Genomic DNA, 57,671 nt, shown 5'->3' on the forward strand with positions numbered 1-57,671 from the left:
AGGCCTATAATAATATATTAAAGCCATTGAATGCTGCAGAGTACACGGAACTTTTTCTTGAAGGCTATGTGAATTTAGGTGACACACCTGAAGAAGCGCAAGCAAGATTTGATGCTACTTTTCAACAATTAATAGATCCTTCAACCGGTGAGCCTACAGATACCAATTGGTTAGATGCTATAACTAGAACAGGAATTACCCAAAGTTATGATCTTAGTGCTAGCGGGGGAACAGAAAATTTAAAATACTTTTTCTCTGGAGCCTACTATGATCAAGAAAATTATATTATTGGATCTGGCTTTAATAGATTAAGTGCCCGTAGTAATATAGAATTTAAGGCAACCGATTACTTAACGGTTTCAAATAATATTTCTGTATCTAACAGTACTACGAATACTTTTTTTGATGGTGGTTCTTTTAATAACCCTTTTAAAAACTCGTTAGAGTTATCACCATTAATTCCAATCTATGATGAGGAAGGTAGATTTAATGGAGAGCATGCGGATTATTTTCCTTTAGGAGGCGCCAACCCGGTTGGTGCTCTAAGTGGAGATGATTTATGGGAAAATAAGCAATTTAGGGTGATAGATAATTTTGCGGTTTCTATTAAACCGGTTAAGAATTTGACCTTGCGTTCGCAGTTAAATTTCGATTTACTGACATTGACGGAATCTCAATATCAAAACCCTAGATATGGCGGCGGTAGAAACTCCGGTGGTATTGGTTATGAAGCAAATACTTCTCTTAGAACCTTTGTGGGTACACAAACTGCAGATTATAATTTTAGCTTAGGCAATAACCATAACTTCAATGTTTTAGGTGGTTTTGAAGCGCAGGAAACTGTTAGTGAATCTTCTAGTGCATCTGGAACTCAATTTCCTAACCAAAGTTTAAGAACTTTAAATAGTGCATCGGCAGAATTTGCTATTAGTGGTTCAAAATCTGAATACACTTTTGTTTCTGCTTTTTCTAGAGCAAACTATAACTACGATGGTAAATATTTTCTTTCTGCGAGTTTAAGACGAGATGGTTCTTCTAGATTTGGTGCAGATAATAGATGGGGTACTTTTTATTCTTTTGGTGGTAGCTGGGTTGCTAGTAACGAAGCTTTTTTAGAAGATGTTTCTTTTCTTAATTTATTAAAAGTAAGAAGTTCTTGGGGTGTTACGGGTAATGCTGCTATTGGAGATTTTCCATCACAAGGTCTTTATGTTTATGGCCAAGATTATGATGGTAATCCTGGTGGTAGTCCAAGTCAAATTGCAAACCCTGATCTTACTTGGGAAAGTCAACAGAATTTTAATGTTGGTGTAGATTTCGGGCTATTTTCTAAAATTAGTGGTACGGTTGAGTATTTTGAGCGTACTTCTTCAGACCTTATTCTAAATGTACCGATTACTTTAACCTCTGGTTTTTCTTCATTGACCCAAAACTTTGGTGAAATGAAAAACACAGGTTTTGAAATTTCAATGAATGCAGATATCATTAGTAATGATGATTTTAATTGGAATGTTGGTTTTAATACCACCTTTTTAAAGAATGAAATTACCGAACTAACAGATGATTTTACAGATGGTGCTTATAGAAGACAAGAAGGTGAGGATTTTCAATCTTTCTATTTGTATAGTTGGGCAGGTGTAAACCAAGAAAATGGTGATCCACAATGGTATACAGATGCATCAAAAACTACGATAACCAATGACATTAGTGAGGCAGAGCGTTTTTTGGATGACAAATCCGCTACACCTGAGTTTTTCGGTGGATTTAATTCCATGCTTTCCTATAAAGACTTTAGCCTTAGTGCCAACTTTATCTATTCTTATGGGAACTATATTTTTGATTCCAGGGCAAGAGGTACATTAGGTGACGGTAGGCTTACACCAAGAAGTACGGCAGATTTTATTTATGATAATAGATGGCAGCCTGGTTCAACAGATGCTTTAGTACCTCAGTTTGTTTGGGGTGGTCGTAACGGTAGTAATGAAGCTAACCAAACTAGATGGTTGTATGACGGTAGTTATATTCGTTTAAGGGATTTAACGGTTGCCTATAATTTTAACAAAGATATTACTTCGCTATTAGGCTTGAATTCAATGAGATTGTATGCTAGGGGAACAAATATCCTAACTTTTGTAAAAGAGGATATCCTATACATTGATCCAGAACAAGGTATTGATGGTAGTTACACAGGTCAAACACCTGCAGTAAAGACTATTTCCATTGGTTTAGATATTCAACTTTAAATGATGACACACATGAAAACATATAAAATATTCATATTAACAATAATGACTGGACTAGTATTCTCATGTTCAGACTCATTTTTAGAATTGACTCCGCAACAATCTGTTTCGGATACGGATGCTCTTTTGGACCTTGATGGTTACGAATCGTCAATTACAGGTATATATAATAAACTTTCCGGAGCAGAATACTACGGGCGCTACATGATTATGATACCAGATGTTTTGGCAGATGACGTTAAGCAAAATAGTCAGGCCAATAGAATTGTAGATTATGCTGAGCATATTCAAAGAGTATCAGATGGTCAGGCATTGGCTTTATGGGGTAGTGCCTATGAAGGTATTAATGCAGCAAATGCCATCATAAATTCTGAAACAATTTTAGCTGATGCCGTTTTAGATGAGCAAAATCACATTGTTGGTGAGGCTTATGCATTAAGAGGTTTAATATATTTTGATTTGGTACGCATGTTTGCCCAACAATACAATTATACGGCAGATGCCAGCCATTTAGGTGTACCCATCGTATTAAATTTTGATTTGGACAATGAACCAGCTAGAAGTACCGTAGCAGAAGTGTACGAACAAATTATTTCTGATATGACCACAGGAATCTCTTTAATGAGCGATAGTTCCAGAAGTGGTAATTCAAATACGTTATCCCCAAATGCAACAAGGGCTTTATTGGCAAAGGTTTATCTATTTAAAGAAGATTGGAACAATGCAGAAGCTATGGCTAGTAGTGTTATAGAATCTGGAGATTACAATTTAATTTCTAACGATAACTATTATGATTTATGGACTACGGATAATAGTGCCGAATCAATCTTTGAAATATCAATGACCGAAACGGATAATGTTGGTGGCAACGGTATTGCAGGTCTTTATCTACAAGCGGGTTTTGGAGATTATCTACCTTCTAATGATGTCGTTGATCTTTATCCGGAGAATGATGCACGTTTGAGCACATTTGAGGTTGACCCTTTATTGACCGGGGAATTTGGCCCATATAGAATGATAAAGTATGCGGATATCAATGGGTTTGACAATGTGAAAGTTGTAAGACTTGCTGAAATGTATTTAATACGTGCCGAGGCTAGAGCTGAAATTGGTGCGGATATAGCGGGAGCACAAGATGATTTAGATATGGTACGCCAACGTGCAATAGCGGATGAGCCAGATAATGCAGATACTGGTGATGCCCTTAAGGATGCAATATTTTTAGAAAGAAGATTGGAATTAGCCTTTGAAGGACAACGTTTGTGGGATCTAATGCGTAATCAAATGGATATTGTTAGAACCAACTGTACTGCTCAGACTTGTACTATTCCTTATGGTGCTGATACGGTTATTATGCCTATACCACAGGATGAAACAGATGTTAACCCAAATATAGAACAGAATCCTGGGTATTAATATTTAGGACTGATTTATTGGTTATTAAACACATTGAGAGGCTGCATTGGTTCTCTCAATGTGTACTCTATTATCTTAAAAATATAGGATTTTTTTTCTTTAAAACTCGAAAAACATATGAATACACAACGTAGAAATCTATCGAAATTACTTTCGTTAGGAGCATTATTTCCTGGTCAAGCTGCTTATTCGTTAAATACTATTTTAGAATCTATAGATACTGATCCAAATTCAGAATTTAATAAGCAGTTATTATACAACATAGGGGAAAAGGGAGTTGAAAAATTATATAAAAAGGCTATTGTAAATGACGGATTGGTCATTGTCAGAAATTGGAATGAAGAATCGTTTAAGGCTCTTGCCAAAACTGGTTATACGGGTTTTAATGCTTCTGTAGTATCCGGTGATTTTAACCGGGGAATGGAAAACCTGACCAAATGGCAAAATATTATAAAAAATAATTCTGATAAACTTATTTTGGCTACCAGTGTAGATGATTATTATAAAGCTAAAAAGGAAGATAAGGTTGCCGTTATGTTAGGTTTTCAGAATGCAACAATGCTTGGCAGATCCATTAAAAATTTAGATACGTTGTATGATGCTGGTATGCGTTGGATGCAATTAACCTATAATCAGCGAAATTATTTAGGTGATGGTAGTACTGAACGTACCAATTGTGGCCTATCGGATTTTGGGGTAGAGGTCGTAGACCGCATGAACGAGTTGGGTATTATTGTAGATTTATCCCATTGTGGAGAACAGACTACCAATGAAGGTATAGCCCATAGTAAAGCACCGGTATCCATAAACCATTCCATGTGCGAGGCTTTGCACAAAAACCATCCAAGAGCCAAGAGAGATGAACAGATTAAGGCCATGGCAGACAAGGGAGGTGTAATGGGTATTATTTGTTTGGGGTACATGATTGGTCCAAACCTTGGTACGGATACTACCTTAGAAACATATGTTGACCATATTGACCACGCAGTTAAAATTGGTGGTATTGACCATGTTGGTTTGGCAATTGATTACCCTATAGAAGGTCTAGAAGCCAATGGCGCAACAAGAGAAAATTGGTATGTACCAAGATTAACCCGTTTTAAACCATCTTACAAAGTTCAATGGCCACCATGGATACCTGAACTTGACAAAACAAGTAGGTATTTGGAAGTAGCCAAAGTTTTAGATAAAAGAGGGTATAGCACAGGAGATATCGAAAAAATACTAGGGCTAAACTGGTTAAGACTCTACAAAGAGACCTTAAAACCATAATCAATAATTGTCCATAAAATTAGAGATAATAAATTCTAACCAAGAGTATGAAAAACCAATTATATTTTGCGCTATTATGTTTAGGTTTTGTGAGTTGTTCAGACGCTCCAAAATTAGAAAATGAAAGTGGTGAAAAAACGAATTACGATGTTGTGTTTCGTGAAAAACTTGCCGGTAAATATAAGAAATGGGAAACGGCAGATAATAGCTTTAAATATTTTTATACCTATACGGATAGAGGACGTGGACCAGAGGTTACTGAGGAGATAAAACTGAATAGCGACAACTACATCATTTCGGAATCTATTACCGGTGTTAACTATTTAAAAGATTCCATTTCTGAAAATTTTAGTGGTGTTGACGGTTCTGCTTCTTGGAAAAATCCTATGAGTGAAGATAAAGCCGATTTTAATGGTAAGGCACTTTACTTTAGACATGATGGGTCACCTGCGGTGTATGAAATTATTGCCCAGCTTTTAACTACATCTGAGAATAGTAAAGTTGCCCTTTATCCAGAAGGGGAAGTAGAGTTGGTAGATCAGTATTCAATAACGCTTTCAGATAGTACTTCATTAAATCTATTAATGATCAAAGGGCTAGAAATGATTCCTAGATATCTCTGGATGAAGGATAATGAAATGATCGCTAGTATTTCTGGTAATCTGCATATCGTTAGGGAAGATTTTAAAGCGTTTAGAAAAGAATTACAAAGCTTGCAGAGTACATATGAAGATGAATATCTTTTCAAAATTGCAAAAGAGCTTTCCAATAATATAGATAAGGTAATTATCAAAAATGTAAATGTCTTTACACCTGAAGGTACCATTGTAAACAATCAAGATGTATTTATTGAAGGCAAAAAAATTAAATCCATAAAGCCATCCAAAGGAAAAGTTTTGAATGGAACTGCGCAGGTAATAGATGGTACGGGTAAAACACTTTTACCTGGTATGTTTGATATGCATACCCATAATACCAAATTTAGGGGACTGCTACACTTGGCAGGTGGTATAACCTCTGTTAGGGATATGGCTAATAATAAGCAATTAAAGCAGTTAAGTGCCCAGTTTGATAACAATGAAATTATAGGTCCCAATATTGTCATCTTTTGTGGAATTATAGACGGTTCCGGACCCTTTGCAAATCAAAGAAACGTAGTTGATAACTTGGAGGAAGGTTTGGCAGAAATTCAATCGTATAAAGATTTAGATTATGATCAAATTAAGTTATATAGTTCTATTAGACCAGAATGGGTTAAACCTTTGGCAGCCAAAGCACATGAACTAAATATGCGTGTAAGTGGACATATACCGGCGTATATGACGGCAACTCAAGCAATAGAGCAAGGGTATAATGAAATTCAGCATATGAATATGTTGTTCTTAAATTTCATGTCAGATACTATTGATACTCGTACTCCTTTAAGGTTTACTATGGTAGCTAACCATGGGGCGGATGTGGATTTAAAATCTAAGGAGTATCTGGATTTTGTGTCCTTATTAAAATCCAAGGATATTGTTATTGATCCTACGATATCTCTTTTTGAAAATATGTTTATTTCCAAAAAGGGAGTGCCTAGCCCAACGTATAGTAAAATCATGAAGAGATTACCACTGATTGAGCAACGGGCTTTTTATAGTGGCGGACTTCCAAAAGAAGGTGATAAAGCAGCTTTGTTTAAGGATAGTTACATGAATATGCTAAATGCATTAAATGATATGTACCAGAAAGGTATTTCAATAGTACCGGGTACGGATGGTTTACCGGGCTTCTTATATCATAGAGAATTAGAATTGTATGAGTCAGCGGGTATACCTGCAGCAGAAGTATTAAAAATGGCGACCATTAATTCGGCAAAAATTTCGGGTACGTCAGACTATTTGGGTTCCATAGAGGTTGGTAAAAATGCAGACCTAATTCTTATAGATGGTAATCCAATAGAAAATATTAGTGATGTTAGAAGGGTAGAGTGGACCATAAAAGGAGGTACTATTTTTTATGCGGATGAGCTTTACAACAAAATGGGTATTAAACACTTTAAATAGATAACAATGAAAATTAAACTTATAATAATCTTTTCTTTTTTAATAACCACGGTTAATGCCCAATCAATTGAGTTTTTTACCAGTGGTAGATTAATATTGGGTACACATAAAGAAAGAACGGCCTCCGTAGGTGTCGGTGATATAGATAATGATGGTGATGCCGATATTTTGGTGGCTAACGGGCGTCACTGGCCAGGACAGAACAGGGTATTTGTAAATAACGGAAGAGGTGTTTTTACAGTTTCAAAAGAACTTGGCTTTGAAAGTGAAACTACCTATTCTACTGAACTTGCCGATTTTGATGGCGATGGTGATTTAGATATTGCCGTTGGTAATGATATGGCACCTAACTATATCTTCATTAATGATGGAAAGGGAAACTTTGAAAGAGCATCTAGTTTTGGTGTAGCATATGCACCAACTAGAAATATTGTGGTAGCCGATATTGATCAAGACGGAGATAATGACATTTTAATTACCAATAGGGGAAAAGAAAATGAAATTTGCCTTAATAACGGTGATGGAACTTTTTCTAAATCCATCGGTTTTGGAAATAAGGAAGATTCTACCATAGATGTGGAAGTTGCTGATATGAACGGTGATGGTAACCTTGATTTGATTTTGGCGAATAGAGATGACCAACCAAATATGGTGTATTTAAATGAAGGTAATCTAAAGTTCACCAAGAAAATTCCCTACGGAACAGGTAAGGATATTACACGTTCTGTAGCAATTTCAGATATTGATAAAGATGGGTTTTTAGATATTGTTACGGCAAATATTGGTGAGCCAAATGTTATTTATTTCGGGGATAAAAAACAAAGCTATCAGCGTAAAATGGAATTTGATTCCAGTCTTGATAAGTCGTACGCTATTTCTTTGGGTGATTTGGATAATGATGGCGATATGGATATTATCATAGCTAATGTTCAAAAGCCTAATGCTGTATTTATAAACTCTGGTGACGGTAACAATTGGGAGCGTGTACAATTGGCAAAAGAGAATTTTAATACCTATGATATTACGGTTTTTGACCTCAATGGAGATGGTAAACTGGACATCATTGAAAGTAACTCAGACGAAATAAACCGATATTACTTCAATAGGTTTACTCCAAAATTTCCTTAAATAACAATCTTGAACAGACATTAAATATAGTAACCAGCATAATGATATGAATTTGAAAAATCTTTTAAAGTGTACTTTTCTAGTACTCTTGTCCGCATGCTCTTCAGAAACTTCAGAATGGCAAAATTTTAATGATGAAGGTGTGTTTTTGGTATATCGAAGACAATCACAAATAGGGAAAGAGTCTTACTCCATAACATCTACTAAAGACACCATTACGGTTACCTCTATACAAGGGGAGAATGAAAGGGGGAGAATTAGTGGAGTAGAGTCTAAACTATTTTTGACTACAGATTTAGAGCCTATATCGTATTTCAGTCGTCGTATTTCTAATAATGATACCACCAATATTATTAAAATGGAGATACAGGGTGACAAAGTATCGGTTTGGGAAAAACATTTTGATGTTGTTGTTAGCGATAAAAAAGATGCATTCTTTTTAGTGAATAGTAACATACCTGCAGGAATTGAAATGATGCTATATCATTATTATTTCAAACAGCATAATGCTTCCTCTATACCAACCTTGCCTAGAGGAGAAGTATCTCTTACCCATAAAGGAGAGGATATCGTGAAAATTAAGGGTGAAGATGTAGCCTTGGATCGGTACGTTGTGGAAGGTATCAACTGGGGCGGCAGAACTATTTGGTTAGATAAGTCAAAGAACTTGGTAGCGGTAGTAAAGGCTAATACCCAGATTAGAGAGTTGATTAAAGAAGGCTACGAAGAAGCCAAATCACTTTTTATTAAAGGCAATGTTGAAGAGCAAATGGCTCAACTTACAGATTACACAACTGCACTAAAAGGAGAGCACTCGGAAATTACGGCTTTAGTTGGGGGTAATGTAGTTGATGGTGTGCAAGATGATGTACAGAAAAACATGACCATAATCATTGAAAATGGAAAAATAAAGCAAATAGGTAGTTCCCCCGAAATTACTATTCCTGAAAAAGCTAAAGTAATAGATGTATCTGGTAAAACTTTAATACCTGGTATGTGGGATATGCATGCACATTCTAATCAAGTGCAATGGGCACCGGCATATTTAGCTGGTGGGGTTACTACCATACGCGACAATGGTAATGAGTTGGAGTTTGCCACTGCTTTTAGGGATGCTATTGCAAAAGATGGGGCTACAGGTCCAGATATACTCTTAGCCGGAATGACAGATGGACCCGGTATTAAAGGTAACGGAATAATTAGGGCACGCTCAGCTGAAGAGGCAAAAGAGGTGGTTAAGTTATACCATGATAATGGATATGAGCAAATTAAAATTTACACATCCATAGAGCCGGAAATATTAAAAGTATTGGCAGAAGAGGCACATAAATTTGGGATGACAGTAACGGGGCATGTACCTGCCTTGGTTGATGATGCTCGTGTAGCTGTTGAAAGTGGTATGGATATGCTTAGTCACTACAATAGAATTTTAGCAGCTTTATTCACAGATAAAAAAGTATCTGATTTAGGTCCATTTTTTATGGTGGATAATGAGGTGACAGATGAAATGGTTAATGATGCTATTGCATTTTACTTAAAGCACGGGACCGTTCTAGATGTTACTCTTGGGCTAGGTGTGGTACGTACCTTACCAAAAGGACAGGTAATGGAAACTATAGAACCGGATGCGGGTAGAATGGCTTACGAACTTTTCGAAAGTAAAAGATTTAGAGCTGGGACAGGTGAAGCGCGTGCTAAAAAACTAAAGCAGAATATCATTAAATCCGCAGAGGTGATTGGTAAATTCTACAAAGCCGGTATTCCTGTGGTTGCGGGAACGGACAATTTTGCCCCAGGATTCGGATTATTTCTTGAAATGGAATCTTATGTTAAGTATGGAAATCTTACTCCTTTAGATGCAATAAAGATGGCAACGATTATTCCAGCAAGAGCAATGGGCTATGATGATGTTACCGGAAGCATAGAAGTGGGTAAACAAGCAGATATAGCTATTCTTGATGAAAATCCTTTAGAGAATATAGATAATATAAGAACCGTTTCGTCTGTACTTACCAATGGTAATTACTATGAAAGTGAACCGTTATGGATTGCGGCAGATTTTAAACCTACCAGAGATTAATAACAAGAACTTATAGAACCATATGAAGAATACTTCTAATTCGCGAAAAGTAATAGTTTTATTGTTTTTTTGCTTGTGTTCAAGTGTACATTTTGTTTGTGGGCAAGAACTTAATTTAAAATATCTTGGCGTAGCAGGGTGGGAAATTTCAAATGATAGTCTCACTATTTTAGTAGACCCTTATATATCTAGGCTTAAACTAAAAGGTAATCCTCGTTTTTATGCAGAAGGTGATGATCGTAAAATTTATAGTGGTGATGACGTTTATGAATCTGATACTGTTGCCATAAATAAAATTATTACCAAGGCAGATTATATTTTAGTGCATCATTCACATACGGATCACTTAGCAGATGTGCCTTATATCGCTAAAAAGACCGGTGCAGTGGTTGTTGGTACCGAAACTACGGCTACTATTTTAAAAGCATATGGAATCCCAGAAAAACAATTGATTACGGTTAAAGGTGGTGAAGACTATCAATTCGATAATTTTTCAGTTAGGGTAATACCTTCTATTCATTCGGCATTAGGAGATAAGCGTTATTTTGATTCAAAAGTATATTCGGACCCAGAGGAACTAAAAATACCTTTAACGGTTGAGGAATTTATAGAAGGTGGTTCTCTTATGTTTTTGTTACGAATAGATGCTCACAAAATACTTACCTCGGGTTCAATGAATTTTATAGAGAGAGAAGTAGCTGGATTAAAGCCTGATGTATTGATACCTGGTATTAATCTGTCTCGATTGGAAATATATAAATATACAGAAAGGCTGTTAGAGCTAACCGGATATCCAAAAACCATAATTCCTGCACATTGGGATAATTTTAGGGTACCATACGGTTCTTCGCAAGAAGACCCAATTCAGAAAAAGGTAATGCCATTTATTGATGAAGTAAGAGCAGTTTCGCCAGCAACTAAAGTTATAGTGCCGGTTCATTTAGAGACCATTACTATTCAATAGAAATATATTTTAAAAATTAATAATCGATAAGCATTAATAAAACTATATAATGGCAGCAGCACAAACCAATCCGTTATGGAAAGAGGCTAAGATTAAAAATTACTTACCACATATGACGGTGCCAGAGGTAGAAAGCTTTTTGGAGCGATCAGATATGGTTATTATACCTATTGGTGCTTTAGAGCAACATTCTAGCCATTTGCCTATTGGTACAGATTTTATAAACGGTGTTGAACTTTGTAAGCTTATTGCCCAAGAGCGAGAGGTATTGGTTGCGCCTGTATTAATGGCTGGTCAGTCTCCATACCACATGGCTTTTCCGGGTACAATTTCTTTAAGTGCAGAGACCATTGTCAAAGTACATATGGAAACGGTTGAAAGTTTGGTGCAAAACGGCTTTAAAAGATTTATATTTATGAACTCACATGGTGGTAATAGAGCCATCACCACTTTTCTCGTAGATCAAATTAATCAAAAAACGGCAGCTGTTGCGGTAGATTTTAGTGTAGCCGTATCTCCTATTCTTAAACCAGAAAATACTAAAAATACCACTTCTTTAGATAGGCATGCGGGTGTTAGTGAAACATGTGATAGTTTGTATTTAATGCCCAGTTTGGTAGAAATTGAAAGAGCTACCGATCCAGGAATGAAACTACCAAAACACCTGGAGAAAATGCTTCCAGAAGTTATTAAAGGGGAACCTACTGCTAAGTTGTTATTTCTATCCGAAGCATTGAAAGCAGAAGAAACGGGTAAAAAAACATCTACCATAGAAATGACAAAAACCGGAGTTTGGGGAGAATTAAACCCTAATCAAGCTACAGTAGAAAGAGGGGAAGAGCGTGTTTCGAAAATGGTGGCTGCATGTACAGGTTTTATTGATAAATGGAATGAGTTAACACAACAGACTATATAAAAGCATACAATTATGATAAAGATTAAAATCTTATTTCCCGTTTTAACGCTATTATGTTTTGTGTATGCTAAGGCTCAAGACAGTATTCTTTTTCCAAAGCCGCAAGTGGTTTTGAAAATTGAACCATCTGAAACTGACAATAGAATAACAAAAGCCGATACCCCTCATTTAATAGCTTATAATCCTTCTAATGAACAGGGTAAATTGTTACTATTTATTCCGGGTACCAATGGTATTGCGTTAAAAGGACCTAAGAATTTATTCGCTACAGCTATAGAACAAGGGTATGCTGTAATTAATATGTCATATATAAATACCCCTGCCATTGCAAGGATTTGTAAAGGTGAAAATCTAGAAGCAAATGCAAACTGTGCTGCAGATTTTAGAAATTGGAGAGTGTACGGTAATACGGAATTTCCCCTCATTGAAGATGCATCTTACGATGCCATTGTCAATAGGCTGACCAAGCTTTTAATGTATTTATCGGAAAATGATAAGCAAGGTAATTGGAGCCGTTTTTTAGAAAATGGTTCGCCTAAATGGAGCGAAATAGCTTTGGCAGGTCAATCTCAAGGTGGTGGTATGTCTGCCTTTATCGCAAAAACAAATTTGGTAGCTAGAGTAATCGATTTTTCAGGTGGGTGGGATTATTCCGCTAAAAATGAAATTGCAAATTGGTATTCTTCTGCCAGTGTTACTCCTGTAGACCGCTATTATGGAACGTTTCATAAAAAAGAACCTATGGCGGAGACTATTGAAAAAACCTATAAAGCCATGAATATACCAGAAGATCATATTTATGGTTTTGATCTGGAAGTACCTAAGGGTAAGCGGGCGCACTCTAACGGAGTACGAAATTTGGGTTATAAAGACCAGTGGATAGCATTACTTGGAAAAGGTAATTAATTATAAAAGCATCAATTGGAGATAAAATTAAAAAACATGAATAAAAGAATATATCACTGTTGCTGCTTACTGCTATTACTATTTACGTCGTGTAAAGAGGCAAACAAAGAAGTTGTAAATAAAACGGATATGAAAGAAAAGGTAGCTACTAAGATGAATACATTAGGATTAATTGGTGGTACTTCTTGGCATTCTACAATAGAGTATTATAGCATGATCAATCAGTCGGTGAATGATCATTATGGCAATAATACCAATCCACCATTGTTGGTTTACACACTTAATCAGGCTGAGGTTCATCGTTTTCAAATAGAAAACAAATGGGACTCCATTGCTCATATGCTCGTAAATGCTGCTAATAGTTTACGTAGAGGAGGAGCAAAATCGGTACTTTTTTGCGCCAATACACCGCATAAGGTATATGATTTGGTTCAGCAGGAACTTGATTTCCCAATTATTCATATCGCAGATGCTACCGCTAAAGAGATTCATAAAAGAAAGGTGAAAAAAGTACTGTTCTTAGGTACAAAATATAGTATGGAAGAAACCTTTATCACTAAAAGAATTGAAGATAATGGTATAGAAGTATTGGTGCCTAAAGATCAAAAGGTGATAGACGAGTTACATAGAATAATAATTGAGGAACTTACGTATGGCAACATTGTGCCATCTTCAAAAGATTACGTTATGGAAGTCATTAAAAATGCCAAAGAGCAAGGTGCCGATGGAGTGGTTTTAGGGTGTACCGAATTTCCATTAATGATTTTTCCGGAAGATGTGGATATCGCTGTATTTAATACAACAAAGATTCATTCAGATGCAGGTGTGAACTATATTTTAAAAAAATAATATGCAATTTTCTAAGCAGAATATCGGTCGTGTTTTAGGACCATTAGTTTTCTTTTTAATTTTATTTTTCTTTTATCCAGATGATTTGTCTGATGAAGCAAATGCTGTTTTAGCTTCTGTGGCTTGGGTAGCTATATGGTGGGTAACCGAAGCTATTCCTATTTATGTAACTGCATTATTACCCTTAATACTTTTCCCGTTAACAGGAGGTTTAAGTCTTACCGAGACGGCAACTTCTTATGGTCATAAATATATCTTCTTGTATATGGGCGGATTTATTTTAGCCATAGCCATTGAAAAATGGAACCTTCATAGGAGAATTGCACTGACCATTATCAACCTTATTGGTACCAACGTTATCAATATCATACTTGGTTTTATGCTCGCGACGGCATTTCTGTCCATGTGGATTTCTAACACCGCTGCAGCGGTAATCATTTTACCAATTGCCATGGCAATTGTGTATCAGTTAAATGATAACCCAGATACTGAAAAAGATGAGAATAAAATTTTTGGTAAAGCACTGATGCTAGCAATTGCCTATAGTGCATCTATTGGTGGTATTGCTACATTGATCGGTACACCTACAAATTTAGTTTTAGCGGGAGTTGTGCAAACTACCTTTGGTAAGGAAATTACATTTTCAGAATGGTTTGTTTTAGGTTTTCCTATCGCAATGATTCTACTTTTCTTATGCTGGTATTACTTAACCAGATTTGCTTTTACCTTTAAACAAAAAGATTTTCCTGGGGGGCGTTCTGAAATTTCAGCGCGATTAAAAGCTTTAGGGAAAATGGGTTATGAAGAGAAATCTGTATTAGTGGTATTTGCCGTGACCGCTTTTGCGTGGATTGCTCGTTCATTTTTGTTGCAACGCTTTATACCCAAGATGGATGATACGATAATAGCAATGATGACAGTGGTAATTCTATTTCTTTTACCCACTCGTGAGAAAGGTAGACTAATGGATTGGCAAGATGCCGTTAAACTACCTTGGGGAATATTATTACTATTTGGTGGGGGATTAACATTGGCTTTGGGCTTTGATACGAGCGGATTGGCACTTTGGATTGGGAGTAAGTTATCTGCCTTGCAAGTTTTACCATTTTTTCTATTGTTAATGATCTTGATTTCAATAGTAAACTTCATGACAGAGATAACTTCTAATATTGCGACCACCGCAATTCTTTTGCCCGTTCTGGTATCTTTAGCGCCGGTTTTAGGGGTGCATCCTTATTACTTAATGATAGCAGCAACCTTGGCAGCATCATGTGCATTTATGTTACCTGTGGCTACACCGCCCAACGCTGTAGTTTTTGGTTCTGGTTATCTTGAAATGCAGGATATGGTTAAAAAAGGCTTTTGGTTAAATATTATATCTATACTTATACTAACTGTAGTGGTCTATATTGTTTTACCAATGGTTTGGGATTTATCACTATAGTAGTTAAATAAAGACGTTTAAAAGGTTTTTGGAAACAGAAAAATACATTTTACAATTAAATCAAGCATATGAAAATAGCCCTAATAGGTTTTGGAAACATAGGTAAATATCTGGCAGATTGGATCTGTGCAAATTCTAGTTTCGAATTAAAATATATAGTTGCACGTAAAGAGATTGCAAAAGAAACATGTGGTTTTAAAGATCATCCTGTTCAATTTAAAAAGGAAGTTTCAGCAGATTTAATTAACGATGTTGATATTATAATTGAATGCGCTACAAAAGATGTGGTTACTCAGGTATTAAAATTTCCAGAAATAGATCAGTCGGGCAAGAAGCTAATTGTCATTAGTACAGGTGGACTTTATGAAAATAAAATGGCTTTGTCACAATTGAAAAAATGCGAGGTTATTTTACCCGTTGGTGCCATAGCAGGTCTTGATGCCATCAAAGCTGTAAATGATGAAATTACTTCGATAGCCTTAAAGACAACAAAACATCCTAAAAGTTTAGAAGGGGCTCCATTTTTTGAACATTCAAATATTGATTTAGCTACAATAGAAACTAGCCAAACTATTTGGAAGGGTAAGGTAAGTGAGGCAGTAAATGAATTTCCTAAAAATATTAATGTCGCGGCTAGTTTATATTTTGCATCTAAATACGAAAACTTAACGATTGAGATTGTTGCCGATCCCAATGCTAGTAGTAATATGCATGAGATTACTTGTGAAGGTGGTTTTGGTAAAATTTATACGCGTACAGAGAATAAACCAAGCCCAAATAACCCAAAAACAAGTTTTTTAGCAATTAAAAGTGTGGTGAGTGTACTAAGCAATTTGAACGCTACAGTTAAAATCAATTAATTCTTAAGTTGATATTTTATCGTTTCCGAATGTTGTTTTTAAAACTATGTTTGGTCCAGTATGGTCATTGATAATGTATTTCTCTATTACAAATACATCGAATTTTTTATTATTGGTATATTGAAATATTTTCTTGAGATAACCTTTACGGCTAAATATGCCAAGAAAAAGGGGTTCACCATGGGAATTAAATTACATCAGAATTTAAAATTAGTTTAACCCCAACAATTAACAATAAAACGGCGAATGCTTTTTTCAGCGTAGCCCCAGGTAATTTGTGCGCAAGTTTTGCGCCTATTCGTGCGGTGAAAAAGCTAGCAAAACTCACACATATAAACGCATACATGTGTACAAACCCTAATACGCCATTTGGTAAATCTTGTTTTACATTGGGGTCAATAAATTGACCGAAAACTAGAAATCCTATTGCTCCAGCACAAGCAATAGGTAAGCCACATGCGGCAGATGTACCAACCGCATGCTGAATTTTTAAACCATAATAGCTTAATATGGGAACGGTCAATGATCCACCGCCAATACCAAAAATAGCAGAAATAGCACCTATGAAACCACCTAAGCTGGTTTGACCAATAGGTGAGGGTAGTTTGCTAAAGTCATTTTCTTGTAATGATTTATTTTTCATGAACAACATTTTTAACCCTACTAAAAAAGCACCTACACCGATAATTACCTGAAGGGAGTCGCCATGAATAACGGAGGCAACTGCAGCGCCGGTCAAGGAGCCAATTACCAATCCTGGCGCCATGCGTTTCCATACGTTCCAATTTACGGCACCTTTACTATTGTGTGCGCGGAGTGAACTAATTGATGTGACAATTATAGTGGCAAGAGATGTACCTATACCCACATGCGTAAGTGCAGCACTAGGAACGCCTTGTGCTTTAAAAATGTATATTAAAGCGGGTACAATTATCATACCTCCGCCAATACCAAACAAGCCTGCTAAAAGACCGGCAAAAGCACCAGCAGCTAAATAATAAAAAATGAATATGTCCATAAGTAATTTGTAATGAGTCAATTAGGTTTTAGGTATCTATTTTGACTTTCATAAGGTAAAATTAAGCGATAAATGAATACTATTTTCCAATTAAAAGCCAACTTCTTTGCGTATAATTTCAGCTCCCGCACTTAAAGCACTTAACTTACCTAGTGCTACGTTTCTAGAAAGCGGTGCCATACCACAGTTTGTGCTAGGATATAGGTTTTCTATAGCCACAAATTCAAGAGCTTTACGCAGTGTATCAGCTACTTCCTCTGGTGTTTCAATGGTATTGGTTGCCACATCAATGGCACCTACCATTATTTTTTTACCGTGAATTAGTTCCATTAGATGAAAAGGTACGTGTGAGTTATGGCATTCCAAGGAAACCATATCAATATTGGACTTTTGAATTTTAGGGAAAATTTCTTCGTATTGTCGCCACTCTGAACCCAATGTCTTTTTCCAATCATTGTTCGCTTTTATTCCGTAACCGTAGCAAATATGTATTGCGGTTTCGCAATTTAAACCTTCAATAGCCCTTTCTAATGTTGCCATTCCCCAATCATTTACATCATCAAAGAAAACATTGAATGCTGGTTCATCAAACTGTATAATATCTACCCCTGCATCTTGAAGCTCTCTTGCTTCTTGGTTGAGTGCTTTCGCAAATTCCCAAGCCAATTTTTCTCGACTTTGGTAATGGTCGTCGTACAATGTGTCTACCATTGTCATTGGTCCTGGTAAAGCCCATTTTATACGTTTATCGGTCTGTTTACGCAGAAATTTGACATCATCAACAAAAACTGCTTTTTGACGTGTAACTTCATCTACAACAACAGGAACACTTGCATCATAACGGTTACGAATTTTTACCGTTTTACGATTTTTAAAATCTACACCACTTAAATGCTCAATAAAAGTAGTTACAAAATGTTGACGAGTTTGCTCACCATCACTGATAATGTCAATTCCTGCCAGTTGTTGTTCATGTAGAGAGACGCGTAAAGCATCTTGTTTCCCTTCAATGAGTTCATCACCCTCTAGTTTCCATGGTGACCAAAGTTTTTCGGGTGGCGCAAGCCAAGCAGGTTTGGGTAAACTTCCAACAGTGGATGTCGGTAATACATTTTTCATAATAAAATAATTAAATAGTGAAATTAGCAGACCATTGTTCTAGGATGTTTTTATAAGGCTTTATAAAATGCTCTTCGGCAAATTTACCTTGCTCTATTCCTAACCTAGTTCGCTCTTCTCTGTCGTATGCAATATTTGTTAAAGAATGGTCTTGATTATGTAAACTTGGATTATAATAAAGTCCTGCAACAGCATTAGCGTTATAAATTTCAGGCCTATAGATCTTTTGAAAGGTTTCCATTGTACTTATAGTACTAATTAATTCAAGGTTCGTGTAATCTGATAATAGGTCACCAAAGAAGTAAAAAGCCAATGGAGCAACGCTGTTAGGTGGCATAAAATAACGAACCTTTAATCCCATTTTGTCAAAATATTCTTCTGTTAATGAAGACTTATTGCCTTCGTATTCAAAACCTAATATGGGGTGGTGATTTCCAGTACGATGATATGTTTTGTTGCTTGATACACTTAAGCATATTACAGGAGGTTTTGAAAAGTGTTCTCTATAGGTTTCAGAGTTTATAAAGCACTTAAATATATTGCCGTGTAATTCACCAAAATTATCTGGAATGCTATTGTTGTTTTTGACCTTATTATGTTCAGAGAGTAAAATGCTAAAATCATAATCTCGCACATAAGAAGAAAAATTATTCCCAACAATACCTTCAATGCGCTTACCTGTTTTGTGGTCGTTGATATATGTTCTCAATACTTCTATTGATGGAAATGTTTTTCCACTGGCATCAATATCTATATCTACCGAGATAATTTCTAAATCAAGGGAATATCTATTATAATTGGGGTTATCCCATTTTGCTAAGCTATTGAAACGATTGTTGATCATTTGAATAGTGCTACGTAAGTTCTTTTGACGATTTTCTCCTCTTGCCAAGTTGGCAAAGTTGGTTGTTGTACGAGTGCTATTGGACGGGATGTAATTTTCGTTGAAATAAGTACGCTTTATTTTGAATACAACATCATTATTAATGGTTTTATGTGAGTGTTCAATTGCTTTCTTTTTGTTGACCTCTGAATTTTTTAATACGACCGATTTCATCTAAAGATAATTTGTAGTTTTTATGTCTTACAAAATTGAAATTAAAAGATGAATTAAATTAGTAATAGCTAAAAGTTAGATGATTTATCTTTTTATTGTATTATTGTAGCAATTTTATCTTTTGATGATTGTGAAAATGAAAAAAACAGATAATTATTCTTTAGAAAATCTGGATATCATTGATTTGAAGTTGCTCAGAATACTTCAGAACAATGCTAAATTGACAACTAAAGAAATTGCAGCACGAGTAAATTTATCTCCTACACCTGTTTATGAAAGGATTAGAAGGTTTGAAAAGGAAGGTCTAATTGAAAAGTATACAGCTATTGTTAATGCAGATAAAGTTGGTAAGCAATTAACTGTATTCTGTAACATCACCTTAAAAGAGCACACTAAAGAAATAGGAAATAAGTTTGTGAAAGATATTGTTTCCCTTAAAGAAGTGGTAGAGTGTTACAATATCTCGGGCGATTATGATTTTTTATTAAAAATTATGGTAGAGGATATGAAACACTATCAATCTTTTGTGATTAACGAGTTAGGGTCGGTAAAGAATATTGGGAGTGCGCATAGTACTTTTGTTATTGGAGTTATAAAACACAGTTATGCGGTACCTATATAATTAGTAGTGCTTTGTAGTGTAAGTATTCTATTTTCTAAGTTTAGAGTTTGGTTTTTATGCCTTGCTTTGCTACTATTATTTTCTTTATCAATACAATTTGTCCAAGATGATAGTAACTATGTTCAATTAATCCATCAATATTTCTTTTATAGGTTCCGTATTTGACATCCACAAATTCTTGATTTAATTTTTCTTCAGGTAATTGCGTTATTAATTTTGCTAGATGTTCTGAATCTTCCCAGAATTTGCTTAAGAAGTACTTCCATTCACTTTTTGATCTTATTTCTGGAAAATCAAAACTATGTTTGTCTCTTATTTCAAGATTTCCACCGTTAAATACATTTTTGATTCCGTTAACGAAGTAATGTACGTGTTGAGCTAATAGTGCAATAGTATTGAGAGAATCAATTTTCGATACAGCAATTTTCCAATCCAAATTTTCTAATTGGTCTTTATAATTAGTATTTGCTACCCAAGTTCCATGGAGGATTATTTCTCTAAATCTATTAGCTAATGCTATTGTTGATTTCATTTATAAAGTATTATGATGTTTTAAAAATTAATCTGATTGTATCAATATCACGTGGTTAATTGGCGTAACTTATCCATAAATAGCCAAAAACCAACAATATTGATTACCAACTAAAGATGTCAAAATTTAAACTATTTCTTCGAGCTTTCGGACTTCTTGCCATCGTCCTAACCATTTTTCCTTATATTCCTCTAAACAGTTGGGTAATTAGAATATTCGATTTTCCACACCTACAACTAACAGTGCTTACTGTTTTAGCTTTTTTGACTTACTTTTTTAGGTTTGAATTAAAAAGTAGAGTTGATCAAATTTTTGTTCTAATTCTTTTGATCTGTATTGGGGTTCAACTTAGAAAGATTTACATATATACACCATTGGCTAAATATGAAATTGAAGAGGCAAGTGAAAATGCCAAGGTATTCCTCTCTATCTATGCTGCTAATGTATTGCAAGAGAACGAGAAGAAAAATTTACTTGTTGAAGATGCCAAAAGTAAAAAAGCGGATATTTTATTATTCACTGAAATAGATCATAAATGGTTAAAGAAAATTCAAGAGAGTTTTCAAAACCAATATGAATACCAGGTAGAAGTGCCTTTAGACAATACGTATGGCATGGTATTGTTTTCTAAATATGAACTTTTTGAACCTAGTGTAAAATATATGGTTGAAGATACCATACCTTCCATTCATACAAAATTGGTATTACCATCAAAGGATACCATACAAATTTTTGCTATTCACCCGGCACCGCCAACTCCACAGCATAACCCATCATCTGTAGATCGAGATGCAGAAATGATGAAAATTGCCCTACATAGTAAAAAATCCAAGTATCCTGTAATTGTAATGGGTGATTTTAATGATGTGGCATGGTCCGAGACCACGGAATTATTCCAGAAAGTAAGTGGTTTGCTTGATTCTAGAAAGGGTAGGGGGTTGTTCAATACCTTTAATGCCAAGAGTTATATTATGCGCTGGCCTTTAGATCATATATTTTCATCGGCAGATTTTAGAGTGAAAGACATTAGTTTAGGTACGGATATTGGCTCTGATCATTTTCCTTTTTACACCAAATTTAGTTTTGAGCCACAATTATCAGCTGAGCAAAAACTTCCTGAACCATCTGAAGAAGAAATTAACACAGCTAAAAGTCAGATTACCACTGAAAACAAGACTTCATAAAATATCTATAAATAAAAAAGGGCAATAGTACCGGATGATACCATTGCCCTTTTAGACATAAAGAAAAACCTAACTAATTAAATCTTCCATTGATTTTACTTTGTTTAAATCGGTTCTAATTTTTACCAATTGTTCTCTAATTACCAATGCAACGTTAGAAGGCAATTGGCTTTCATTCAATACTTCTTCATATTCCTCTACAGCAGCTTTGTCTCCTCTGATTGCCTCTTCTAGCATAGATTCGTCATTATCCCCAGAAAAGAATGCTTTTACATCCATCCAAGCTCTATGCAAGGTACCGGTAAAGCTACCATCGTTGTCGATTTCATCATAACTAGCCACTAGCTCTTTATGTAAAATTTGATTAAATGTGCCTCGTTCTCCAGATTTGTTCTGAAAGTATGCCTTTAAATTATGATCTTTTGCATTCTCAGCTGCTTTAGCGTATCCCTTTTGGGCATCACGGTTTTTTTCTAAAATTTCTTCTAATCTATTTACTAAGGTTCTATTTTTCGTTTCCATATTTTTAAGTTTTAATTATACTTAAAATTATAGGCTTAGAACTATTTAGTTTGCTGTATTCGCTTATGATTTTGATGCAAAAAGTACTACCATCAACTTTAACATATTATATGTTAATATGTTTAACTATTTATTCATGAACTGTGAACAAAGGCTTAATTTTCCATGGATTACGTTGCCTATAGCTAGAGATAATTTTGGCAGTATGGTAAGAATGCTTTTTAGAATCAAGCATATCTTTAAAATCCTCTATGCTAGAAAATGATTGTGAATTATCAATAAATCCGTAACCTTGGTAAACACCATGTAGAATTAAGATAAAACTACGCTCTGCTTTGGTGCGTCCTTTTTCAAAAATTATATAATTATCATTTTCATTATTTAGATAGTCCAGGGCATTTTCCACTTTATGATTGTAGCTGCCAATTTCTTCTTCACCGGTACAGACACCATCACATTCATTATATTCACCGTGTGTACATCTACCTAATTTTGTTTTTAACCCGGTTTGTAGTGGGCATAATTTAAATTTTTCTGTCAGTTCGATCAAGCGTTTAATGGCATCTCCTCTTTTTAAAAATATTTCGGTGGGCAAGTGCGCAAAAGGTCTTCGTTCAATCTTAAGTTGTACTATGCCTTTTCTATTTTTTTGAGGTATGATGTGATAAGTGATATAATTTTTCTTTTGTATGTAATTATATGGTGGGTCTATTTTATCAATTAAATCTGCTTCTCGTAATAAGGCAATGAGCTCACTTCCGGTTGTTTCAAAATCTATATGAAAAGTAGCATCGCATAATGCAATTTCTTTCTCGCTTGAATTATAGAAATGACTCAAGACTCTTTTCTTTATATCTTTTGCTTTACCAACATATAGGGTTTCTCCACTTTGATCTTGAAATCTATAAACGCCCGGTACATTTGGCAGCGTGTTCAATTTTTGATATTGAATATTCTTTGGAACAAAATGCTCTTTTTCTACTTTAGGTGCTAAAAACTTGGAAATTACGTCTTCATCATCAAGTTGTATCAATCTTTGCAATAAGATATCTACCGCATTGCTATATTCTTCCAAATCATTGGAAGGTGTAAATGGAATATTTAATACACTACTTAAATAAGGCAATTCATAATTGGTCATATTCGGCATTAATTTCTTAGCCAACCGAATGGTACATAGTTGCGGAATTTTAAAGGAGTACCCTAAATATTTGAATTCAGATTGTAACGCATAATGAAGAAATGATGCATTATGACCAACCAAAATGTGATTTTCAAGTTCTTGTAAGATCGTATTGGCAACATCTGAAAAAGTAGGTGCCTTTAAAAGAATACTATCGGTCAACCCAGTTCTTTCTTGAATGTAATTAGGTATTCGCTCTTCGGGGTTAATGTTAGTGGTGAAAATTGTCTGGTAAAATTCACCTTTAAGTTTGCTTATAGATAGTTGAACTATTCTTAACGGGTTAGGCTTATAACCAAAAGTGGTCATGGTTACAATAGCAAATTTTCTGTCCTGCATTCTGATCACTAGCTAAAATCCATTCCTGAAGAAAGGTCAATATTATTAGGTTCCGCGGCATCTTTAACGGGTGTAAAATCATGACCAATAGTTTCTTGCTTTACCAAGGTATCTGGTACGGCCGTTAAGAAATAAGTTTCGGCAGCATTGGCCTGTTGCCCCATGTTAGCGGCAATGGCTTTACCATGAATTGCTGAAATTGAGGCGGTATTTCTGGTGATAATCAACCTGTTTTTAGCTCTTGTCAAAGCAACATACAATACTCTACGGTCTTCTTCAATGGCATCGACATCATCTAACGACCATGAGGAAGGAAATGCCTTGGGCGATACGTTCAACACTATACACACATCTGCCTCTAACCCTTTGGCAGAATGAATTGTAGAGATGATTACATGGTCTTTTTCCTCTGCGGTGTCCAATTGAGATTCACTTAGCACCGGTGAGCCGTTCATTTTTTCTGCATTATCCAACAGGCCTTCACCGATAAATTCACCTAAGCTGGCATAGCTATCTGCCAAAAGTTTAAGCACAGGGAAATCACCTTTGCGCTTTTCTATCCAATCTTTACGATATCTAAATGCCAAGCCCAACGACATAGCTTCATAAGCGATATCTACCATCTTGCCAACCTTGCCTTTCTCTTTTTGTACTGCATTATAGAGGTCGGCAATTTTGATTCCGTCTTTACCGGGAATAGCACCTTGTAATAGGGTAGGGATATCAGTTTTACCTTCATCAGCCAATATGACCGCCATTATTCTTGAAGCCCTTACTTCTCCAATTCCTTCCCAGAAAGTCAGGAACCTTACCCATGCAATTTCATCGTAGGGGTTATTGACTATTCTTAATAGTGAAACCAGATCTTTAATGTGTGCAGCTTGTAAAAATTTACGCCCTCCGTACGTTACATAAGGAATTTTTCTTCTTATAAAAACCGCTTGTAAAGTTTTGGTATAATACTGGGAACGTGATAAAATAAGATGATCGGAAAAACGACGGTCTTCATCGGTATAATTTTTTAATATTTCATCGGCCACCCAATTAGCCTCTTGCCACTCATCATTCACATTAAGCAGTATGGGTATTTCGCCGTTTCCTCTAACCGATTGTAACTTTTTTTTATAGTCAATGGGCGATTTTTCTAACAGCCAATTTGAGATATCAAGTATCTCTTGCGTGGAGCGGTAATTTTTTTCAAGCTTATATACTTCAGAATCTTTTACCCGTTCTTTAAATTGATGCACATTTCTGAAATCTGCACCTCTAAATGAATAGATAGATTGTGCATCATCACCTACACAAAATAAACTGCAGATATCGATAAAGGGAGAAAGTAGCTCCCATTGCAATGGGTTGGTATCTTGCATTTCATCAACAAGTAGATAGTCAAGGTCTTGGGATAAAAACTTCCTAGCTTCGGGATTGGATTTTAGCTGTGTGGAGACAACGAGCAACAGATCATCATAATCTAAATAACGTTGATCCATTTTTTTCTTTTGATAAGCCCTGAGTAAAATTTCTACATTAGGTTTCATGGCCGTTATCTCGTAATCTGTATCCTTATCTTCTTTGCCTTTATATATTAATGTTCGTATAGATTCTGTTAGATTCTTTTTTGTGTTTCTAGCATAAGAATAGACATCCAGTAATTGCTGGGGTTTAATTCGCAGCTTGCTATAAACATCACTGTGGCTGCCAGAGACCATTTTCATTAACCCTAACTGGTCGTCTGGGTCTATGACCGTAAAATTGGCGGCACCAAATAAATTAGGGTATTTTATAATCAATTGGTTGCACCAACTGTGAAAAGTGGCACCGCTCAAAGACCGCCCGTTAGATTGTGGTAAACTAGCTTTAACACGCTCCACAATTTCATTGGCAGCTTTTTTTGTAAAAGTCAATATCTGAATTTTTGATGGATTAGCTCCATTCTCGATCAAATATGCTGCCCTGGCTATAATAGTTCGTGTTTTTCCTGTACCTGCACCTGCAAGTACTAGCAAATGTTTGCCCGTAAATTCAACGGCCTTTAATTGTTGTTTGTTTAATTCTTCTTTTAAATGCATTTAGTAGTGTACTACAAACTTTTGAATAGGACGAAAGAGTCTTATTACATTTTCTATTCCGCTTCTAAACCATTGGCTTTTACCATGGATAGTGGAATTTTAAATAAATGAAAGGGAGGTTGATTTATATTACAAAATTAATACAAATAGATCAATATTTACTAGGTTATAAAAGTTATCTATTGTGTCATGGGTAAATAAACGGTAAATGTAGCTCCCTTATTTAATTCGCCATTGGCTATGATGAATCCCTTATGGTTTTCAGTAATTCTTCTGGCAATTGTTAATCCAATTCCTGTAGAATGACTTTGCTTTTCTGTATCGAGACGATTAAACATACCAAATATTTTCTCATTGTATCTAGGATCGAAACCTATACCATTATCCGTAAATACTAATTTACAGTACTTGGTGCCAATATCTAATTTTTCATACGCTAAATCACTGCCATGTTCAATTTTACAGGTAATGGATAATTCTAAATTACAATCGTTAGATTTAAAGGTGATTGCATTGATGATCAAATTGTAAAAAAGCTGTTCAATTTGATCGGGCATTATGGGTACTTTAGGTAAATCACCGATTACGATTTCCCCATTACACTCAGAAAAATCTTTTGATAATCTTTTTTGAACATTTTCAACAATTACATTTAAATCAACAGGTACAAATTCCTGCGAAGATTTCTTGAATTCTGAAAACACCAATAGGTCATTCAGAATATTACGCATGCGCTGGGATTCGGTCTTTATACTGTTCAAACATCTTATAGTCTCAGACTTTAATGTCTCACAGTTTTTTTCGAGTTGTACACTCGTAAACATCTGTATTTTCCTCAACGGCTCTTGAAGATCATGGCTAGATACAAAATCAAAAGATTCCAATAAAAAATCTTTCTTTTGAATTTCTAAATCCTTTAGTCGTAATTTTTCAATAGCATCTAAATGAAATGATATAAGTTCAGCATATGCGGTGAACATACCAATAACCTTAGAGTTGTTAAGTTTGTTCGGTGCGGGATCTAAAGCACAAAGCGTACCGAAAAACGTACCATTCTGCAAAACGATAGGTACCGAAATATAACTTTGAAATCCATACTGGATCGGTATTGGATTATTGCAGAATTTTTCATCTTCATTAACATGGTCTATAACCACCAACGTATTGGTACGTCTTACATCTCGGCAAAATGTGGTTTTAATATCAAGTTCATCACCAGGTACTAGACCAAACTCTAAATTGTCTTTAACTGCACACGTAACCCATTTTTTTGAAGTGACCTTGGCAACCACTGCAAAACCTAATCCTGTAGATTGTACTATGACATCTAGAATAGTAGGTAGTATTTTAATAGACTGTACATCTTTAATTGTTTGATTGAAATTTTCGATCATTATATTGGGTTGCTGGTAGTTTTACAAAAGCTTCAAAGTATTGAAATATACACGGAAGTTTATTGAAGTTACATTAAATTATTTATCTATTTGCATAAGTGCGTTATTCATGTCAAAATTAACCTCTGAAATTTTTTTGAACAAGTCGCCTTGCTCTTTAATTCTTGTTATATAATCTTTCATTTTAAAATGTCTAGGGGTTAATTTATTATTTAATTCTTGCCAATGTAATGGGGCAGAAATTGGTGCTTCCGCAATTGGTCTTACCGAGTGGACCGATGCAATGGTGTGACCTCTACGGTTCTGTAAATAGTCTAAATATATCCTACCTTTTCGTTTGTTTATGCTACGTTCTAAAGTGGTCAATTCTGGTAGTCTTTCTTCCACCAATAGACATAAAAGTTTAATAAAATTTCGGACTTCCTCATAACTGTATTTGGTAGACATGGGTAGGTAAATATGAATGCCTTTAGATCCAGATAGCTTGCAAAAACTTTCAATTTTTAGATCACTTAATATCTTATGGAACTCTTTTGCTACTTCAACCACTTTTTTAAATGCCATATTCTTTGGTGGATCTAAATCAATAATGCCATAATCGGGCTTGTCCAAGCTCAATTTTCTAGAACTCCACGGATTAATTTCAATGCACCCTAAATTGGCCATATAAATTAATGACGCGGTATTTTGGCACATTAGGTAATTTATTTCGCGTTCGGAAGATTTAGAGTATACTGATACCGTCTCAAACCAATCGGGCAAGTAATCATTATCCTTCTGATAAAAACTTTCTTGATGTATACCATTTGGATGACGATGTAAATTTTGGGGACGATCGATCAAATGGGGTAGTAGGTAATCAGATATATTCAAATAATAATCGATTAGGTTGAACTTGGTAAGTTTTGATTCTGGCCAATATATTTTATCTAAATTACTAATGGGCACTTTTAATCCGTCAATAGTAATAACCTCTTTTGAGGAAGTTGATTTTTTAATGCTGACCTCGGTATTTTTTGGTTCAATTGGTATATTAAGAATTTCACTTTTAATACGTTTTAAAACAGGATTTCTTAACAATCCGTTCTTTGTGAGTTCAGAGAAGGTAACCTCACATTCCAATATAGGTTGTGTCCAGTGTGATATTCTACCTTTTAATGGTATTTTATTTTTAAACACATTTTCATTCACCTCATATTTAGATAGAAGTAATTGTAATTCTTTACGGCTTTTATCGGTAAAGCCTGTACCACAATTGCCAATATATTTTAATTTGTCCTGTTGATATTGACCAAGAATTAAAGAGCCGATCAATTCTGGACTATTAGCGGATTCGGTAAAACCACAGATGATAGCATCTGTACTTTGAACGCCCTTAACTTTTAACCATTTTTCTGTTCTAGATCCAACAGCGTAATTGGAATTTTGCTCTTTGGCCATTACACCTTCCATACCTGCTTCAATAGCCTTTTCAAAAAGTGCGGTACCCATACCTTCAATATGGTCACAGTATTGTGTTATAGTCAAATCACCTATAACATCATTGATAAGACTTTTTCGCTCTATCAATTTTAGGTCCAGCATGCTATGACCGTTCAGGTAAAGCATGTCAAAAACATAATACCGTAATTCTCCCGTACTGTCAGGGTAATTTTGAAGTTCACCGAATTGTGATACGCCATTGCTATCCACCAGAACTACTTCACCATCTAAAATAACATCGTGTTCAATAGTGGCTAATTCATCATGAAGTTTGGAAAATTTGATGTTATAGTTGATGCCATTCCTTGATTGTAAGAGTATCTTACCATTTGTAATGTGTGCTATAACCCTATAGCCATCCCATTTAAGTTCAAAAATATAATTTGGGTCATTGAATATATCTTTAGTGGAAGATGCCAGCATGGGCTGTAATATGGATCCCGGTTTAAGTTGTGTGGCAAATTTCTTTTTTCGTGTTGTAGAAATAGGAACCAATGTTTCAGCATCATAAAAAGTGGTAATGGCATATTCATCTTTCTTTTTAAGCAGTAACCATTGTTCGGTATCGTTTTTTGAAGTGGTACGAACTAATGCAAAACGTCCTCTAATTTTACTCCCGTAAAAATTCAATTTGATATTGCCTATTGCCAGTTGTTCGGATAGTTCTTTATCCGTTTCCTTGGTATCCACCTCAAAAGTTCCCGTATCCCAAATAATCATATGGCCTGCACCGTAATTTCCCTTTGGTATTGTGCCGTGAAAAGTCAGGTATTCTAGTGGATGATCTTCAGTACGCACAGCCAAGCGTTTATCTGTCGGATTCATTGAAGGTCCTTTAGGTATTGCCCAACTTTTGAGTGTTCCGTTGATTTCTAACCTAAGGTCATAATGTAATCTACTTGCTGCATGACGCTGAATTACAAATCTTTGGTTGTTAGAAACAGGCTGTAATTCCCCTTTAGGCTCGGGGGTTTTCTCAAAATTCCGCTTATCATAATATTGTTTTAAGTTCACGGTTTAAGATGCTTTTTTTTCTCGTTTTTCCAAACTCGCTTTCAGTTGTGCCATTAGGTCTTTTGCGGGAGTAGGTTTAGATTCGAATTTTTCGGGTTTTGAAATTTTACCGGAAGCTTTGGAGTTTATAATTTTTAAAAGTTGCTCGTTGTAAATATCCTTGAACTTTTTAAAATCGAACTTTTCGGTATACTGCTCAATTAAAGACATTGCCATATCCATTTCTTTCTTTGCAATTTTAGTCTTTGGAAGTTCTAATTCTTCAGTGCTTCGGATCTCATCTTGAAATCGTATTACATGCAATACCAAAGCATCTTTATAAACACCTATTAACGATAAATGTTCTTTTTGACGCATTACAAAAGTAGCTACACCTAATTTTTCGGTTTTCTTTAATGCTTCTCGTAATAATGAATACGACTTTTCACCACCTTTTTGGGGTTTAATGAAATAGGGTTTCTTAAAAAGTACATCTGACACTTCATCTTCCATGATAAATTGCTCTATATCAATGGTCTTGCTCTTTTTAATGTTCGCGTTTTCAAAATCTTCCTTTTCTAGAACAATGTACTCGTCATCTTTTTTATAGCCTTTTACAATATCTTTCCATTCCACTTCTTTCCCAGTTTCTTCATTTACACGTTTGTAGCGTATTCTTGCACCGTCATGACTATCTAACATATCTAGATCCAACTTTCTATCTTCAGAGCCTGAAAATAGTTTTATAGGGATAGATACTAGACCGAAGCTTATTGAACCGTTCCAAATTGATCTCATAATTTTTAATTGGGGTTAATTGGTGTTTGTCCGGTAGTTTTCATTTACCAAAATTTAATTTAGGAAATAGCTATAGTGTATGATAACTCTAACTACATTTTGTTTAACCTAAAAGGGATTGGAAGCTATATAAGTTTTATTGCGTTAATAATTTCTTCATATCCATTATTTACAATTTTTAATTTTACACCCATATTAAGTTTTTGATGCTCTTTATTTGTATAAAGAGTTTAGAATTTGGATTTGATTGACCACCTCGCCTCGAGGTGGTTTTTTTGTTTCAACATTTTTGTTGATAATTTTTTCAAAGTTACGACACATTATTTGGAATATATCCTGAAATTTGGACAATGTCCATAACCGTATTCAGAAATTATAATATTAAGTGTATAAAAGCTCTTCTTAAAGAAATAGGAAAAGAGCGCTATGAGTGTGCATTAAGGGATTCTGGGCTAATAGCGCAAAAACCTATTTCTATGCAGGGTTTCTACGTGGAATATGAAACGGATACCAATGATATTTATTTATACTACCGGTATCCATCGCAAGTAACATTTAAGATCATGCCGGTATTGGGTTTCTGGAACTTACCGTATGATGATTGGGTTAGGGAATTAAAAAATAAATGACATAACAATTAGGGTATGAATAACTTGGAAATTAGTTTAATCAAAAAATCTGAAAATAGCCATCGTGTTAAAAGACCAACACAAACAGGTTTCTCTAGTCCGGCAACCCATTATGCAGAGCCTAGAATAGACCTGAACGAAGTTTTGGTAACCAATTCTTCGGCTACTTTTTTTATTAGGGTAGTGGATGATGAACATAATGAGGTAGGGATAAATACAAATGATGTTTTGATTGTAGATAAATCCATTACCCCAAAAAGAAATCAATTGGTATTAGCTACTGTAGAAGATAGTTTTAAAATTATAAAAATTGATGAAACTTCATTATCTGAATTAAATATATGGGGTACAATAACATATATAATTAAATCTACTTTATGATCGCATTGGTAGATTGTAATAGCTTTTATGCATCTTGCGAACAAGTCTTTAGACCAGATTTGACAAATAAACCAGTAGTGGTACTGAGTAACAATGACGGATGTATTATTGCAGCTAATAAAGAGGCAAAGGCATTGACAGATATTCCAATGTTTCAACCTATTTTCAAGATCAGAAAATTATTGGATGAAAATAATGTAACTTATTTTTCATCAAATTACACATTGTATAGTGATATGTCTAGAAGGGTGATGGATACCTTAATGACATTTTCCCCAAGAGTAGAAGAATACAGCATTGATGAAAGTTTTGTAGACTTGGGCTGTTTAAAAATCGATGATTATAATGTAATAGCACAAAATATTAAAAATACTGTACATAAAAATACTGGAATACCTGTGGGGGTAGGTATTGCCAAGACAAAGTCACTATCTAAATTGGCGAATAAATATGCCAAGAAAATACCATTGAACCATAATGTTTATGTAGTGGATAGTGAAAAAAAGAGGCAGCATCTTTTACGCAATCTTCAAGTTAAAGACATTTGGGGAATTGGTAAAAAACATACTATTCGTCTCCAAAACAATGGTATTCATACTGCTCTAGATTTTGCCAATATGCCCGTGGCTTGGGTAAGAAAGGAAATGACGGTTATAGGAGAGCGTTTATGGAGAGAATTGAACAATATACCCTGTTTGGAATTAGAAACAGAGGCCTCTGCTAAAAAAGGCATTGGCACAGCAAAATCCTTTGGTTATAAATTGACCGACTATTCACTCATAGAAGAAGCCTGTAGCTATTATGTAGCCGAAGTGGCAGACTTGCTCAGACAACAAAAAAGTTTAGCTTCTCAGATTGAAGTTTCCCTACAGACCAATCAACATAGTTCTATAGATAAACAGTATAGAAATAAAATCTATATGAATCTTGATATACCTACTGATAGTACGCTTAAACTAACAAAGGAAGCGTTAAAAGGTTTGCGTCAAATTTATAAAAATGGTTACCGGTATAAGAAAGTAGGTGTTAATTTGACCCAATTGGTACATCAAAATGAAGTACAGACCAACTTGTTTGCCAACCCTCATAAGAGTGAAAGTGAATGTATTACCAAGGTTATAGATAACCTTAATAGTAAGTTTGGGAAAAATAAAATTAAAGTCGCCACAGTTGGAAACCGAACTAAGGAATGGGCACTAATAAAAGAACATCGAAGCCCTAGATATACCACTCAATGGGGAGAGTTAATGACTGTGGGTAGTTCTTTGTGCAAGCCAAATAAGCTTGTATTTTAAGTATTATTTATGTTCATTGGATAGTTGCGGCGTTCATCACCTATTTATAATTATGTTCGGACTTGAATAAAAATTAGTCGAGGTAATTCATAAACTTTAAAAATTAGTTGGGTCTTCAGCATTAAGAGTTACAAATAAGCGGAAACGTATTAATGTTTATATAAGTTATTGCAGTTATTTGCTGAACAATATAAAATTATGAATGTTCTTATTTGCGTACTAATGGGTTTTTGCATTGCTTCATTGGGTAGTATTACTCCTAGTTTTTTAAACTTGACAGTGGTAAAATATAGTTTAAGAAATGGTACAAAAGCTACATTTTATATCATTGCAGGTTACGCAACCGTCTTGTTCTTCCAGGCAAATGTAGGTGCTTATTTAGCTAATGTTTTAATGAAAAATTCTGAATATATAACCTTAATTCAGCAAATTGGAACAGGAATTCTTTTTCTTTTATCCATAAATTTTTTTAGAATCTATTATACGTCAAAAGAAAAAGCAAAGGATAAAGTAATACCGAAATCAAAATCTTATTTCTACGGAATATTCATGTCCTTATTGAACATGATGGCAATTCCTTTTTATTTTACGTTTATATCGCTATTAATAGGGTTTGAATATTTTAAATACAGTTTACCAAACGCGCTTTATTTTTCAATTGGTTCAACCATTGGCTCTTTTACCCTGTATACCTTGTATGCAATAGTAGCAAAAAGAATTGAACATAAATTAGATTTTATAGCATCTAAGATGGACTTTATTTTGGGGTGTTTAACAGGAGTGGTGGCAATAGGTAATTTAATTTATTTGTTGAGTAAATAGCTTTATGCTGGTTTCTCAATGCTATATAACTGAATTTAAAGGACAACTTTATAATAACTTCAACTTTGCGAAAGCAATAATTTAGAAGTTTGATAGCTTATTATGCTTTGCATATAGCTTAGAATTTGTCCAATAAAAAACGGTTTAGCATTTGCTAAACCGTTGATTTTATTGGTCTTACCTATTGTAGCGAGAGGGGGGCACGATCCCCCGACCTCCGGGTTATGAACTCCCATATAAGTTTTAAACAGCCTATAAATAGGCTGTTTAGAGACGCTTTACTAAAAAATCGTGTTCAAAAACGTGTTCAGTTTTGTGTTCACTTATTATTACTAATAATTTGTAGTGAAGATAATTACTTATAACATGAATTTGCTACATTCCTGATATTTTTATTTCCCAAACTTCTATATGATTATAAAAATTATTTTATTGTATTAATAATCTGTAGTTAATTGGTGTAACTTATCGAAATATGACCAAACTTATAGAGATGTCAAAATTAAAAATCGCCCTTCGAGCTTTTGGATTTCTAGCTATCGTTCTTACGATATTTCCTTATATACCAGTAAACAGTTGGATAGTTAGAGTGTTTGATTTTCCTCATTTGCAGCTTACAGTTCTTTCTACCATAGCTTTTCTAGTTTATTTTTTTAGGTTTGAAATTAAAGATAGGTTCGATCAAATTTTTGTGATTATTTTATTAGGTTGTATTACAGTTCAGCTACAAAAAATATACATATATACTCCTTTAGCCAAGTATGAAATAAAAATGGCAAGTAAAAATGCAAAAACAAATCTTTCTATTTATGCAGCTAATGTTCTTCAGAATAATGAAAATAAAAAATTAGTTATTCAGGATGCAACACTCAAAAGTGCAGATGTTTTATTATTTACCGAAACCAACCAAAATTGGACAGAGAAACTTAATGAAAGTTTTCATGGTCATTATGAATATCAAATAGAAGTTCCGTTAGAAAACACTTACGGAATGACAATGTATTCAAAATATGAGTTATTTGAACCTATGGTGAAATACATGGTAGAAGATACTATACCCTCTATCCATACTAAATTAATATTGCCGACAAAAGATACCATACAAATTTTCGCTATTCATCCTGCACCTCCAACACCACAACATAACCCTTCTTCCGTCGATAGAGATGCGGAGATGATGAAAGTCGCAATGCTTACAAGAAGCTCAAAATATCCGGTTGTGGTAATGGGAGATTTTAATGATGTTGCATGGTCGGAAACTACAGAATTATTTCAGAGAGTAAGTGGTTTGCTAGACTCTAGAAAAGGTAGAGGCTTGTATAATACTTATAATGCAGATAGTTATATTATGAGATGGCCTCTTGATCATGTTTTTTCATCTGCAGCATTTAGAGTTATCGATATTAAGGTGGGTGAAGATATTGGTTCCGATCACTTTCCGTTTTATACGAATTTTAGTTTTGAGCCAACATTGTCATTAGAACAGAAATTACCTGAACCAACAGAAGAAGAAATTAAAACAGCGAAAAATCAAATTGAAAAGGAAAATAAGATTTCGTAACCATTAGTTTATAATATTTACCTACGGTATTAATTACACGATAAAGCTGTTCTTTCAAAAAAGTTAAAAAGATTTGATCTACTAAATCTTCTATTTGGTATTTCATAAGATTCAAGTTTCAAAGTTCTGCAATCTGTGTAGCTATTTCAAAGCACTTTCTTTTTTAATGGGTCAATAAAACTTTTTATAGGACAATTTTATAGTTAAGGTAAAGCTAATTTTATACCAGGTGTAAAACCATTGCTCAGATATTATTAGGTAGGTTGTATTACATATCTAATAACTGTTCGTCTAATTTATACTTCATTAGAAATGGCGATACACTTTATTTAAATATAAGCATATGGGATTCTTAAACGAAAGTGCTATTTATTTGAACATAAATGGTAAAAGGCATCAATTAACGGTACCAATAAGTACTACACTTTTAGACGCCCTAAGGGAGGTTCTAAATTTAACCGGCACTAAAAAAGGTTGCGATCACGGGCAATGTGGTGCTTGTACAGTTTTGGTAGATGGCAAAGCCATTAATTCATGTCTTTCCTTGGCCATTATGAACGAGAACAAAGAAATTGTTACGATTGAAGGTTTGGCAAATGATGATGGTCTGCACCAAGTTCAACAGGCATTTATAGATAACGATGCCTTTCAGTGCGGATATTGTACTTCAGGTCAAATATGTTCTATGGTGAGCATGCTGAATATGGATAAGGGGAATTCTCCAGAGGAAATTAGGGATCTTATGAGCGGAAACTTATGTAGATGTGGTGCTTACGCCAATATATTTAAAGTGGCTGAGGCAATGGTCGCAAAAAAGAATTGATATGAATGATTTTGATTATAGTAAGTCTACGGAAATAGGGCAAGCAGTACAAGAATTGACCACTAAAAACCACGCCAAAGCTATTGGAGGGGGAACCAATTTGTTGGACTTAATGAAATATAGGGTAGAGAATCCACATTACTTAATTGATGTTAACCATTTGCCTTATCGTGAGATAGTTCGTAATGCATCTGGTGGTTTACGCTTGGGTGCTATGGTGACAAATGCAGATACGGCATATCATCCACTTATAGAAAAAAATTATCCTTTGTTGTCTAAGGCAATACTGTCCGGTGCTTCAGCACAATTGAGAAATGCAGCTACCAATGGCGGAAATCTTATGCAGCGTACAAGGTGCTATTATTTCTATGATACAGCTACGCCATGTAACAAAAGAGAACCTGGCAGCGGTTGTTCGGCAATTGGGGGCTTCAATAGAATTCACGCCATTCTAGGTACTAGTGAAGATTGTATAGCGACCCATCCTTCGGATATGTGTGTTGCTCTGGCAGCTTTAGATGCTGAGATAGTGGTGCAAGGGCGAGATGGTGAACGTCGAATACCTATTTTGGATTTTCATAGGCTTCCTGGAGATACTCCGGAAAAAGATAACAACCTTATGCCAAATGAAATTATTACTTCGATAAATCTACCAGGAAACTTGTTTAATAAAAACTACGCGTATCTAAAAGTTCGAGATAGACCTTCTTATGCATTTGCTTTGGTATCCGTAGCGGCGGCACTACAATTGAACGGAAATAATATTGCCTCAATTAAAGTTGCCTTGGGAGGTGTGGCCCACAAGCCTTGGCGTTTACCTCATGTAGAGCAAAAATTAATAGGTAGAGAGGCCAGTAAAGAGAATTTTGATTCTCTTGCAGAAGAATTACTGACTGGAGCCCAGGGTTTTGGTGATAATGATTTTAAGATGGCATTGGCTCATAGAACAATAGTAAGGGCTTTAAACGAAGCAAAGAAACTTTAATGTAACAATAGATGGATACGGCTTATATAGGTAAATCGAGGAAAAGGGTAGACGGTGTGAAAAAAGTTACCGGAACAGCAACTTACGTTGGCGAATTTAAGCCTAACGGGCTAGTACACGGCTATGTGGTGAACAGTACTATAGCCAATGGAAAAATTGTGGCGATACATACTAATAAGGCAAAGTTGATAGAAGGAGTATTAGAAATTTTCACCCATGAGAACCTTCCTGAGGATTTAGTGCATAATGTAGATTATACCGATCCCCTGTCACCACCTGGTCACCCATTTCGACCATTGTACAACGATAATATATTGTACAACGGGCAACCAATAGCTTTAGTAGTTGCGGAAAGTTTTGAGCTTGCACGGTATGCCGCAGGTTTGGTAGAAGTTGAATACCAAGTAGAGGAATGTTCTACCGATATAATGAAAAACAGGGACAGTGCTACATCTGAAGGGGTGGAAGATACCGCACCCAACAGGGGCAATCCAGAATTGGCCTTTACCAATGCCGAAGTAAAAATAGATGTTGAATACAGCCAACCCAGACATTATCATAATCCTATGGAACCTCATGTTTCGATAGCGGAATGGGATGTTCATAATAAATCGTTCAAGATATATGATAAAGTACAGGGGGTTAATAGCAGTCAAAAATACATTTGCGGTATTTTTAATTTGAACTCTGAAAAAGTGCAAATTTTATCTCCTTTTGTTGGTGGAGGTTTTGGCTCTGGATTGCGTCCGCAATATCAGCTATTTTTGGCAGCCATGGCGGCAAGAGAACTTCATAGACCGGTAAAGGTTTCATTAACAAGAAAGCAAATGTTTTCGTTTGGACATCGGCCTGCATGTATTCAAAATATACAACTGGGTGCTTCGAAGAAAGGGAAGTTGGAGTCTATTATTCATAAAGCTTACGGGGAAACTTCAAAATTTGAAAAGTACAATGAGACTATTGTTGACTGGTCTGGTATGATGTATCGTTGCGACCATGTAAAATTGGAATATGAGCTAATACCCGTAAATGTTTATACCCCTATGGATATGAGGGCACCAGGTGGTGCAACAGGAATGTTCGCGTTAGAATGTGCAATGGATGAACTTGCCGTAAAGGCGAATATAGACCCACTGGAATTTAGACTCATCAATTATGCGAATAAGGACCAAAATGAAGATAAACCTTATTCAAGTAAAGAACTTAAGGAGTGTTATCGACAAGCTGCAGAACATTTTGGTTGGCTCCAGAGACAAACTAAGACAATCGAGAAAAAAGATGATTCCGTATTGGTAGGCTACGGTATGGCAACCGGTTGTTGGGAAGCCATGCAACAGAAATCATCGGCAAAGGCGGTACTTGATTCCTCTGGTAAGTTAGTGGTCAGTTCAAGTACAGCAGATATTGGTACCGGTACTTATACCGTTATGTCACAGATTGCAGCTGAAACCTTAGGAGTTTCCATGATGGATGTACAATTTGATTTGGGTGATACTTCCATGCCCAAGGCACCTATAGAAGGTGGGTCTTGGACCGTTTCATCGGTAGGCTCTGCAGTAAAGGCGGTATGCATAAAAATAAAGGAGCAACTGGTTGATTTGGCAAAGGTGAGCTCTAATGAAAATTTAGATGAGGTTAGTTACGATGAGGTTTCTTGTGCCGATGGTGAATTGGTTTTGCCAAATGGAAAATCTATCAACATCAAGAAAATATTGAAAAAAGCGGCACTGGACAAAATAGAAGCGGAAAATACTTTGGAACCTGAAGAAAGGCAAGAACAATATTCTTGCTATGCACACTCATGCGTTATGGTAGAAGTGAACGTTGACAAAGACTTGGGTATGATAACAGTACCAAGAGTAACAAGTGCAATTGCTGGTGGACGCATTATTAATCCTAAAACGGCAGAAAGCCAAATTTTAGGAGCTATTACTTGGGGAATTGGTATGGCCTTGGAAGAAGAGGGCATGATAGATGACCGGAATGGTAGAATAATGAATGCCAACCTTGCGGAATACCATATGGCCGTCCATGCCGATGTACAACAATTGGATGTATTATTTGTTGAAGAGCATGATGATATCGTAAATCCTTTAGGAGCAAAGGGACTCGGTGAAATTGGTATTGTGGGTGTTGCTTCGGCAATCGCGAACGCTGTATATGATGCTACAGGTAAAAGGGTGCGCAATCTACCCATTACTTTAGATAAAATATTAGTATAACCTTATGTTCTTATTGATTTCTCATCAATTCTATCAAACGGATATAGTTAATTTTATCGATGATGATCAATGAACAAGTCAATTTTATTTGTCTAACTTGCACTTAACCTAAATCAAATATATTGTCTACAGTAACCACCAGAAATAATGTACGAGTGTTTGGCAATGGAGACCAAACCATAATTCTTGCCCATGGTTTTGGGTGTGATCAGGCAATGTGGCGTTATATTATTCCGTTTCTGGAAAAACATTTCAAAGTGTTGGTTTTTGATTATGTTGGATGTGGAAAATCAGATATATCTAGTTATGATAAGGATAGATATGGAAGTTTATCAGGTTATGCCCAAGATATAATTGAAATTTGTGAAGATCTTAATATTGAACAGAGCATTTTTATTGGTCATTCCGTAAGCTCAATGATAGGGGTTTTGGCCGCTATTGAAAAACCACGAATTTTTCGTTCCATGGTAATGATTTGTCCTTCCAGTTGTTATTTAAATACTGGAGATTATCAAGGAGGCTTCGAAGAGAGTGAATTGGAAGATTTATTGGAACTGCTTGATTCAAATTATATTGAATGGGCAAATTATCTTGCTCCTGTGGTCATGAAAAACCCTGAAAAATCTCACCTAACCAATGAATTGGCGGAAAGCTTTTGCTCTATGGACAAGAGTATAACAAAGAATTTCGCGAGGGTAACTTTCTTTTCTGACAATAGGGAAGACTTAAAAAAGGTCAATATTCCATGCCTTATAGTTCAATGCGTAGAAGATGATATAGCAAATGAAAAAGTTGGTGAATATGTAAAGGATAACTTAGCCAACAGTAAAATTACCTATATGGAGGCTTCTGGTCACTGCCCACATATAAGTCATCCGCAAGAGACTATTGAGGTTCTTAAGAAAGAACTTTTCAACGAAAAATTCCTTAAAACAGATGCCGGACTATGATTTGTTACCATGTGGGGTAATCAGCTTAAATCTCAATGAAAAGATACTGGCAGTAAACTCTTATATTATTGAAAAACTAGGCTATACTTTTTCAGAGTTGGAAAATACTAGTATCAATTCAATTTTAAGCACAGGCAGTAGAATTCTTTATAAAACTCATTTTTACCCTACTCTAATGGGTAAGGGTAAGGTTCAAGAAATTGTGTTGAGTTTGACAGGAAAAGATGGAACTAAATATCCATTCCTTTTCAATATGTCTATGGATGCTAGTCAAATACATATCTCGGGTTTAATTTTAAATAAGAGAAGTGATTTTGAAAGTGGTCTTATCGAGGCAAAAAATGCAGCGGAAACAGCCTTGTTAAAAAATAAGGAATTGATGTTGGCCCATAATGAGCTCGGAAAAATTCAAAAAGAACTTGAAAGCCAGTTGCGTGAAGAAAAAACGACCAATAAAGAATTGCGTATACTGAATAAAATGATCTCCCACGATTTACAAGAACCATTGCGTAAAATTCAGCTTTTTGCTAGTAGAACTATTTTAAAAGCTGATAGCTTAAATAGTATGGACGACGTACTGCATAACCTAAATAGAATTATTGAAGTCGCAGGCCGAGGGCATTCATTGACCAAAAGATTACAGCAATATAGTGAACTTGAGTATTATACCTTAAGAAAGGCTCATGTTAATTTGACGGGTATTATAGAATCGATAAAAACCGAGAGCCCTTTATCAACGTATGATTTTATATATGATTTAGAAATAAATTCGCTTTATGGCGATGAGGATAAGATCACTATATTATTTACAGAACTATTTCATTTGATTGGTCGGCTTATAGGTTCAAATGGGGTGAAATCAATGAACCTATCTTCGAGAATTTCTGCAAAAGAGACAAAGAGCCCCACAAATTTGAGAATTTTGCTAATGGTGGAACCCAAAATAAATAATGAAGATGCAAAGGAAATGGTACACCATGCAGGTGGGCATCGTATGGGTATAAACTTGGATACGGTTTTTTGTGAGAAAATAACCTCATTACATGGCGGTACGTTTAATATTGAAATTCTCGATTCAGGAAAAATTCGAATCGAGATTGTGTTTCCCTATGTTTCTATTTAATGATAGTTCATTTTAATTAAATGCAATGCATTACGAAATACAAGAAAGTACTGTTTAAAATGCTATTATTTGATTCGAGTTAATAATTTGAAGAGCGCCACATTTATTTACAGTTATAGATTTTAAAAAATTATTCATTTATCTACTATTTCATAACCAATTGGTTTAAAACTGCCACCATTACTGTCTTTTGCAGAACAAGCGGTCAAAGCAACTATTAGATCCATCTGTGCTTCAAAACAAACATAATCTCCTGATTTTGATGTGGGTGGGTCAACTTTTATCTTTCCAGATTCTTCGAAAACAACATTCATAAATATGTTGAATGCGGTTGGTATGTCATCTTTACCGATACCGTATTGTTCTAAGTTTTTGTAAAGATTCTCAAAACAACTTGGGTGATATTCTTCCATACCGTAAAAATGTTTAAACGTTTTCCTATCGCAGGGTGCAAGTAAAAAATCATTTCTACCATTAGTGTCTTCTATGATTTTTACCATTTTATTACTCCTGTTACTCCAGAGGTAATTCCCTTTCGTAAGCAGGATAGACTCTTCAAAATCAAATGTTTTGCCTGAAGATATTTTTTCTTCTTTATCCGCTTTATTCATAAATAAAATATCAGATACTTGCATACCTTCAATGTCTATGACCTTGAGTATTTGACCTTTTTTAAGCTCTAAAGATGCTCCGGATTTTGGTGGTATAATTATCATTTAGTATCGAATTGATATGGACATTTCCATTTGTTATCTACTGCTCTTCCACTATATTGTCTTGCTTCGCTATTGGTTCCAAAATCTTCCAACATTGGATTTATGGAACCTTGATATTCTTTATCTCTGCTTCTGATCAAATCCCTTACTCGAGTATAGCGATTAGATTTGCGAAGTATCTCGAACTGATTGTGTAGATTAAAAACAATCATCGGTACTGGTGATGACCTAGCTTTTCTTGATGCATTAGGGTGCATTCCTAAGATATAAAAAGAATTTCCTAAGATGCTCATGCTAAAATTTGATGATGACACATCAGAATCTGTGCTTTTGTCCCATTTACAGTAATCTTCTTTATGTAATTGGTAAAGTAATTTCCACAATGCTTTTTCAAAGGCTAATTCAGTTTCAAATTCATCATCTTCAAATACTGCGATGAATGTTTGAAATTTTTTTGAATCATCATCAATGTCATTTAAGTAGTTGTTTAAATCTTCTAATATATGAGGTATAGTTACAGTTTCAAAATTGCCGTAATTATGAATTGTAAGATTATCATTAGCGACAAGACTTTGAGCCATAACACAAGGATGGTCATCAAGAATAAAATCTCTTACCATTTCCTCTATAGTGATTGTATTATCAAATGTGCTTATTTCCATAGAATTTGTTTTTTAGGTAGATTCCGATCATAGTTAGGTTCAACATGAAAGAAATACCGTTCGTAATTATTATTGGCCAATCGCATTTTAATATTCCATAAACAGTCCATAGACCAACACCTAGAACCAAAGTGGAAAAGAACAGCGGACTGATATCATCTACTTTGTCAGTTCTAATTGCTTTAAAAATTTGTGGAATTACAGCGATTGTGGTAAATATTCCTGCGAGGGTGCCAATTATTTCAGAAGGTTCCATTATACTATTTTTGCACCCCTGTCAACACCTCTTCAGAAAGAGGGGTTTCCTTATGTTCATGAATTACTGAAATATCACCGGTACTTTCCAAAATAACGGCTAGTACCTCGCATTTATCTTTGACATTGGCTTCACGCAGTTTGGCATACACATCATTAGCACTAATGTTGGTCTTTTTAAGATTGTTCATTAAAAACTTTCCATTTTCCATTAGTAACATGGGCTTGTTGGTAGATAGATTGTTGAACCAATCAGATTTTCGTTTTGCAAAGGAAAATATGGTTTGAAATAATATGATTACAGCTAAGGCAACCGCTCCCTTAAGGATAGACTGATCAGGGTTTAGAACAATTGATGCAAGTATCGACCCTATAGCAATTGTGGAAGCGAAATCGAAGCTTGACATCTTAGCAAAGGTTCTTAAACCTGAAACTCGTGTGATTACAATTATTAAAGTAAATATTACCAATACGGTAAAAATCACCTTAGCAATAATATCAGATGATGCGTATAACCAGTTTTCCATTTTTTTAATTGAATTGATTGGTTTGTAAAAGTAGATTACGTAATAGCTATCGATTACCTCAATCGTTTTTATCCATGACGCTATTGATAAGCATCAAATTTTGTGTGGTTGATATGTCTTTAGGATGGTTTAAGTGTCAAATTACTTTTAAACTAAAGCGTAGGGGTATTTTACATTTAAATTAAATTTCGAATTAGCGATTTACCTGTTCTATAGAATATGCTCTCCTTTATATGTTGTTGATAATATTTTCTAGTTGTTATTTTATTATTTGGAATAATTCCTGAAATTTGGAAAATGTCCAAAACTGTATTTAGAAATTATAATATCACTAGTATTAAGGCTCTTCTTAAGGAAGTAGGGAAGGAGCGCTATGAGTGTGCATTAAAGGATTTAGGATTATTAAACCAAAAGCCTATTTCAATGAGCGGTTTTTTTATAGAATATGAAACAGATACGCATGATATTTATTTGTACTACAAATATCCATCTCGAGTAATTTTTAGAATTATGCCCGTATTAGGTTTTTGGAACGTACCCCACGAACACTGGGTAAGAGAAAGAAAAGAATAATAGTAAAACCTTCAATTTATGATTGATATAGATAATTGTTTAATTAAAAAATCGGATAATAATTATAGGGTGCAGCGACCTACTCAAACGGGTTTTTCTAGTCCCGCAACACACTATAGTGAACCTAGAATAGATCTAAATGAGGTACTGGTGTCCAATTCATCGGCTACTTTTTTTATTCGGGTCGTAAATGATGAATTTAAAGATTTCAATGTTTTTGCCAATGATGTTTTAATTGTAGATAAATCGCTGACCCCAAAATTTAATCAATTGACCTTGGCAGCGGTAGACGATAGCTTTAAGATTATAAGAATTGATGGATCTACTACATCAGAATTGAACATTTGGGGTACCATAACCTTCATTATAAAATCTGTACTATGATAGCATTGGTAGATTGTAATAGTTTCTATGCATCTTGCGAACAAGTCTTTAGACCAGATTTGATTAACAGACCAGTAGTAGTGCTCAGTAATAATGATGGATGTATAATCGCAGCCAATAAAGAGGCAAAGGCATTGACAGATATACCCATGTTTCAACCGATTTTTAAAATCAAAAAATTGTTGGACGAAAACAATGTTACCTATTTTTCATCTAACTATACCTTGTATAGTGATATGTCGAGAAGAGTAATGGATACACTAATGACATTTTCGCCGAGGGTGGAAGAATATAGCATTGATGAAAGCTTTGTGGATTTAGGATGTTTAAAAATGGATGCTTACGATTCTATGGCCCATACGATTAAGGATACAGTTCATAAAAATACCGGAATACCCGTGGGCATTGGAATTGCAACGACAAAATCACTCGCTAAGCTAGCAAATAAATTTGCTAAGAAAATTCCCGTGAACAATAATGTTTATGTAGTGGACAACGAGCATAAAAGACAACATTTATTACGTAATCTTGAAGTAAAGGATATATGGGGAATTGGTAAAAAACATGCTATTCGCCTACAGAAAAATGGAATTTATACCGCCTTGGATTTTGCAGATATGCCGGTTGCCTGGGTGAGAAAGGAAATGACCGTAATAGGTGAACGCTTATGGCGAGAGTTAAACAATATCCCTTGCTTGAAACTAGAGACAGAACCAAATGCAAAAAAGGGCATTGGAACAGCGAAATCTTTTGGATTTAAATTAAGGGACTATACGCTTATTGAAGAGGCCTGTAGTTATTATGTAGCTGAAGTTGCAGATTTGCTAAGACAACAAAATAGTCTTGCTTCTCAAATTGAAATATCATTGCAGACCAATCAGCATAGTGCAGTCGATGAGCAGTATAGAAACACAATAATTATAAATCTGGATACACCGACCGATAGCACTATAAAATTAACCAAGGAGGCTATAATTGGTTTAAAACAAATTTTTAAGCCAGGTTATCGTTATAAAAAAGTCGGAGTTAACCTAACGCAGTTGGTGCACCAGTATGAAGTGCAGACCAATCTTTTTGAGAATGCCCATAAAAGCGAAAATGACACCATTACTACGGTCATAGATAATTTGAATGGCAAATTTGGAAAGAATAAATTGAAAGTTGCGACCGTAGGAAATAGAAACAAAGAATGGGCTTTGATAAAAGAGCATCGTAGTCCAAGATACACTACGCAATGGAGTGAATTGATGACCATTGGTAAAAAGAATTAAACGTTGTATTAGCTAGAATTAAAAAGTTGATGTTCCTATTTTTAGCAAATACACATCTTTAGTTCTTCGTATAAAGGTGCTTCAATTTGAGGCAATACAAACCATTGGTATCACTAAATAGATCAATTAAATTTTTTATTGGATTCTTATTCATTGAAAGTTGATTTTATATTCGCTAGCTATATTTCCTTAATTAATTTCAAATGCCTGTAATTGGCATTTAAAACATAACGCTTACAGTATGATAACTTCAAATAATACAACCCAAAAAAAATGGTCTGTATACCTTGCAGACGACGACGTTACCGACCAAGAAATATTTAGAGATGCATTGAAAGAGATTGATACGCCTCTAACATTAAATGTATTCAATAACGGTATCGATTTATTGACAAGGTTGGAAAATAGTGATACACTGCCAGAAGTAATATTTCTAGACCTTTACATGCCTAAAATGGACGGGAGCGATTGTCTTATTAAAATGCGAGAGAATCCCTTACTTGATTACGTTCCTATCATTGTATATTCCACTGAATTCGATATTGATCGTATAGAAGAACTGTTCGAGTATGGTGCCAATAGATATTTAAGAAAAACCGCTTCATTTGATTCTTTAGTATCATCTTTAGATAGAACCTTTAATTCTTTAAAAAGAAATGTGAATAGTGCACCAGCATTAATTAATATAGTAGTTTGATGATATATTACATTAATATCGACTACTAATGATAACGAATCAAAAATGGTCACTTTGTTGATCTTACCTGAAATAAAATAATGGTACAAATGCCGATGGATATCCATCGGCATTTTTGTTATCCAAAAGACATATACCATTTTTGATACTAATACATCTTGGAATTTTGACCATTAAAATATTGATATACTTCTTGTAACCTCTTGATTTCAATAGTAGGTATTGGTAAAGTAGAAAATATCTATTACGTTAAAATTGAAATTATTAGAGCGAATCAGAATTCTGTTTTATTCGTCATTTTGTAGTAATAATTCTAATAAAAATATATACTATGTTCTATACTACAACACTTTCAAATACTGTAAATACATTGATGCAACGACCAATAATCAATGATGTGGCCATTACACCAAATTTTTTCGTAACCATTTTATCAGGTGTTATTTTGGCCTTAATATTTCAGATCATATTAACCGCCATTTCAGTGGCTGCAGGTGTCACTTCTGTAGGTAATTTCAAAAAAAGTTATGCGAAGTCCAAGATGGAAATGGATGAAAGCGACAATAACAATGATCATAACATGAATGTGGGTGTAAAATACACCTCTATGTTTGGTATTTGGAGTTTAATAACTACAAGTATAGCATTATTCGGTGCTACGGCATTGGCACTTAAAATCAATGTTGTGGAGTCTACTTTTTCAAATATTACCACTGCCTTAGTAATTTGGGGACTTTTCTTTTTAATTCTGTTTTATTTAGAAACTAAAATAGTGGGTTCTTTATTGGGTAATTTGGTAACCGCAGTAACTTCAGGTTTTAAAAATAGTGCAAATGCGATATCATCGATGTTTGAAACTTCTCCTTATAAGAAAGTAGATAATATTTTAGACCATACTATTGATAAAGTACGTTCGGAATTTGATACAGGAATAAGTTCAGAAAAAATCAATTCCTTAATGGATAATTTTTTCACCAAAGTAGATGAAAGAATTCCTGAATTTGATAGCATAAAAGCTGATCTTGAGGACATAGCCAAAGAATCCAAATCAACTAATTCATCAACTAAATGGTTTGCAATACAACAAATGGTGAATAAGTTAATGTCGGAAAATGGTAATAGTGTTGATAATGGCAAGCAGTCTAAAGTAAAAAAGCTTGAAGAAGTTATAGATTCAATATCTAATAACATGAACAAGGAAGATAGTAAAGTTGAAGGGGCTAAGAATGTAGTGGAAGAATTTAGTACTTTGGATCGTGAAGCTATCGATTCCAAAACCAAAAAAATTCAAGACTATTTATCAAATGCAACACCATCAGACTTATCGGTTGATCGTTTAGGTGTTTTATTAAAAGGAGCGTTAAACCATCCAAATATGGTGAAATCTTTGCTATTGGATAAGGTAGAAGGATTGGATAGGAATAGTATTGTGGATGTTCTGTCAAAAAATAGTAACCTTAGTAAGGATGATATTAATGGTTATGCCGATAATTTTATGAACGTGGTGAAAAGTATTGGTACTCATTTGGACAATGGGGAAGGAACGCTTGAAAATTTAAAGAATAAAGTTACAGCTTACTTAAATAATGTTGGTTCTAACAATGATTCTTTCGATTTCATTGAATTGAGTAAGTCGTTAAAGTCAATTCTATATGATCCAAAGAAAAGTTTAAAAGATTTGAAAAATCAATTAACTGCTGTTGATATAGACGACGTGAAAAATTACATTTCCAATAGTAAGTATGTCGATGAAAATCAAATGAATAATGTAGTTCAAACAATATCAAACGCTAAGAAAAGTGTAGAACAAAAAGTTGATAAAATAGAAGCAGAAGCAAGACAACGCGTTCAAATACTAGAGAAAAAAGCAATTATTAAAGCTGAACACGCAAGAAAAACGGCGATATCCGCATCCTGGTGGTTAGTGATTACTACAATTATTTCAGCAGTAGCAGCTATTGGAGGAAGTTTAATTTACTAGTAAATCAGGAGTTCCGTCAAGAGTAAAATCTATATGTTCGTCAGAGTATTTTAATTTTCCTCTTTGGGCAATTGCACTATATATTCTCATTTTTTTCTAATTGTGCCTAACGTGTTTGTATATGGTTTGTTGCGTGTTTTAAGCACCTAATTTAGCAAATACAAACCAAATAGAAAATCCGCGAGGATTTTCGTAAGTAGGCTAAAACTAGCAATAAATTATATACGGTGTTGCCCACAGTTTTTATTCGATTTCAATTTTGTCAAACTCATCAATTTCAAATTCTAGAATATCATCTTCTTTCAAATCATCAAGGTCAATACTTACTGTTTTCAATAATTTAATTGGAACAGTATCGTGTAATAAATAGTAATGTTTGTTTAAATCTTCTGAAATTGCAGGTAAATCATCATCAACCCAATAGTCCGCTTTAAAAACAGCATAATCAATAGACGCTTCTCCCTTAACAATTATTGGTACGAAAAATTTGTCGTCAATGAATTTGATATTTAACTCGTCTATTTCAGTGGATACATCGTCTATTGCATATACAGTTGCTTCTCCGTTATCTGATGGTAAACCTGTGTCATACAAATGCCAATAATTTTTAGTTGCTAAATATCCATTAACTGCATCTTCAAAAGAATCTTGACTATCCAATAAAATTAATTTAGCATCTGCGACACGTTGATTGAATTTTAGCTTGTCGTATTTCTGTTGAAGTTTTATAAAGTCAGAATCTTTATATAATTCGTCAAAAGTTGGAAATATTACAACATTTTTTAAATCAACACATTTTTCTCGTAAGTTCTTATCTCCTGAAACTAAATATACTTTAGATGTTTGTGATACTTTTTTAATAGTTTGATAAATGAAGGCATCTGGTATATCTTCTCGACTTTTTAAACTCTTAAATGGTTTGTCTCCTGTGAAGTAAGCATCAAATACTTCAATGCTGTCTTTTTCGTCAAATTCATATAAGATAGAGTTTGATTCCAAAACAAAATTGTCCCACAACTCTTTATTAGAATTTTCTACATTATCATGTAATTTCGAAATATCTTTTTCAATTTTTCTAGCTTCAGCAAAATCAGATTCTCCCATTCCTTTTCTGTTAAAGGATTTCAAGTTGGATTTGATTTGATTCAATTCAGTTTTTATATTCTCTATTGAACTTGAAGAGCATTCTTTGTAGACAAAATAGGGGATATGTAAAACTAGAAGTTTTTCGGCTCCCATATCTTTAATCAAAGAAATATCAGACTTGTTAAGTCCTCTGTCTTTTTTTAATTCTGTACTGTCTATTATTATGTTCATCTTAAATTGTGGGCAACGTTTAGTATAACCGCAGTTTCGGGATTAAATTTAATCTTTTTCGAATAAGCACCAGACGGTAGCAATTACGCGTGGATTCGGACGCAGTCGAATCCGCCGTAATTGCGGTTATACATTGTTCTACGCAGTTTTTTTCGCTTAATTGTAACCTTCCGCTCGATGTTTATCAGAAATAGTCGGCTCTGCATAACCTATAATTTCAGCGTTTTCCATTCGGTCAAGCTCTTTTTTGATTGGCTTATAATTTAAATCTACAGGAATTTCCATTGAGAAATAGCCTTCGTTCGCTTTTTCCGATTCGCAACCTAATTCAAAAAATATATCTCTAATAGTATTTGTTCTTGTTGTCTTGTCCATAATTACAACTTGGACAACAGTTCGTCCAGAATATTCATAAGTTTTTCTGTATGTCAACATTTGCTCGGTTTCGTCAAATTCAGCGATTACAATATCTTCAGAAGCAACCAATGGAATATAAAATGGAATATTATCAATTTTATATAATCCTTTTCCTTTGTCAATTTCATCAGCCCAAACGGTTTCAACCATTTGTTCATCAAAAATGTCGCTGTGAAAATTGAACAATATTTTTACTTGATTACTCATTTACTTCTAAATACTTTCTTGCATCTCTCAAATTTAATTCTGTTTCGTTAAAAGCAGAACTTCCATTTCTGTCAATATTAAAAATAGGTTCTTCTAAATTACCTAATGCAATCATTAATTGATAAACAGTATCTGCATTTTCGTTTTTAAGTTCTATTTTCAGCCACTTTTTAAAGTTCGGAATTAATTCAGTTTTGTGAATTTTACTTAACGACCAATAAGCACTTACTCTTTCTTTTGAGTTTGAGTAAAGTCCGTTGTCAATTCCATGAACAATTTGAGTTTGTAGTTCAATTGGTTTGAGATTTTTCAATCCAGATTCGGCAATAACTTTTTCTTCGTATTCCGATTTTTTATTTCCGTTGGCTCTTTCAAATATATAAGCAGAAGCCTCAAATTGGTCGCTTGTCAGTTTCATTTTCTTTTAAGCACAATGTCTTTTCAAATTGCGTAGAACGTTGCGGCTAAGCGTAGTGCGGAGGCAAGGAAACTTTTCGTTTCCGTCTGCGCACGAAGCTAAAGCTTATTGTTTAGTTTTATTTTTTTATCCAAAGCTAAATCCATAAGATTTAGCGGCATTATAAATATACACAGACCTTTCGGTTTTGCCCTATAGACCGCATTACGTTTAGGTTTTGTTGTACACCGTTTTTATTCCGTTCAGAGGTTTTCAAATTCTTTTTTTATGTACCTCAAATTGAATATCGCTTGCTCTTCCATTATTGAAGATTTATATACTCCCTCGATAATTACTCTCATTTCCTTACCCAATAAAACAGGGTCATTTGTCCATTTTACGAATTTGGCAAACGTCCTAATAGGTGTTTCTCCGTGCATTTCGTCCAACTCTATCATTTCAATCCCAGATTCTTGATAGTTTATGTAATTCTCATTTTTCTCAATACCCTTTCTATCTAGGATAAAGAATATTACAAAACCATTTTTTAAATCGGTCTGATTTACATTGAAAAGTTCAAACCAAGATGGTACAAATTTTAGTGGGTCTACCTGAAGTATTAAATCGTTTTTATATATCAATTCTAGATGAACTCTTCTTTTTGAGCTATCTTTTATGAATTTGTCCACAAATCCAGTTGCACTTTTCGGCTTTAAAAAATTTCTCAAAAAATTCTGAATCCCCATAGGTTTTACTGAGTATTATTTTTTTTAAATGGTGTACAACGTTGCGGCTAAGCGTAGTGCGGAGGCAAGGAAACTTTTCGTTTCCGTTTGCGCACGAAGCTAAAGCTTATTGTTTAGTTTTATTTTTTGTCCAAAGCTAAATCCATAAGATTTAGCGACTTTATAAATATACACAGACCATTCGGTTTTGCCCTAAAGTCCGCATTACGTTTAGCTATTGTTACCTGCCGTATTTTTTCCGTACTGTTTTAAATCGTTTTTCCGATGTAATTAAAAGAATAACACCATTAATAGCCCTTGAGCCATAAATACTTAAGGACTGTTCTTTTGTCAAATATTTGATTGCTGAAGTTTCAACAAGTAAAAGCTTTTTTAAAATATCTCTATCTTCTATCGGGTAGCCATTCACAACAATTAGTGGCTCTGGATTTTTATCGATAAAATCTCTCACTATAATTTTTACGTTTGGATTTGAGTCAGCGATGGTAACTCCAGAATTTCCATTTTGGTCAATTTCTGGTTTGTATTTAAGAACTTTAAAAATAAGCGAGTCCACATATTTATATAGTTTTTCGTCCTTAAGCTCGTCGAAGCGGATTAAGTCCAACTGTTTAATATAGTAGGGGTATTTTTCGATTCTTTTTTCGTTATAAGAGATAACTCGAAACTTGTCAATCGATTCTTTATCCCGAAAAACTTCTAATGTTTTACCAAAATCTGTATTCTTTAATTTAAGTTTTTCTCTGGCATTATAGTCTTTAACTCGTCCGGGTTCAGTACAATTATTTACTTCACTTATTTTAAAACTGCTCTTAGCCAAGGTCCATTTAATTTGGTGACAGCTTTTTTCATTCTGATACAAATGATTTATGTTTTGATGAAGTTGTATTGTGTCCGTTTTATAGTATAATTCGTTATCATTTTTCGATTGCCATTCTCCAACTAAGTCCTTCTTCCGAATTTGGGAATAGGAAAAGTAAGAAAGAAACAAAAATGTTGAAATTAGTAGGGTGAGTTTCATTTGTTGCAATATGGCAGGTAACGTCTAATGTATGATCTGTACGGTTTTGAAATCCGGAGGATTTCCCGCCGTACGATAAGATTCTAAATATACGTAGATTTTCCGACGGAAAATCGGACAGTATAGATTATACATATTGTTAGCAAACGTGTTGCAGCGCTAACCTTTGTCTGGTCGCAGACCATTGATTTGTTTCCCTGACTCTTTTAAAATGGTTTCTTTTTTAAGTCCGCCGAACCTAATAATAGAGGGTTTATGTATTTCGTGTTAAAGAGACCAATCCAAGAAATTGATAAGTCCGTTCGCGCAACAGTTGCGTCTGAGTAAAGTCCGTCCGAGCGAGAACTTTGGCAAGGTGATTTATTAATTAAACAGCTGAATTTTGAGAAAGTAACAAGCCTCAAGAAACCATTTTAAAAATGCGGATTTGCCCGAACCAAACTCTTATTTTTTAAATATTCAGGCTAATTGCGCAACGATTTAATTTTTATGGCAATATGTTTGCTAACGTGTTCGTGTATGGTTCAGTTGTGTTGGCAAGCACTAAGTTAGTAAATAGAAAACTAACCAGTAGGAAAATCCGTAGGATTTTCCGAGTACACACTGACTGAACAATTGACTATACACGTTGTTAGCAGCTGGTTTTATTATTTTTAATTTGTCAATCAATTCCAAGTTTTTTTTCCATATCTCTCCATTGCTTACCGAATTCAATTTGTTCTTCTACTGCTTTCCGTTTTTCTTCTGGTAAACATTGAATACAAGTTGGATATTGAATTCCCTTGTAGTACTCCTTACATTTTGTGCATAATTCCATTCTGTATAAGTCATAATTAGAAGCACATTTTCTACAAGCTGTTATAGTGTCCTCAAAGGAAAGGTATTTGATGTTGTCGTTTAGATAAAGTATAAACGCTTTTTTTTCTATAGATTCAGCGTCATTGTTTTTTGCTATATTTCTTTGAAACCAATACTTAATGTTTGATAGATTATGTTGATTTCTCCATTTATCTTTAGACACAAAGCATTTATCTCGCACTTCATAAGCATCCTTATCTTCGAAAAAAATAGAAATCAGTTCAATTGCTGACCTATAATTCGCTTCTTCAAATTCGTGCTTACAATCCGCACATCGATATTTTGGAATTTTTCTTACCCTTTCATTAGGATTTTTATTCATACAATTCGGACATAATGGAATTGCTACATATTCATAATTATTTAGTACGTGATTTCTAAATACGGATTTATCAATTTCTGAATTGTTATCTATATAGTGATTTGTGTAGGTTCTTGTTATCTCTCTTAAATACTCGTTGTATTTCTTTGGATGAGAAAGATGCTGTATCGTTAAAGTTTCTGTACTACTACAAATTTGGCATTTTTCTTTAATGAATTTTATCCTTCTTTCTTTCCAATCCTTTGTATGCCAAGACCTTTGTCCTTCTTTGAAATCTTTCCAACATTGCTCTTTTGCAAGTTCTATCCCAATCTCATTATTTATGAGTTTGTCTCTTAATTCTATAAGCTCATCGAGTGTTAACATTCGAATTCTATTATTAAGTGTTGATGAACGCAATGTCAGTTTAACTTGCTGCTAACGGTTTGTGTATGATCTGTACGGCCTTGAAATCCGTAGGATTTCCCGCCGTACGATAACATTCTAAATATACGTAGATTTTCCGATGGAAAATCGGACAGTATGGATTATACATATTGTTAGCAAGCGTGTTGCAGCGCAAACCTTGGTATTGTCACAGAACATTGATAGGTTTCCCAAACTCTTTTAAAATGGTTTCTTTTTTAGTCCGCCGAACTTTAAAGGTATACGTTTTTGGTCTTTCCGTCTTTGCCCGAACTTTGGTAAGAAAGCCGCAAGTCCGTCCGCGCAACAGTTGCGTCCGAGTGTTGTCCGACCGTAAACTTTGGCAAGGTAATTAGTTAATTAAACATCTGAATTTTGAGAAAGAAACAAGCCCCAAGAAACCATTTTAAAAATGCGGATTTGCCCGAACCGAACTCTTATTATTTTTAAGATATTCAGGCTAATTGCGAACCGATTGGACTTTTCTTGCAATATGTTTGCTAACGTTGCGGCTAAGCGTAGTGCGGTAGTAAGGAAACTTTTCGTTTCCGTCTGCGCACGAAGCTAAAGCTTTTGGTTTTGATTTTTCTTTTTTGGTTCGAAAGCAAAATCCATAAGATTTAGCGACTTCATAAATATAGACAAACCATTCCGTTTAAACCCTAAAGTCCGCATTACGTATAGGTTTTGTTAGGCATAGTTTTATTCCCGTTCTACTGACGTTTCCCATCCGTCATATTCTCCACCATACTTTTGTGCTACTATTCTCAAATTAGAGGTAATAGGATAAATAGAATCGATGTCCACATGGTCAATTCTCCAAATTTGTAGTTCGAATGGAAGATTTGTCTCCTTGTTAATTCCGGCATTTTGTACTGTAAAGTTTGATTTAATCAATTCATTTTTACAATGGTTCATTTCCGATTCTTTAGAAAAATAGAGCCAATGGTCCACTCGTCGTGCCTTCGTAAGTTTGTCGCCAGCATCTGCTAAATTTCGCAATACTGACTGGTCAGCCATATAGTTTTGAGTATCCTCATTTGGATATAAGAAATCTCTATAATAAGTCCATTCCTTGTCTTCTTTTACATTCAGATAGTATTTATAATCGGGATAGTTTTTTTTATAAAAATCCTCAATTTTAGAAATTATATTTTTTGGTTCTTTAATGTAAAAATATTCTAGTCTTTCTTTATTATACATGAACGAACCGACCAATATAAAGCCTGTTTCTTTTTTGACAATCTCGACTAGTTCGTCCCCAACTTTATGGAGCAGACTAAAAGTTTCATTTTCTGGAAATCCATTTTCTTTTGATGTTTCGTAAGTCAATCCAGTAACCAAAACATATTCAAATTCTTTTATTGGCGTAGAATCAAACAGGTCCATTCTCAAAGTAGTTGAGCCTACTTTGTCGTCTTCATAGGCTGCCATATATGTGTCCCACTGCTCTTCAGAATTTTGTGCATTCATTTGTGTAGTTGAAAATAGAATTAACAATAGAAATTTGAATGTTTTTTTCATTTTTTAAATTATGCCTAACGGTCTCGGCTATGAGTAGTTGCGTGGATTAATACTTAACTTTGCAAGTACACACCAAACTGAAAATCCGCTAGGATTTTCAGAAGTAGGCGAGAACAAGCAATTATTTATAGCCAATGTTGTGTGTTCGGTTTTTTTATAGTTTAGGTAAATGATATAATTGTACAGCTAGAGTTATATATGTTCCTGGGTCATTTTCTATATGAAACCTGTAATTTGTCCAACCATCATTTATCACATCTAGAATTCTTACAAAATTAGGATGACTTTTAGCACTTTCTTCCGTTGCTTTTCTAACAGCAGAAATTTCCTGATTGGGAACAAACATCATTATCGCTGCTTTAGAATCTCTCCAAGTGAGATAGCATAATATTTGGTCAATTGTTTCTAGAAATCCTTTTGGACCTTTCCAAATTTTACACTCACCAATAAAAAGGTTTGTGCTTTCGTGTTTTATAGAAATATCCGTTTTCCCTTTTTTGTTGTAGGCTTCACCAGCTACAACACCTTCTATATTTGGTGCTAGAACAAAAATTAATTGGTCTCTCAATGCTTCCTCTCCTTTGCCTTTGTAAAGTTCAGGGAAATGTTCCCAATTATTCCCGCAATCCTGTAATAAACCAAGAATATGCATATAATCTTCGTCTGTTATAAATCTTTGATTTGTAACAGTATTAGAAGCACCAACAGGTTTTGGTATAATTTTTTTCTTTTTTACTATTCTAGGTGACTCGAATGCGGCAGGTATATTTTTTTTCTTTATTGGATATTTAAATTTAGACTTATAATCATTTGTGCGGTTAATCTTTTGAATTCTTTTCTTGATTTCGCCATCAATGAATTTGGGCAATTCTTTATGGAAATTATCGTATTCCCCTTTAACAACATTTAGTTTTCCCGCTATCGCATTTTTTGTCCTGTCAAAATCCGAATCAATTTTTTCGGGTTGGTTATATATATCGATAAAACTAACATCCAGAGTATTATTTCTTATTGTTAGTTTTCCATTCATTCCGCTTATTGAATATCTATTGGTTGGGGAGAATCTCAATAATCCAACATTCCCATTGATAGGAATATGATATACAACAAGTTTTCTTTTGAATTTTTCATTCGGATTAGAAATATCAAATGTCCGTGGTAAATCTCTACCGTATATTTCCGTTTCTCCAATTTCCATTTCAATTTCCTCCCATACTAAAGTTGGAAATTCATCAAGAGAATATTTAGATTCAAGATATTTTGAAAATTCTTCTGTCGGAATACTATCAAAATATTCATCTGGTTGCGAATCAATTTCGGCAATTACTTCTCTTGCTTGTGAGGAAATTAAATTCCCAAATGGTTCTGTAAACATTTTATAATTCATTTTGATTGACGTGATTCAAACTGACACACAACGTTCAAGCTATGAGTAGTGCGGAGGCAAGGAAACCTTTTTGTTTCCGTCTACGCACGTAGCAAAAGCTTTTTGTTTTGTTTTTAAATTTTTTTAGTCAGAGCAAAATCCTAAAGATTTTGCGGACACATAAATATACACAAACCATTGAATTAAACACCAAACTCCGCATTACTTATAGGTATTGTTAGCAAAATGTGGCGAAACGTAGGAGTAAGCACGAATGATTTCATTTCCCTTTTTTCCGTCCGAGTGAAGTCCATCTGCGTATGAGTTGCGCCTATGAGTGAAGTCCATTTGCGCAAAGCTGATGCTTTTTTACTGAAAGTTTGTCTAATTAGTGACTTTTAATTTTAAGTTGTTACACTTATTTTTTTCATACCATTCCAGCCAACCTTTTTTATCATCTTCAAAAACACCTATAGGATAACTGTTAGCATAATTTGCCATTCTTTCAAATGACACAGGTACATATTTTGATAAAATATTCAAAGAGTTTTTAAATTTTGCATCTTGTACTTCTGTTATATTTTTTTCAATATAATTTATATTAGAAAAAAACATTTTTTTAAACTGTATATTTTCAATACAGTTATCATTATTGTTAGTTGTAATAGTTGATTTACAAGAAAGGAAGATTAGCGATATTAATAAGATGAATATTTTTTTCTCCATTCAGATTTGAATTCCGTTTTTGATATTCCACTAAAAAAGTCCGATTTGTGCTTTATTGGCTCGGAAAATATTT

General features: G+C 34.5%; 52 protein-coding genes (1 of these 52 only partly in view). 29 read left to right on the forward strand and 23 right to left on the reverse strand.

The genetic code is table 11. The annotated features are described in order from the left end of the window. The 12 genes from CSC80_RS11960 to CSC80_RS12015 form a co-directional block, all read left to right on the forward strand. Nucleotides 1-2,243 carry the 3' portion of a TonB-dependent receptor gene (locus CSC80_RS11960; RefSeq protein WP_099192086.1) on the forward strand. 1,093 nt of this gene lie to the left of the window's left edge, so only the last 2,243 of its 3,336 coding nucleotides appear in the window; its start codon lies off the left edge, out of view; it ends in the stop codon at nt 2,241-2,243. Nucleotides 2,244-2,255: 12 nt separating this feature from the next. Beyond that, nucleotides 2,256-3,659, forward strand: coding sequence for a RagB/SusD family nutrient uptake outer membrane protein (locus tag CSC80_RS11965; RefSeq protein ID WP_180268615.1), 1,404 nt, complete (start codon nt 2,256-2,258; stop codon nt 3,657-3,659). Nucleotides 3,660-3,776: 117 nt separating this feature from the next. Next, nucleotides 3,777-4,931 carry a membrane dipeptidase gene (locus CSC80_RS11970; protein ID WP_099192090.1) on the forward strand — a complete coding sequence of 385 codons (1,155 nt, stop codon included), beginning with the start codon at nt 3,777-3,779 and terminating at the stop codon, nt 4,929-4,931. A gap of 47 nt (nt 4,932-4,978) precedes the next feature. Next, on the forward strand, nt 4,979-6,976 hold the full coding sequence (locus CSC80_RS11975; RefSeq protein WP_099192092.1) for an amidohydrolase family protein: 1,998 nt from the start codon (nt 4,979-4,981) through the stop codon (nt 6,974-6,976). Nucleotides 6,977-6,982: 6 nt separating this feature from the next. Continuing rightward, on the forward strand, nt 6,983-8,104 hold the full coding sequence (locus CSC80_RS11980) for a VCBS repeat-containing protein (protein WP_099192094.1): 1,122 nt from the start codon (nt 6,983-6,985) through the stop codon (nt 8,102-8,104). Nucleotides 8,105-8,150: 46 nt separating this feature from the next. Next, nucleotides 8,151-10,184: an amidohydrolase family protein gene (locus CSC80_RS11985; RefSeq protein ID WP_099192096.1), complete on the forward strand. Its 2,034-nt coding sequence runs from the start codon at nt 8,151-8,153 to the stop codon at nt 10,182-10,184. Nucleotides 10,185-10,206: 22 nt separating this feature from the next. Further along, nucleotides 10,207-11,148 carry an MBL fold metallo-hydrolase gene (locus CSC80_RS11990; RefSeq protein ID WP_099192098.1) on the forward strand — a complete coding sequence of 314 codons (942 nt, stop codon included), beginning with the start codon at nt 10,207-10,209 and terminating at the stop codon, nt 11,146-11,148. Between the two features lie 49 nt (nt 11,149-11,197). Then, a complete protein-coding gene (locus tag CSC80_RS11995; protein ID WP_099192100.1) occupies nt 11,198-12,064 on the forward strand; it encodes a creatininase family protein in 867 nt (288 codons plus the stop codon). A gap of 12 nt (nt 12,065-12,076) precedes the next feature. Next, nucleotides 12,077-12,970, forward strand: coding sequence for a hypothetical protein (locus CSC80_RS12000; protein ID WP_143751747.1), 894 nt, complete (start codon nt 12,077-12,079; stop codon nt 12,968-12,970). 36 nt (nt 12,971-13,006) lie between these two features. After that, nucleotides 13,007-13,819 carry an amino acid racemase gene (locus tag CSC80_RS12005; RefSeq protein WP_099192104.1) on the forward strand — a complete coding sequence of 271 codons (813 nt, stop codon included), beginning with the start codon at nt 13,007-13,009 and terminating at the stop codon, nt 13,817-13,819. A gap of 1 nt (nt 13,820) precedes the next feature. Next, entirely contained in the window at nt 13,821-15,263 is a 1,443-nt protein-coding gene (locus CSC80_RS12010; protein WP_099192106.1) for an SLC13 family permease, read from the forward strand. Between the two features lie 68 nt (nt 15,264-15,331). Continuing rightward, a complete protein-coding gene (locus tag CSC80_RS12015) occupies nt 15,332-16,123 on the forward strand; it encodes an aspartate dehydrogenase domain-containing protein (RefSeq protein WP_099192108.1) in 792 nt (263 codons plus the stop codon). Between the two features lie 187 nt (nt 16,124-16,310). On the opposite strand, the gene CSC80_RS12020 is transcribed toward CSC80_RS12015, so the two are convergent. From CSC80_RS12020 to CSC80_RS12030, 3 genes are all read right to left on the reverse strand, one after another. Next, entirely contained in the window at nt 16,311-17,141 is an 831-nt protein-coding gene (locus CSC80_RS12020) for a sulfite exporter TauE/SafE family protein (protein WP_099192110.1), read from the reverse strand. A gap of 90 nt (nt 17,142-17,231) precedes the next feature. Next, nucleotides 17,232-18,260 (reverse strand): methionine synthase, encoded by a 1,029-nt coding sequence (locus CSC80_RS12025; protein WP_099192112.1) that lies wholly within the window; start codon nt 18,258-18,260, stop codon nt 17,232-17,234. A gap of 10 nt (nt 18,261-18,270) precedes the next feature. Continuing rightward, the gene (locus CSC80_RS12030) at nt 18,271-19,317 is read right to left on the reverse strand and encodes a DUF1852 domain-containing protein (protein WP_099192114.1); all 1,047 of its coding nucleotides are present in this window, start codon (nt 19,315-19,317) and stop codon (nt 18,271-18,273) included. Between the two features lie 136 nt (nt 19,318-19,453). Between CSC80_RS12030 and CSC80_RS12035 the strand changes: the two genes are divergently transcribed. Further along, a complete protein-coding gene (locus CSC80_RS12035) occupies nt 19,454-19,939 on the forward strand; it encodes an Lrp/AsnC family transcriptional regulator (protein ID WP_099192324.1) in 486 nt (161 codons plus the stop codon). A 40-nt stretch (nt 19,940-19,979) separates the two neighbouring features. Here the strand turns inward: CSC80_RS12035 and CSC80_RS12040 are convergent, their stop codons facing one another. Beyond that, nucleotides 19,980-20,471 (reverse strand): DUF1572 family protein, encoded by a 492-nt coding sequence (locus CSC80_RS12040; protein ID WP_099192116.1) that lies wholly within the window; start codon nt 20,469-20,471, stop codon nt 19,980-19,982. A gap of 116 nt (nt 20,472-20,587) precedes the next feature. Here CSC80_RS12040 and CSC80_RS12045 point away from each other — a divergent pair, with 116 nt between their 5' ends. After that, nucleotides 20,588-21,655 carry an endonuclease/exonuclease/phosphatase family protein gene (locus tag CSC80_RS12045; protein ID WP_099192118.1) on the forward strand — a complete coding sequence of 356 codons (1,068 nt, stop codon included), beginning with the start codon at nt 20,588-20,590 and terminating at the stop codon, nt 21,653-21,655. Between the two features lie 69 nt (nt 21,656-21,724). On the opposite strand, the gene CSC80_RS12050 is transcribed toward CSC80_RS12045, so the two are convergent. The 6 genes from CSC80_RS12050 to CSC80_RS12075 all read right to left on the reverse strand — a co-directional run bounded on the left by CSC80_RS12050 (nt 21,725) and on the right by CSC80_RS12075 (nt 30,435). Continuing rightward, nucleotides 21,725-22,177, reverse strand: a complete 453-nt coding sequence (locus CSC80_RS12050; protein WP_058102503.1) for a PA2169 family four-helix-bundle protein — start codon at nt 22,175-22,177, stop codon at nt 21,725-21,727. A gap of 130 nt (nt 22,178-22,307) precedes the next feature. Next, complete coding sequence (locus CSC80_RS12055; protein ID WP_099192120.1) at nt 22,308-23,699, reverse strand: exonuclease domain-containing protein; 1,392 nt, start codon at nt 23,697-23,699, stop codon at nt 22,308-22,310. An 8-nt stretch (nt 23,700-23,707) separates the two neighbouring features. Further along, on the reverse strand, nt 23,708-25,768 hold the full coding sequence (locus CSC80_RS12060) for an ATP-dependent helicase (RefSeq protein WP_099192122.1): 2,061 nt from the start codon (nt 25,766-25,768) through the stop codon (nt 23,708-23,710). Between the two features lie 179 nt (nt 25,769-25,947). After that, nucleotides 25,948-27,162, reverse strand: a complete 1,215-nt coding sequence (locus tag CSC80_RS12065) for an ATP-binding protein (RefSeq protein ID WP_099192124.1) — start codon at nt 27,160-27,162, stop codon at nt 25,948-25,950. 78 nt (nt 27,163-27,240) lie between these two features. After that, nucleotides 27,241-29,658 (reverse strand): DNA ligase D, encoded by a 2,418-nt coding sequence (gene ligD, locus CSC80_RS12070; protein WP_099192126.1) that lies wholly within the window; start codon nt 29,656-29,658, stop codon nt 27,241-27,243. Between the two features lie 3 nt (nt 29,659-29,661). Continuing rightward, complete coding sequence (locus CSC80_RS12075) at nt 29,662-30,435, reverse strand: Ku protein (protein ID WP_099192129.1); 774 nt, start codon at nt 30,433-30,435, stop codon at nt 29,662-29,664. Nucleotides 30,436-30,785: 350 nt separating this feature from the next. Between CSC80_RS12075 and CSC80_RS12080 the strand changes: the two genes are divergently transcribed. The 10 genes from CSC80_RS12080 (at nt 30,786) to CSC80_RS12125 (ending at nt 41,226) form a co-directional block, all read left to right on the forward strand. Continuing rightward, nucleotides 30,786-31,064 carry a hypothetical protein gene (locus CSC80_RS12080; RefSeq protein WP_071342052.1) on the forward strand — a complete coding sequence of 93 codons (279 nt, stop codon included), beginning with the start codon at nt 30,786-30,788 and terminating at the stop codon, nt 31,062-31,064. A 15-nt stretch (nt 31,065-31,079) separates the two neighbouring features. Further along, nucleotides 31,080-31,445 (forward strand): S24 family peptidase, encoded by a 366-nt coding sequence (locus CSC80_RS12085; RefSeq protein WP_099192131.1) that lies wholly within the window; start codon nt 31,080-31,082, stop codon nt 31,443-31,445. Continuing rightward, a complete protein-coding gene (locus CSC80_RS12090) occupies nt 31,442-32,740 on the forward strand; it encodes a Y-family DNA polymerase (protein WP_099192133.1) in 1,299 nt (432 codons plus the stop codon). The genes CSC80_RS12085 and CSC80_RS12090 overlap by 4 nt, the downstream gene beginning before the upstream one ends. A gap of 198 nt (nt 32,741-32,938) precedes the next feature. Further along, complete coding sequence (locus CSC80_RS12095) at nt 32,939-33,562, forward strand: LysE family transporter (protein WP_236973383.1); 624 nt, start codon at nt 32,939-32,941, stop codon at nt 33,560-33,562. A gap of 493 nt (nt 33,563-34,055) precedes the next feature. Next, nucleotides 34,056-35,123, forward strand: coding sequence for an endonuclease/exonuclease/phosphatase family protein (locus CSC80_RS12100; protein WP_099192328.1), 1,068 nt, complete (start codon nt 34,056-34,058; stop codon nt 35,121-35,123). Between the two features lie 343 nt (nt 35,124-35,466). After that, complete coding sequence (locus CSC80_RS12105) at nt 35,467-35,946, forward strand: 2Fe-2S iron-sulfur cluster-binding protein (RefSeq protein WP_099192135.1); 480 nt, start codon at nt 35,467-35,469, stop codon at nt 35,944-35,946. 1 nt (nt 35,947) lies between these two features. Beyond that, the gene (locus CSC80_RS12110; protein WP_099192137.1) at nt 35,948-36,931 is read left to right on the forward strand and encodes a xanthine dehydrogenase family protein subunit M; all 984 of its coding nucleotides are present in this window, start codon (nt 35,948-35,950) and stop codon (nt 36,929-36,931) included. An 11-nt stretch (nt 36,932-36,942) separates the two neighbouring features. Beyond that, the gene (locus CSC80_RS12115) at nt 36,943-39,153 is read left to right on the forward strand and encodes a xanthine dehydrogenase family protein molybdopterin-binding subunit (protein ID WP_099192139.1); all 2,211 of its coding nucleotides are present in this window, start codon (nt 36,943-36,945) and stop codon (nt 39,151-39,153) included. 122 nt (nt 39,154-39,275) lie between these two features. Then, on the forward strand, nt 39,276-40,103 hold the full coding sequence (locus tag CSC80_RS12120) for an alpha/beta hydrolase (RefSeq protein ID WP_099192141.1): 828 nt from the start codon (nt 39,276-39,278) through the stop codon (nt 40,101-40,103). Then, nucleotides 40,090-41,226 (forward strand): PAS domain-containing protein, encoded by a 1,137-nt coding sequence (locus CSC80_RS12125; protein WP_099192143.1) that lies wholly within the window; start codon nt 40,090-40,092, stop codon nt 41,224-41,226. The genes CSC80_RS12120 and CSC80_RS12125 overlap by 14 nt, the downstream gene beginning before the upstream one ends. 134 nt (nt 41,227-41,360) lie before the next feature. Here the strand turns inward: CSC80_RS12125 and CSC80_RS12130 are convergent, their stop codons facing one another. The 4 genes from CSC80_RS12130 to CSC80_RS12145 are packed head-to-tail and all read right to left on the reverse strand — an operon-like array spanning nt 41,361 to nt 43,386. Then, nucleotides 41,361-41,942: an urea carboxylase-associated family protein gene (locus CSC80_RS12130; protein WP_099192145.1), complete on the reverse strand. Its 582-nt coding sequence runs from the start codon at nt 41,940-41,942 to the stop codon at nt 41,361-41,363. Beyond that, complete coding sequence (gntA, locus tag CSC80_RS12135) at nt 41,939-42,604, reverse strand: guanitoxin biosynthesis heme-dependent pre-guanitoxin N-hydroxylase GntA (protein WP_099192147.1); 666 nt, start codon at nt 42,602-42,604, stop codon at nt 41,939-41,941. Before gntA ends, CSC80_RS12130 begins: the two co-directional genes overlap by 4 nt. Then, entirely contained in the window at nt 42,585-42,860 is a 276-nt protein-coding gene (locus CSC80_RS12140) for a SemiSWEET transporter (RefSeq protein WP_099192150.1), read from the reverse strand. Before CSC80_RS12140 ends, gntA begins: the two co-directional genes overlap by 20 nt. 4 nt (nt 42,861-42,864) lie before the next feature. After that, nucleotides 42,865-43,386: a YetF domain-containing protein gene (locus CSC80_RS12145; protein WP_099192153.1), complete on the reverse strand. Its 522-nt coding sequence runs from the start codon at nt 43,384-43,386 to the stop codon at nt 42,865-42,867. A gap of 297 nt (nt 43,387-43,683) precedes the next feature. Between CSC80_RS12145 and CSC80_RS12150 the strand changes: the two genes are divergently transcribed. From CSC80_RS12150 to CSC80_RS12170, 5 genes are all read left to right on the forward strand, one after another. Continuing rightward, entirely contained in the window at nt 43,684-43,959 is a 276-nt protein-coding gene (locus CSC80_RS12150) for a hypothetical protein (protein WP_099192155.1), read from the forward strand. A gap of 18 nt (nt 43,960-43,977) precedes the next feature. Beyond that, on the forward strand, nt 43,978-44,343 hold the full coding sequence (locus tag CSC80_RS12155; RefSeq protein WP_099192157.1) for a S24 family peptidase: 366 nt from the start codon (nt 43,978-43,980) through the stop codon (nt 44,341-44,343). Beyond that, complete coding sequence (locus CSC80_RS12160; RefSeq protein WP_099192159.1) at nt 44,340-45,614, forward strand: Y-family DNA polymerase; 1,275 nt, start codon at nt 44,340-44,342, stop codon at nt 45,612-45,614. Before CSC80_RS12155 ends, CSC80_RS12160 begins: the two co-directional genes overlap by 4 nt. A gap of 241 nt (nt 45,615-45,855) precedes the next feature. Next, nucleotides 45,856-46,311, forward strand: a complete 456-nt coding sequence (locus tag CSC80_RS12165; protein ID WP_099192161.1) for a response regulator — start codon at nt 45,856-45,858, stop codon at nt 46,309-46,311. 331 nt (nt 46,312-46,642) lie between these two features. After that, the gene (locus CSC80_RS12170; RefSeq protein ID WP_099192163.1) at nt 46,643-48,292 is read left to right on the forward strand and encodes a hypothetical protein; all 1,650 of its coding nucleotides are present in this window, start codon (nt 46,643-46,645) and stop codon (nt 48,290-48,292) included. Nucleotides 48,293-48,535: 243 nt separating this feature from the next. Here the strand turns inward: CSC80_RS12170 and CSC80_RS12175 are convergent, their stop codons facing one another. The 9 genes from CSC80_RS12175 to CSC80_RS12215 all read right to left on the reverse strand — a co-directional run bounded on the left by CSC80_RS12175 (nt 48,536) and on the right by CSC80_RS12215 (nt 57,598). Next, a complete protein-coding gene (locus tag CSC80_RS12175; protein ID WP_099192165.1) occupies nt 48,536-49,609 on the reverse strand; it encodes a PIN domain-containing protein in 1,074 nt (357 codons plus the stop codon). A 156-nt stretch (nt 49,610-49,765) separates the two neighbouring features. Then, nucleotides 49,766-50,233: a DUF4265 domain-containing protein gene (locus CSC80_RS12180; RefSeq protein ID WP_099192166.1), complete on the reverse strand. Its 468-nt coding sequence runs from the start codon at nt 50,231-50,233 to the stop codon at nt 49,766-49,768. Continuing rightward, a complete protein-coding gene (locus CSC80_RS12185) occupies nt 50,226-50,651 on the reverse strand; it encodes a hypothetical protein (RefSeq protein WP_099192168.1) in 426 nt (141 codons plus the stop codon). Before CSC80_RS12185 ends, CSC80_RS12180 begins: the two co-directional genes overlap by 8 nt. A gap of 242 nt (nt 50,652-50,893) precedes the next feature. Next, nucleotides 50,894-51,376 carry a hypothetical protein gene (locus CSC80_RS12190; RefSeq protein ID WP_099192170.1) on the reverse strand — a complete coding sequence of 161 codons (483 nt, stop codon included), beginning with the start codon at nt 51,374-51,376 and terminating at the stop codon, nt 50,894-50,896. A 220-nt stretch (nt 51,377-51,596) separates the two neighbouring features. Continuing rightward, on the reverse strand, nt 51,597-52,397 hold the full coding sequence (locus CSC80_RS12195; protein WP_099192172.1) for a hypothetical protein: 801 nt from the start codon (nt 52,395-52,397) through the stop codon (nt 51,597-51,599). 661 nt (nt 52,398-53,058) lie between these two features. Next, nucleotides 53,059-53,943 carry a hypothetical protein gene (locus CSC80_RS12200; RefSeq protein WP_099192174.1) on the reverse strand — a complete coding sequence of 295 codons (885 nt, stop codon included), beginning with the start codon at nt 53,941-53,943 and terminating at the stop codon, nt 53,059-53,061. 741 nt (nt 53,944-54,684) lie between these two features. Next, on the reverse strand, nt 54,685-55,506 hold the full coding sequence (locus tag CSC80_RS12205; RefSeq protein WP_099192176.1) for a DUF695 domain-containing protein: 822 nt from the start codon (nt 55,504-55,506) through the stop codon (nt 54,685-54,687). Nucleotides 55,507-55,660: 154 nt separating this feature from the next. Then, a complete protein-coding gene (locus CSC80_RS12210) occupies nt 55,661-56,881 on the reverse strand; it encodes a hypothetical protein (RefSeq protein ID WP_143751748.1) in 1,221 nt (406 codons plus the stop codon). 375 nt (nt 56,882-57,256) lie between these two features. Continuing rightward, nucleotides 57,257-57,598, reverse strand: coding sequence for a hypothetical protein (locus CSC80_RS12215; protein ID WP_099192180.1), 342 nt, complete (start codon nt 57,596-57,598; stop codon nt 57,257-57,259). Nucleotides 57,599-57,671: the final 73 nt, after the last annotated feature.

The sequence above is a fragment of the Maribacter sp. 6B07 genome (genome assembly GCF_002700155.1).
In the GTDB taxonomy this organism is placed as follows: domain Bacteria; phylum Bacteroidota; class Bacteroidia; order Flavobacteriales; family Flavobacteriaceae; genus Maribacter; species Maribacter dokdonensis.

Excerpts from the sequence above, each read along its gene's own strand:
- CSC80_RS12140 (WP_099192150.1), bottom strand. The coding sequence starts at position 42,860 with ATGGAACCTTCTGAAATAATTGGCACCCTCGCAGGAATATTTACCACA.
- CSC80_RS12050 (WP_058102503.1), bottom strand. The coding sequence starts at position 22,177 with ATGGAAACGAAAAATAGAACCTTAGTAAATAGATTAGAAGAAATTTTA.
- CSC80_RS12100 (WP_099192328.1), top strand. The coding sequence starts at position 34,056 with ATGTCAAAATTAAAAATCGCCCTTCGAGCTTTTGGATTTCTAGCTATC.
- CSC80_RS11965 (WP_180268615.1), top strand. The coding sequence starts at position 2,256 with ATGAAAACATATAAAATATTCATATTAACAATAATGACTGGACTAGTA.
- CSC80_RS12095 (WP_236973383.1), top strand. The coding sequence starts at position 32,939 with ATGAATGTTCTTATTTGCGTACTAATGGGTTTTTGCATTGCTTCATTG.
- CSC80_RS12015 (WP_099192108.1), top strand. The coding sequence starts at position 15,332 with ATGAAAATAGCCCTAATAGGTTTTGGAAACATAGGTAAATATCTGGCA.
- CSC80_RS11970 (WP_099192090.1), top strand. The coding sequence starts at position 3,777 with ATGAATACACAACGTAGAAATCTATCGAAATTACTTTCGTTAGGAGCA.
- gntA (WP_099192147.1), bottom strand. The coding sequence starts at position 42,604 with ATGGAAATAAGCACATTTGATAATACAATCACTATAGAGGAAATGGTA.
- CSC80_RS12065 (WP_099192124.1), bottom strand. The coding sequence starts at position 27,162 with ATGATCGAAAATTTCAATCAAACAATTAAAGATGTACAGTCTATTAAA.
- CSC80_RS11995 (WP_099192100.1), top strand. The coding sequence starts at position 11,198 with ATGGCAGCAGCACAAACCAATCCGTTATGGAAAGAGGCTAAGATTAAA.
- CSC80_RS12090 (WP_099192133.1), top strand. The coding sequence starts at position 31,442 with ATGATCGCATTGGTAGATTGTAATAGCTTTTATGCATCTTGCGAACAA.
- CSC80_RS12080 (WP_071342052.1), top strand. The coding sequence starts at position 30,786 with ATGTCCATAACCGTATTCAGAAATTATAATATTAAGTGTATAAAAGCT.
- CSC80_RS12200 (WP_099192174.1), bottom strand. The coding sequence starts at position 53,943 with ATGTTAACACTCGATGAGCTTATAGAATTAAGAGACAAACTCATAAAT.
- CSC80_RS12105 (WP_099192135.1), top strand. The coding sequence starts at position 35,467 with ATGGGATTCTTAAACGAAAGTGCTATTTATTTGAACATAAATGGTAAA.
- CSC80_RS12145 (WP_099192153.1), bottom strand. The coding sequence starts at position 43,386 with ATGGAAAACTGGTTATACGCATCATCTGATATTATTGCTAAGGTGATT.
- CSC80_RS12025 (WP_099192112.1), bottom strand. The coding sequence starts at position 18,260 with ATGAAAAATGTATTACCGACATCCACTGTTGGAAGTTTACCCAAACCT.
- CSC80_RS12170 (WP_099192163.1), top strand. The coding sequence starts at position 46,643 with ATGTTCTATACTACAACACTTTCAAATACTGTAAATACATTGATGCAA.
- CSC80_RS12110 (WP_099192137.1), top strand. The coding sequence starts at position 35,948 with ATGAATGATTTTGATTATAGTAAGTCTACGGAAATAGGGCAAGCAGTA.
- CSC80_RS11975 (WP_099192092.1), top strand. The coding sequence starts at position 4,979 with ATGAAAAACCAATTATATTTTGCGCTATTATGTTTAGGTTTTGTGAGT.
- CSC80_RS12180 (WP_099192166.1), bottom strand. The coding sequence starts at position 50,233 with ATGAGTAATCAAGTAAAAATATTGTTCAATTTTCACAGCGACATTTTT.
- CSC80_RS12075 (WP_099192129.1), bottom strand. The coding sequence starts at position 30,435 with ATGAGATCAATTTGGAACGGTTCAATAAGCTTCGGTCTAGTATCTATC.
- CSC80_RS12125 (WP_099192143.1), top strand. The coding sequence starts at position 40,090 with ATGCCGGACTATGATTTGTTACCATGTGGGGTAATCAGCTTAAATCTC.
- CSC80_RS12190 (WP_099192170.1), bottom strand. The coding sequence starts at position 51,376 with ATGGGGATTCAGAATTTTTTGAGAAATTTTTTAAAGCCGAAAAGTGCA.
- CSC80_RS12175 (WP_099192165.1), bottom strand. The coding sequence starts at position 49,609 with ATGAACATAATAATAGACAGTACAGAATTAAAAAAAGACAGAGGACTT.
- CSC80_RS12165 (WP_099192161.1), top strand. The coding sequence starts at position 45,856 with ATGATAACTTCAAATAATACAACCCAAAAAAAATGGTCTGTATACCTT.
- CSC80_RS12055 (WP_099192120.1), bottom strand. The coding sequence starts at position 23,699 with ATGCAGGACAGAAAATTTGCTATTGTAACCATGACCACTTTTGGTTAT.
- CSC80_RS12215 (WP_099192180.1), bottom strand. The coding sequence starts at position 57,598 with ATGGAGAAAAAAATATTCATCTTATTAATATCGCTAATCTTCCTTTCT.
- CSC80_RS12130 (WP_099192145.1), bottom strand. The coding sequence starts at position 41,942 with ATGATAATTATACCACCAAAATCCGGAGCATCTTTAGAGCTTAAAAAA.
- CSC80_RS12060 (WP_099192122.1), bottom strand. The coding sequence starts at position 25,768 with ATGCATTTAAAAGAAGAATTAAACAAACAACAATTAAAGGCCGTTGAA.
- CSC80_RS12005 (WP_099192104.1), top strand. The coding sequence starts at position 13,007 with ATGAATAAAAGAATATATCACTGTTGCTGCTTACTGCTATTACTATTT.
- CSC80_RS12000 (WP_143751747.1), top strand. The coding sequence starts at position 12,077 with ATGATAAAGATTAAAATCTTATTTCCCGTTTTAACGCTATTATGTTTT.
- CSC80_RS12210 (WP_143751748.1), bottom strand. The coding sequence starts at position 56,881 with ATGTTTACAGAACCATTTGGGAATTTAATTTCCTCACAAGCAAGAGAA.
- CSC80_RS11985 (WP_099192096.1), top strand. The coding sequence starts at position 8,151 with ATGAATTTGAAAAATCTTTTAAAGTGTACTTTTCTAGTACTCTTGTCC.
- CSC80_RS12040 (WP_099192116.1), bottom strand. The coding sequence starts at position 20,471 with ATGAAATCAACAATAGCATTAGCTAATAGATTTAGAGAAATAATCCTC.
- CSC80_RS12035 (WP_099192324.1), top strand. The coding sequence starts at position 19,454 with ATGAAAAAAACAGATAATTATTCTTTAGAAAATCTGGATATCATTGAT.
- CSC80_RS12030 (WP_099192114.1), bottom strand. The coding sequence starts at position 19,317 with ATGAAATCGGTCGTATTAAAAAATTCAGAGGTCAACAAAAAGAAAGCA.
- CSC80_RS12205 (WP_099192176.1), bottom strand. The coding sequence starts at position 55,506 with ATGAAAAAAACATTCAAATTTCTATTGTTAATTCTATTTTCAACTACA.
- CSC80_RS12085 (WP_099192131.1), top strand. The coding sequence starts at position 31,080 with ATGAATAACTTGGAAATTAGTTTAATCAAAAAATCTGAAAATAGCCAT.
- CSC80_RS12010 (WP_099192106.1), top strand. The coding sequence starts at position 13,821 with ATGCAATTTTCTAAGCAGAATATCGGTCGTGTTTTAGGACCATTAGTT.
- CSC80_RS12115 (WP_099192139.1), top strand. The coding sequence starts at position 36,943 with ATGGATACGGCTTATATAGGTAAATCGAGGAAAAGGGTAGACGGTGTG.
- CSC80_RS12045 (WP_099192118.1), top strand. The coding sequence starts at position 20,588 with ATGTCAAAATTTAAACTATTTCTTCGAGCTTTCGGACTTCTTGCCATC.
- CSC80_RS12020 (WP_099192110.1), bottom strand. The coding sequence starts at position 17,141 with ATGGACATATTCATTTTTTATTATTTAGCTGCTGGTGCTTTTGCCGGT.
- CSC80_RS12150 (WP_099192155.1), top strand. The coding sequence starts at position 43,684 with ATGTCCAAAACTGTATTTAGAAATTATAATATCACTAGTATTAAGGCT.
- CSC80_RS12185 (WP_099192168.1), bottom strand. The coding sequence starts at position 50,651 with ATGAAACTGACAAGCGACCAATTTGAGGCTTCTGCTTATATATTTGAA.
- CSC80_RS11990 (WP_099192098.1), top strand. The coding sequence starts at position 10,207 with ATGAAGAATACTTCTAATTCGCGAAAAGTAATAGTTTTATTGTTTTTT.
- CSC80_RS12155 (WP_099192157.1), top strand. The coding sequence starts at position 43,978 with ATGATTGATATAGATAATTGTTTAATTAAAAAATCGGATAATAATTAT.
- CSC80_RS11980 (WP_099192094.1), top strand. The coding sequence starts at position 6,983 with ATGAAAATTAAACTTATAATAATCTTTTCTTTTTTAATAACCACGGTT.
- CSC80_RS12160 (WP_099192159.1), top strand. The coding sequence starts at position 44,340 with ATGATAGCATTGGTAGATTGTAATAGTTTCTATGCATCTTGCGAACAA.
- CSC80_RS12195 (WP_099192172.1), bottom strand. The coding sequence starts at position 52,397 with ATGAAACTCACCCTACTAATTTCAACATTTTTGTTTCTTTCTTACTTT.